We start from the raw sequence: 54017 nt of genomic DNA on the forward strand, positions 1-54017 counted from the left end.
ACCGTTAATCACCGTAAAGTCCGGGGTAAAGTTTGCCAGTTCATCGGCGGTGGGGGCGATAAACATATTTTTGACAAAGTGCGCCTGCCACGCCACTTCCGTTACAAAGCGCACCGCCAGACGAGTATCAGCGCTGGCACCGCACCAGGCATCAACGATATACAACGCTTTCTCCGAAAGGTACTCGGCAACCCGCGTTTTCAGATGCGCCCACACGTCAGTGGACATCGGTTTGTTATCGTTACGGCCAGTGCCGGCATCAGACCACCACAGGGTATGACGGGTCAGATCGTCGCGGACGATGTATTTGTCGCGTGGAGAACGACCGGTGAACTCGCCGGTATCCACGGTCACGGCACCAGACGTGGTCAGCCTGCCGCGTGCGGGCCCCTTAAGGTCGGCTGCGGTTTCATGCTCGAACAGCAATTCGTAATCCGGGTTATAGACAACCTCGCGAACATCATTGATGCCAATGCTTGAGAGATGTTGCATGACAGATTTGATAGCGCTCATAGAATACCCTGACTCACTGGATGAATGGCGAGGTGGCAATAGCCGACCTCATGATGCAGCGGATAGTAACACCGGCTTCGTGATGCAGAAATTGCATTTAAATCATCCATCATGTAAAAATTGCATAGCGATTGGGGCTGAAATCGGAGCAAAGAAGTGCTAGGTAATCTCGAAGTAAAGTGGCTTTATGATGCGATTGCGCTGGAAGAGTGCCGCAGCTTTACCCTTGCGGCAGAAAAACGAAATATTTCCCAATCCTCCTTTAGCAGAAGAATTCAGGCACTGGAGTCCAGCCTGGGTTTTAGCGTCTTCAACCGTAATGTGAATCCGCCCCAGTTAACGCCGCAGGGTAGAATATTCGTTGGCTATGCCAGAAATATGCTCGACGATATGGACTTCCAGATTAGCCGCATCAAGGGGGAGGATAAGCTGAAGCAGAGCATCCGTATTGATGCCGCCCCTTCGCTTTCCGTTCTGCTGCTGCCCGATCTGTTAGCCGATTACCGCGACAGTCCGGATAAGGTGTTCTTCGTTGAATCGATTAATGTCAACGATGCGGTGTTTAATCTGAAAGAAGGAAAGAGTGATTTTATCCTCTCGTTTTACAACGAAGAACTGATGAACTACCCGTTTATCAATCATAAAATCTTCGATTCTTCTCTGCATCTGGTATCGCCCTGCGACCCTGACGGCAAGCCATTATTCTCGATAAACGATGCTCCGCTGCCGCTGGTCAAATATGCTAATGACAGCTACATGGGGCGTCAGGTTAATCAGGTGATCGATCGCATACCGAACACCACCTTTCTTCTGACGTTTGTTTCCTCGATGAGTGAGCTGCTGAAAAGAATGATCCTGAAGGGCGATGCCGTTGGCTGGCTGCCTGATTACTCGATTCAGCGCGAGCTGGAAGAGAAGAGACTCGCGATTATGGACCCTGGCCTTACCCTGAAGATCTCGGCGTATGTTTATCGCTCCGGCGCACGTTTGAATCTGACGGCAGAACGCTTCTGGCGCTACATGAAGGAGCGAAATACCGAGGGTTGAGGGAAAGACTGGCCTGCCATGTGGCTTATCCCTACGCAGGACGATCCTGAGAAGTCAGACCAATACGGATTAACCAAACAACTCACTGGGAGTAGCGAAGTTTATAAAGGCCACAAGATTTTCTTTACATTACAATGCTCAGCGTTGGCCTCAATGTCATCTGCTTCCTGCAGGGCAATACGCATTTTGATACTGGTTTGCATAATTATCACCTCGACAAAAGATCCAGGGCACTTTATCTTTATCGAAGAATGGCCGGACCGTGCGGCGCTGGATGTGCACTGTGCCACTGAGCATTTTCAGCGGCTGGTCCCTGCTATCAATCGGTATCAGCGTCAGGACGCGCGGATTGTTTTGATGGATGCCGTGGTGAGCCCGGCAGCAAAGTAATAACTATCTTCACGGGTGACATTTCCTATCGCGAGATGTCACCTTCTTTAATTTTGTGACCAGCCTCACAAACCACACCAACCGCCACGGCAAAACAATTCCCTGTACAAGAGCGAGAATCATATCGAGCATCTGGATCTGCTGACGGCCATGCGTGAAGGCGACCGCGAGAAAAGCCTGGCCTCCATCCGCAATCACATCAGTAAATTACGCCACGACGTGATGGCATCATTGTAAACGACAGCCGCACTAGCGGCTGCGCTCTACCATCGCCACAATCACCTGATACAGTTCATCAACCGCCTGCTGTTCAGCAATATCTCCGCTGACGGCGGTGGCCGAAAGGCTGTCCGCTGCACCCAGCATCGCCCACAGCGCCGCATCCGACAGCCCGTTTGGGCCGATAAACATCGCCAGCGCCCGGCGGCATTTCTTCAGGTAGCTTTTCTGGCACTGTTTCCTCAGCTCGGCCAGTTCCGGCGAGCCGCTCAGCGCGGCAAGCACATCCGGGATCTCCCGCCCTTCCGTCAGCACACAGTTCACGTAGCTGGCCGCAATGATGCGGGCTTTTTCAGTCAGAACCGGTTCCGCAGCGGCAACTGCATCATCGATCACTTTATTCTGGCGGGATTCAAAATCCTGATACAACGCCGCCAGCAGCCCCTGGCGGGAGCCAAAATGCTCGTAAACGGTGGGCTTAGTGATGCCTGCCGCCTCGGCAAGATGACCCATTGTCAGCGCATCGGTCCCTTCGCTGGCAATCAAACGCCACGCAACCGCGATCAGCTGAGCAAAGCGCTCTTCCTTAGATAAGCGACGCCGTGACATCACTGGCCCCGTGCCGTCATGCTTAACGCAGTATCGTGAATAATGACGCAGTGCTTTTCGTTCAAAATGCAGGACATGCTGAGGCTCCTCGTTGTATCAATCCTGAAAAGATTGATGGTGAAAATAAGGCTGACTGGCCGCTGGCATGGCGTTATCCGGCTATTTTATTACCGATTTTCAGCGCGATTTCCAGATGGGATTCAGGGAATTGGCCGTTTGGCGTCAGCAGCAGCTCAGATGTAACCACCTTTGCGCCAACAAAATCAAATATTCCACGATCGATCTGCGTTTTCATCGCCTCATCATAGCCGCGACGAGAATAGGTTCCTTCGTCAGCGGCACCAATGCCAATCAAATGAACGTTCAGATTCGGCAGCATTTTTATCAACCCGCCACCTTCCGTGTCGTCATAGGCCCAACCGTTGGTAAACACGCGATCGATCCAGCCTTTCAGCATGCCGGGGAACGACCACCAGTAGATGGGATAGACCAGCACCAGCGCATCAGCACGATCTATACGCTGCTGTTCAGCCACGATTTCCGCCAGCGGTGACGACTGATTGCGGAAAAATGCCAGATCCGGCGCAGCAAAACGCGGATCGAAATTTTCAGCAAACAGATCGGCGATTTCAACGGTATTGTCTTTGCCGACCGCAGTGACACCTTTGGCCACGCTGGCGGCAACGCGGTGGGTGAATGACTCTGTATCCGGATGCGTAACAACAATCAGTGCATGCATATCTCAGTTCCTCTGGTTCGATTAGGGTACGTTCAGCGGCTATCGCGTTAACATACTAAAGGTATGTTACCTTTAGTATGTTGTAATTTATTCTCATAAACAGATCAACCGCGAAGTGGCATACCGCACAAATCGCTCGCCGCAGGCAGCAAGCGTGATAGCACGTAACTGCAAGACGGTAACGCGACTGAACTATTAATCTGGAAGGCTGTAAAAAACCGTTATTCATGACGCTGATGTTGAGTCTCACTATTTTATGTATTTAATCGAACGCTACATCATGGTTGCAACGCAACGGCTGGTGATGACAATAATCGGTTTTCTGATTTTTATCTTTGCCAGTTATTCAACTCAACGTTACCTGACCGATGCCGCCAACGGCACCCTGGCGCTGCAATCGGTAATGTATATTGTTTTCTATAAAATTCTGATTGCTTTGGAAATGTTACTTCCCGTCGGGCTGTATGTTTCAGTCGCGATTGCGCTGGGGCAGCTTTATAACGACTCGGAAATAACTGCCGTACTTGCCTCTGGCATAAGTCCTTTACGGATTTATAAAGCGATCTTATTTTTGGCGATCCCGTTAGGGATTGTAGTGACACTACTCTCCATGTATGCGCGGCCCTGGGCCTACACGCAAATATTCCAGCTAAAACAGCAGGCGCAGTCTGAATTAGATGTCAGCCATCTACAGGAAAAGAAATTTAATCTTAATGACAGTGGCAGGATGATTCTGAGCGATAAGATCGATCGTAAAAAAAATCTTCTGTCAGATGTGCTGATATACAGTACTTCCGGCAACAATACCTTTTTATTTCGGGCGCACTCTGTGCAGGTGGTCAATCCGGCAATCGCCTCACCAGCGATCGCGCTTCATTCAGGCACGGCCTATCAGCTTAACCGTCAAGGTACGGAAGACAACGCGCAAACGTATAAAAATTTTAATCTACATCCTAAGCCAATGAAGCAAAGTATCGAACTCAGAAGTAAATCCGCATCAATGGCAGAACTGTCACGCTCAAACGATCCGGCGGATATCGCCGAATGTCAGTGGCGAGAAAGCCGTGGAATCAGCGCTATTTTAATGGCGCTGCTGGCGATACCATTAAGCCGCACACGCCCACGCCAGGGTCGATTTGCCACTCTGTTACCCTTAGCCGTACTGTTTGTTTTAATCTTTTATGCCGGTAACATCAGCCGATCGCTGGTTGCCAGCGAAATTATCCCCTCATTTCCCGGCGTGTGGGCAGTGCCGTTGATTATGCTGTTGGTTTTCCTCACGCTTCTGGCCCATCAAGCTTCGCTACTACAGAAGTTTTTCCGGTGAATATTTTTAGCCGCTATCTGATTAAAAATGTCTTCCTCGGTTTCGCTGCCGCGGGCGCTTTGCTGATCCCACTCTTTTCCACTTTTGATTTTATTAATGAGCTTGATGATGTCAGTTCTGGTGGATACCACTGGACTGAGGCATTGATGGTGGTATTAATGAAATTGCCTCGCTGCCTGATCGATCTCGGCCCTTTTATCGCTCTATTGGGCGGTATTGTCGGGCTGGGCCAGCTGTCGAAAAGCCTGGAGCTGACTGCGATGCGCGTCTCCGGTATGTCAGTTTTCAGGATAGGAATGAATGCGCTATGTGCCGGTATTATTTTTACCGTGGCACTGTGCGCGCTGGACGAATGGGTGGCTTCACCGCTTCAGCAGCGGGCACTTCAGTTAAAAGGTATCGCCGAAGCCAGAGATGATAATTCGTCCGGTTCAGCTAACACGCTGTGGGCGCGTAAAAATAATGAATTTGTTACGATTAAAACGCTGGATGAATATAACCAACCTGTTGGCATTGAAATATTTAAGTACCAACCGGATAAAACCCTCGATTATTATCTTTATGCTAAAACTGCGACAATTATTGGTAACGGTATATGGACTTTATACGATGTTAATCAAAAAACATGGTCAGGTGGTAAAGAAACATCGACGTTGCATGACAGCATGCCGTGGCAATCAATATTCAATCATACCAGCCTGAAAGAACTAATGATGCCCAGCGATAGTTTCTCAATCCGGCAGCTGAATAATTATATCGATTATTTGCAAACAACAGAACAACCCGATTTAGAGTTCAGGATCGCATTTTGGAAAAAGCTGGGACAGCCCGTTTTGATTCTTGCAATGATATTACTTTCCGTTCCCTTTACATTTAGCAACCCCCGGGCGCCAGGTGTAGGAAGTCGCCTGGCTACGGGTGCTGTTATTGGGTTACTCACCTACGTTAGCTACCAGATCATCGTCAATCTTGGCTTGTTATTCTCTTTCAATGCACCGTTGACGGCACTTCTTCCGCCCATACTCCTGCTGATTGCAGCATTAATGCTGGTTAACAGATTTGATAAGAAACATTAGCCCTGATTATTACGTTTTGTAGCCCCTCGACTGCAGAAAATTCGCTACAACACGTTCTGTTATAAGAAGAACATGGTCGAGAGGTTGATTCACGTCGATATCAACAGTCTCAGAACTGGGAAAATTCAGCTTTGAGGTGACCGCAACTTTTTTTTCCAGTGATTCCCGGTGATGATCGGGTTTTCGTGCACAGGCAACATCAATGTCAACGTTAAGTTTTAACACCAGATCGGGTTTGTAACTGGTCATCCAGCGAAATGCCTGATGTTCTCTGCCGGCCAGCCAGTTAATAAATGGCCTTCCTGAAATATGCTCAGGTAAAAGTACACCATCATAGGCACCGGGAATTTGCATCTGAGGATAGCGATCGGCCAGGATGATCAGCCCCTGCTTACGAAGGCGTAGCATACGACGAAAGCGGAAAAGTCGCCGTAAAACAAAAAACATCATGACCAGTGCAGGCACTACACCAATTTTTGATTTTGCCAGGCCGACTTTTTTACGATCGATAGTTTTACCCAACATTTTACCCAGCAGCGGTAACTTAACTAGCTGGCGTTCTACATTACCAGCCTGTTTCCCTAAATGTACTTTGGCAACAGAACCATATTGATTGATAAATCCAATAAGGTGTTCAGAAATAGTGGATTTTCCGGAACCATCACAGCCAATAATAGCAATAATCGGTGGATTGTTTTTCGAATTCATAAAGCCATCCCTGTTAATTAAATTCCTCAGGATATAGCATTTTAAAAGAAGATCGTCGCTAATAGTGCTTGTTATTCTACAGCACTTACGCATATGGAGAACATCGTGCATTATGAAATGCATTGTTAAAACAGGGTTGTTAACGTGAAAAATATAAAAACGATTATCAATCACTCCCCGGTTCGGGCGATCGCTATTACGGGATGCGATGGTGCCGGGAAATCAACGCTGGCGGCTCATCTTGCAAATCATCTTGCCTCACAGGGTGAGACAGAGCTGATTTATCTGGGGCAGTCTTCGGGTTTTATTGGTAAATGGATCGCCGGGCTTCCAGTTATTGGTTCATATATTGGAAAATATTTAATTAACCGATCTGAACGCGTTCATCATCACCCATCCTCGCCGCCGGGAAATATGGCCGCACTGGTCATTTATCTGCTCTCCTGCTGGCGGGTTTATAAGTTCAGGCGCATGTTGGCGAGATCTCAACAGGGTTGTCTGCTGATTACCGATCGCTATCCACAGGCAGAAATTCCCGGGTTTCGTGTTGACGGCCCTCAGCTTGCAAAAGCGGAAGGCGGGAATTATTGGGTACGCATGCTGAGAAAAAGCGAGCAGCGATTTTACCGTTGGATGGCTTCATACCCGCCAGCATTGCTGATTCGTCTGAATATTGATGAACAAACGGCGCGCTTACGTAAACCGGATCATGCCCTGTCTGCACTCCGCGAGAAAATTGCCGCGATACCACAGCTAACCTTTAACGGCGCTCAAATTCTTGATTTAGATGCCCGTGAACCGGAAAGTAAAATAATCGATAAATCACTGCAGGCGGTTCATCTCGCCCTTTCAGGCTTACAGAAAAATGCATAGCGATAAAATAAATACGGCATCCCAACACTCTGCCACCCGCGTTCCTGGACTGATTGCCGTGGTAGGCTGCGACGGGACTGGAAAATCAACGCTGACCGCGGATTTGGTGAAAACACTGAGTTCGTCCTGCGCAACGGAACGCCGCTACCTCGGATTAATATCCGGTGAGGATGGCGATAAAATTAAACGTTTGCCGGTGATCGGCGTATGGCTTGAGCGCCGTCTGGCAGCAAAATCGGAAAAAACTCAGCGCATGAGCAATAAAGCGCCCGCTCTCTGGGCCGCGCTGATTATGTACGGGCTCTCCGCGTGGCGAAAAGCGAATCTGGCTAAAGCAAAACGCTTAGCTCAGAGCGGCGTACTGGTGATCAGCGATCGCTACCCGCAGGCAGAAGTTTCCGGCTTTTATTATGATGGCCCCGGCATCGGAATTGAACGCACAACCGGGAGGTTAATGACGTATCTGGCGAAGCGTGAACAACGTTTATACCAGCAAATGGCTTTATGCCGCCCCGAATTGATTATTCGTCTGGAGATTGATGCCGATACCGCATTTTCTCGCAAACCCGATCATAACTATGAGGAATTACGCGACAAGGCACTCGTGATGACCCGTCTTAATTACAATGGGTCCAAAGTATTAACCATTGATGCCCGGGCTCCCTATCATGAGGTTCTGCAAACCGCACTAGCGGCTATTTATCCGGTTATTTCTGCCGAGCGGGAGGACAAATTAGCCGAGGCTTAACCCGGGGTGATTTTAGCGATATTAGATCTACAGTAAAATCATTGCCCAGATGGTCACGGTCATCAGCATCGTGACAAGCTGTGCTGCGCCGCCGATATCCTTTGCTCGTTTTGACAGCGGATGAAGTTCCAGAGAAACCCGGTCGATAGCGCTTTCGATAGCGGTATTAAGAAGTTCCACCACCAGCAGGAGAAAACAGCTGGAAACTAAAAACAGGCGTTCAACGTTTGACACATCAACGCACAGCGCAACGACGAATAATACTCCAGCAACAATAAACAGCTGCCTGAATGAATTTTCCGTTAACAGCGCATTGGCAAGACCAGACAGCGAGTTTTTTATACTGTCGAACAGCCGGCTGAAACCCTTTTTCTTTTCAAATAGCATCGCGATATTATCAATCCCAGTAGATATTAAAGTTGTTTTTCATATAACCGGTAACGCTTATAGGGTATCGCACCAATTTTTTCCAAAATATTCCTCATCCCGGCGTTAGATTCCAAAATCCACGACATTTCTAACGCCTCAATGTTCCACTTACCAAATGCAGCATGCAGCGCTTCAATAAGTAGCAGGGCAATGATCGGTCCAATGCGGCTAAACTGATGTTCGAGTTTTACACCCATCAATGGCACCCTTGCCGTACGCACACCGCTGACTTTCAGCCGCCAAAGGAGTTTCGCCCAGCCAAGGGGTAATAATCGCCCATTGAGATCGGCAATCGCTTCATTAATGTTAGGCAGGCCGATAATGAACGCGACGGGTACGGAATCTATCTCGGCGATAAAGATCATATCGTCCGGTACCAGGAATTTGAGCTGGTCCCCCATAACGGCAAATTCGTGTTCGGTGAAGGGTACAAACCCCCAGTTTTTCTGCCATGCTGAGTTAAAAATCTGGCGCAGAACCTGCATTTCCTCGCTGAATTTCTTGCGATTAAGGCAGCGAATGCGGACTTTTTTACGAGCATGGCCCATAAGTTTAGCCAGTGATGGGGGGAACTGGAGTTCAGCCAGGCGCATCCAGTAGGCCAGGAGATCGATGCCCTGTGTGTATCCCTGCTGCTCAACTCTGGCTGAATAATAAGGCTTACCGTGGGTCATCATGGCGCTTGGCGGGGTGTCAAAGCCGTCAATCAGCAGACCGCTTTCCTGATTGATGTTAAGACTAAATGGCCCGGTGATTTTTCTGGCACCTTTTGAAACCAGCCAGTTTTCTGCAGCTGAAAATAACAGGCTGAACACTTCAGGATCGTCGATGGCATCGATCATGCCAAAATGCCCGGTATCCTGACCGTAGAGCCCCCGGTGTAAGGAATCGACCTGGGCAGATATTCTGCCAACAATTTCACCCTCTTTTTTTGCCACCCATGTCTGCCATTCAATATGTTCATCTGCCGGGTTTTTTTTCGAGAAGTGTTCTAACCGCTCAATATTTAAAGGATTGATCCAGTTTGGATCGTTTTGAAAAAGATGGGAGGGAAACGTAATAAATGACTTAAGTTGACGCTTATTGATAACTTTTTCGATGTGAATCATACATACCATTGAAACTGATAATTTACGAAAAAAACACACAACAGCCTTTTTGGGAACGTATTACCCACGGTTATTGTGCCCTTCACCCCTTTCCATTCTGCAATACTCGCACTTTGCATTAAGTATTTATATAAAAAGGGAAAGCATTGAGTTTTCAGCCTGTTATCTAACCGAATAAATTCGCCCAGGCGTTAGGCATATTATGCTGTTAACACAATGTTCTAATAAACAACGCCTGTTTCTTATTTAAACTGTATTTTTCCTAAACGAAGTCTAAAATCCTTTAACACTAAATGCTACATTCAAGTCAGAACATGAATTTTCGCTACGGGAGGGTTTAAAAATTGCAGCCATCGCAGTATTTTAATGCCGGGATAAAATTAAAAAACCAATGCACCACATTTCCCTCTCGGGCTGTCCGCGCGCAGCAGTATTTCCTGTCATGCTGTGACTTATCAACACCTGTGTAATTCAAGGCAACTTTGTGAGACGAAAAATGTGCTTGTATAAATTGTTACGCAAATAAAAACCTTCAAATAGTAATCATTTCTATTGTTAGATATTTTAATCTATAAATGGGTTGTATATGCACGAAACACGCTCTACGCATTCTCTTCCTATGCGCTATGCAGACTTTTCTTCTCTTGTTGAAGCTTTAGACTACGCAGCCCAGGGAAGTACCGGGATGAATTTCTATGATCGACGTAACCAACTCATCGCTTCGCTGGAATATCGCTTACTACAGCAGCGTGCGAAGATAGCGGCCCGACGATTATTATCATTGAACCTGAAAAAAGGCGATCGCGTTGCGCTGATCGCGGAAACCAGCGTTGGTTTCGTCGAAGCGTTTTTTGCCTGCCAGTATGCAGGTTTAGTCGCGGTTCCACTGGCCATCCCTATGGGCGTTGGCCAGAGTGCTTCCTACATCGACAAGCTTCAGGGGCTGCTCAAGAGCTGCCAGCCGGCTGCGATTATCAGCAGTGATGAGTGGTTGCCGTTAGTTAAACCCGTACATAGCGAAGCAGCGCATATCCGCATCCTCACTCATGCAGATATCAATGAGCTGCCGGAGAAAGATGTTCAGCTCAGAGCACCTTTGCCCGAGGATATCGCCTATCTCCAATACACTTCAGGCAGCACGCGCTTTCCGCGTGGAGTGATAATCACTCAGCGTTCCGCGATGGCCAACCTGCAGGCCATTAGTCGTTATGGCATTAAACTACAGGCCGGTGACCGCTGTGTTTCCTGGCTGCCTTTCTATCACGACATGGGGCTGGTCGGTTTTCTCCTTACGCCGGTGGCAACGCAGCTCTCCGTTGACTATCTGCGCACACAGGATTTTGCGATGCGCCCGATGCAATGGTTAAAACTCATCAGCAAGAATCGCGGTACTGTTTCCGTTGCTCCTCCTTTTGGCTATGAGATATGCCTGCGCCGTTGTAGTGAGAAAGAGATTGCGGATTTGGACCTGTCCAGCTGGCGTGTGGCCGGAGTAGGTGCCGAGCCAATTTCGAGTGAACTGCTACAACGTTTTGCCGAGTGCTTCAGCAAAATTAACTTTGATAGTAAGGCGCTGATGCCCTGCTATGGCCTGGCAGAAAATACGCTGGCGGTTAGCTTCTTCGATAACGCAACTGGTCGAATGATCGATATGGTCGATCGCGATATTCTGGAATATCAGGGAAAAGCCGTTGAGCCGACCAGGAATACGCGTGCCAGAGTGACGTTTGTTAACTGTGGCCGTGCGCTTCCAGGGCATCGTGTTGAAATTCGTAATGAATCAGGAAAAATTTTATCCGATCGTGAAATCGGCCATATCTGGATTTCAGGTCCCAGCCTGATGAGTGGTTATTTCAGGGATAACGTTTCGCGCTCAAAAATCGAGTCCCTCGGCAGAATGGATACGGGTGATTTAGGCTATCTGCTGGACGGAGAGCTGTATGTTACCGGTCGGAAAAAGGATCTTATTATTATACGTGGCCGCAATATCTGGCCGCAGGATATTGAATACGTTGCCGAATCGGTTCCGGAAATTCGCACGGGCGATGCAATTGCCTTTGTGACATCAAATGAGCGTGATGAAGCAGGGAAGATTATTTTGCAAATACAGTGCCGAGTGAACTCTGAAGAGCGTCGGGATCAGATTATTCATATGCTGACCTCACGCATTCAAAGCGAGTTTGGCGTAACGGTAGAAGTTAAACTATTGCCTCCGCACAGTATCCCCCGCACATCTTCAGGAAAACCGGCGCGCGCCGAAGCCAAGAAGCGCTATCTCAGTGAGGCGATGAGCCCACACATGCAGTTGGCAGGTTATGCGCAATGAACAGAACGGTAGCCGTTACGGGAGTAACGGGGTTTATCGGCAGGCATATCGTCAAGAAGCTACTGTCGCGGGGCTTCGTTGTCAGAGCATTAACCCGGCAGGCTGCTATTCGTTCGTCCGATAATTTAATCTGGGTGCGGGGTGACCTGGACGATCGGGTAACATTGACTGAACTGGTTCGGGGAGCAGACTGCGTTATCCACTGTGCAGGCCAGGTCAGAGGCAGCCGGGAAGAGGTCTTTACCCACTGTAACGTATCCGGCAGCCTGCGTCTGATGCAGGCGGCACAAGCAGGTGGCCACTGTCAGCGCTTCCTGTTTATTTCTTCGCTGGCCGCGCGATATCCTCAGCTTTCATGGTATGCAAATTCAAAGTTTATTGCCGAGCAGAAGCTAACCGCCATGGCGTCTGATATTTCTCTCGGTATTTTTCGTCCCACCGCGGTCTATGGGCCAGGTGATAAAGAACTGAAGCCGGTATTTAACTGGCTCCTGCGCGGTATTCTTCCTCGCCTCGGCCACTACGAATCCCTCCTGTCGTTTCTGCACGTCAGCGATTTAGCTGAAGCCGTGTATCAGTGGGTCATTGGTAACGTATCGGAGACAGCACCTTTCGAGCTTTGTGACGGAGCTATCGATGGGTACAGCTGGAAACGTTTGCAGGAGATCGGTTCCAGTATCCGTGGTAATCCGGTGCATTTGATCGGCGTTCCCCTTCCATTGTTAAAACTGGCCGCCGATATCAGTCTGTTATCGCATCGTATAATGCGAAAAGAACCCATGCTAACCCGCAGCAAAATCCGAGAATTAACCCACAACGACTGGTCGGCAAGCAATTCCCACATATCAAAATATATTAACTGGCGTCCTGAGGTTAGCGTAGAGCATGCGCTGCGTGAAAGACTCTTTTAATTTCCCCAGACTATAGGTATTAAAAATTATTTCTATGTGCAAACGTGACTTACTAATGGACTATATCCTGGAATGCATACAAGAGATGGCACCAAAAGATGTTGAAATAAAGAAAGAAAGCGATCTGGTCAATGACCTCGGCCTTGAATCCGTTCAAGTGATGAATTTATTAATGATGCTTGAAGATAAACTCGATATTTCAATACCCATGAATATTTTATTAAACGTCAGAACGCCTGAGCAGCTACTTGACACTTTATTCTCATATCTGGAGAGCACCAATGGGTCTGTATGATAAATTCACCCGTCTCGCTAACCAGCGAGAACAGTTTCAGACATCCGGCCTTAATCCCTTCGGTACCTGCATTGATGAAGTCTATTCTGCCACAGAGGGCCGAATCGGTGAGCGGAATATTGTCCTCGCCGGAACTAACAACTACCTTGGCTTAACCTTTAATGCTGAAGCCATTGCTGTTGGCCAGGCGGCACTGGCCAGTCAGGGAACGGGCACCACCGGATCACGTATGGCGAACGGCAGCTACGGTTCTCATCTGGCCCTGGAACACGAACTGGCGGCTTTTTTTGATCGCCCTACCGCTATCGTTTTCTCTACCGGCTATACCGCGAATTTAGGCGTTATCAGTACACTGGCCGATCCAAATGCCGTGGTGCTGATCGATGAAGACTGCCACGCCAGCATCTATGACGCCTGCGTTCTGGGCGGCGCGCAGATAATACGTTTCCGACACAATGATGCCCAGGACCTGGAACGTAGAATGGTTCGCCTGAAAGAACGGGCGAAAGACGCGATTATCATCGTTGAGGGGATTTACAGCATGCTGGGGGATGTTGCCCCCCTGGTTGAAATTGTCGAGATTAAAAAACGCTTCGGTGGTTACCTGCTGGTTGATGAGGCGCACTCGTTCGGCGTTATGGGCTCGACCGGCCGTGGTCTGGCTCAGGAGCTGGGTGTTGAACAGGACGTAGATATCGTGCTGGGCACCTTCAGTAAAAGCCTGGCGTCAATCGGGGGCTTTGCCGTCGGTTCTGCAGCAATGGAAGTTTTGCGGTATAGCAGCCGTCCGTATATTTTCACCGCATCACCATCTCCTTCATGTATCGCGTCGGTACGGGCATCGCTGAACATTATCGCCCAACAGCCTGAGTTACGTGAAAAACTGTGGACTAACGCCGCCAGGCTTTATCAGGGGCTGCAAAAAATCGGCTATACCCTGGGTGCACATATCAGTCCGGTGGTTCCGGTAGTCATTGGCTCGAAAGAAGAAGGCCTTCGTTACTGGCGAGATCTGATCGGCAGAGGTGTTTACGTTAATCTCGTGCTGCCACCGGCAGCACCATCGGGTATTACGCTACTTCGATGCAGCGTTAACGCCGCACACAGCGAAGAACAAATCGATAAAATTATTCAGGCCTTTACCGCACTACGGCGTTAAGGGAGAAGTGCCGCAGAGGATGGGGCACCGCTATGGCGATCGGATTTATCCGCATCGAGTAAATGCTGTAACAGGCTTATCACCTGAAGCACTTCACCAGGCGACAGCGCCCCATCTTTTGCCCACTGAACACGCCCTTCACGATCGAGAACCACTATCGTAGAACTGTCTTCATTTAGCTGCCAGGCTTTACGCCCCAAACCATCACTGTCGATGATAAACTGGGCCCAGGGATAATGTCGTTGATTTTTCTCTACTTTACCGACCACAAACAATCCTGTGCCGGGAAACTCATCATCCGTATTCACAATCGTCGTCGGCTGGAATCGGTCATCCGGAAAGTTCGCAGCTTTAACTGCTTTAATCAGGATGGAGTTTTTCTTTTTTGCTGAACGACGACCGGCAATATAGTGAATTATGCGAACTTTTCCCTCAAGTTGTGAACTGCTCCATTTTCTATAACTGATTTCATCACCGTTAAGTACTAATTCGCCGCGATCGACAATTCCAACCGGGGCAACATGCTGCCCCTTAATGAAATTATGTGAAAATGCCAGCGTCGGAAAAAAAATAAGCAGTAACAGTATTGGGATACGTAGCATTATGGGCTTTCCTTCCAACGAATTATCAACTTAATCATTCCCCTTGAGGTTTATAAAGGATAACGCGCAACAAACATTTCAATAGGTTGACGAATATTATTCGCTATCAGGCTCGATTCACTGTACGACTTCTTGCCGGATAATTTATCGGCGACCATTTCGTCATGACGGTCGCCCATTAACCCATTAATATTGGATAAAAAACCGGAAAGTTGACAAGCATCCAAATTATCGGGGTCCAGTGATCTCATCGTGTCATAGTAAGACACCTGCTGGCTGACAATTTTACGTACGTCATGGAACTCACCTCCCGTCAATTCAGGATTAGCTATCGCTTCTTGCAGTTTACGTATCTGCTGCTGCCTGTAATGTATAAAACCATGATCGTCATCCAGGACAGCATGTCGCAGGCAGTAGCGAACTACGGCCCAGATCGGGGCACTGAGAATCACATTTAACAGCCGACCGTAAATTTTGATGTTTCTTTCGTTGTGATTACGAAAGGCATCCTGGAAATGCCCAAGAAAAACAGTAGTCTGACTGAAAATAAAATTGGATTCATGCTTTTTACTGTAAAGCCGCTGGGCAAAGCGTAAATGTTTATAGCGTGCGCGAATATATTTATACTGAAGCCGTTCTTTTTCACTCAGAACGTTCCCCTGTAATACATGATTAATTAATTTCAGTAAGTCTTCACGTCTGAATCCATCCTCCCAGAATTGTAAACACAAAGCATAACAATGACGGATATCATCCGTTGAACATTGCAGCTCAATAAATTTCGGTAAACTTGTAGACTCGCCAATTTTGTCATCTTCTTCTACAGCGGTGAAGAGTCGTTCAATTGTTTCGGGGGGGAATTTTTTCCATTTTTCACAGCTCATTTTTACGCGTCCCAACAGAAGTATTAACAGAAAGAGAATGGCGATGACGCCAGGCCCATAGCGTAGGGATTAGAGAGAACAGGACGTCGAAAAACTGCCCGCCAAAATACGCATAGGCTGCGCCGATCACACCAAAGAAATGAGGTAATACAATTAACAATACGATGTATGAAGCGGAAGCAAATGTTTGCATAACCAGATAGGTCCGCTGTTTTCCTGCCATTAATAATAATGATTCCTGCGGAAAACCCATCATGGAAATAACCACGGCTCCCAGCATCACCTGAATAAGGTCATATGCTTCAAGATACTTCACCCCAAAAACGAATGAGATGAGTGGCTTACCAACGATAATTACCAGCAGCGCGACCAGTATACCTATAGCGCCAGCCAGCAGGGCTGACCGCAGCCCGAGCACCCAGGGCCTTTTGCTGGCTGGGTCCAGACGCATGATCTCCGGATAAAAACTTTTCGACAGCAGACTTGCTGGCGTTCCCGTTGCATCAAAAACGGTCATGGCGATTTTAAATAGTCCCGCAGCCACCGGCCCCAGGATAATACCAACGAGGACGGTACTGCATGAGTTACGTGCTGACCAAATAGAGTGTGAAAGATTGGTGGTCCACACAAAGTTCCATGCGCCCGATAATCTTCGTGCCGGCACAACAAAACCAGGGCGCAGAGCTTTGTGAAAGTTTTTTCGGCGAAGTTCGCGTGCTGAAAACCACCAGAATAACAGGCTGGCGAACAGACTTGAAACAAACCAGGTGACAATAAAACCAGCAAAACCCAGCTGTAAAAAATAAGAAATGATGCTACCAATAGCAATCATTAACGGTTTTATTGCCTGCTGAACGGCAATCAGGTCAAAACGATCCAACGTTCGCAGAATTCCTGTCGGCGTCGATGAGGCCATGAAAGGAATCAGCGTGCAGTATAACAGAGCAAGTTTGAAGTTTTCCGCATCCAGTCCAATAACGTCAGACAACCAGGGCAACAATGTCATTCCGGCTAACATCGCCAGTGCGCCGCTGACAATATCCAGCCCAAACGAAAATGCAATCACGTCACGAAAGCGTTGGTTATTTTTACTGACTAATGCTGGCATACCAAACTGAACGATGAATTGCCAGGTCTGAAACTTGGCAAAATCACTGACGGCTTTGGTATAGGACTGAATGACGATAAGTACGCCAAACATCTCAGGTGACATGCCTCTACCGGCGCATGAAAGCGCCAGCAGTCCTAACAAAGCACTGACAACGTTTCCGGAACCTAGATAAGCACTGTTGCGGATAATGGTGCGGAAAGCACCATCAGAAAACCATTTTTTCATGGAAAAACCAGCCCATAGACGGCTTGTTGATCAGAGCACGTTATCAATCACTTAACCGATATCATTCCGCCTGACATGTATAAAACAACGGCCCTGAATAAGGCAACTCATGGTTATTTATATTAACCACGTTACTCATTCTATTTTTTTGTATTTTCAAGAAAACGGCAATAACTGCCTGTTCAAGCGAGGCAACAGGATAAACGATATTGCTCATCGGCTAAAGGCTTTTACCCAAAAACCGCATCAGTAATCAAAAAATATATTATCGGCAAAATCCGGCCAATAGAGTAAGAAAATGATTTAAATTTTAACGCGATCAATATTACAAAATTAAATAAAAATTCAATTAACATCTGGCTGACTGGACTTTTTTAGCTGACGCTTTTTCAGCACTGTTGGGAAAATGGCCCCGTTAATTTGTGTCAGTTTACGTGTAAATGAAATAATTTATGAAAATCAGAGAGGAAGAAATGCTGAAAGGTAAACGAGCGGTAATTACCGGAGGCGGCCGTGACTTTGGTCAGGCCATTGCCGTCTGGTTGGCCAGAGAAGGAGTCGAGGTTGATCTTTGCGCACGCAAAATTACCGATGCAATAGCTACCTGCGACATTATTCACTCAGAAGGTGGAATTGCACGCGGTTATAAGTGCGATATGACTCAGCCAGACTCGATTAGCCGGTTCTGCACGGCACTTTTACACCCGCAAAAAGCCATCGATATTCTTATCCTCAGTGCTGCGCAATGGCTGGAAGGTGAACTGGATGAGCAAATGCCTGCTGAGATCATCAGCACAATCAACTCCGGATTAACCGGGCCTGTTCTGTTAACTCAGGCGCTGCTACCCGGCTTACGTCTGTCATCGGGTGCAGATATCGTGACAATAGTCTCATCCTGCGGCATTCCACAATTTACGAACTCCGTTGCACATCCCGCATTTTTCGCCAGCAAGCATGGAATAAGCGGTTTCAGCCAGAAACTCGCCAGCCAGATGGCAAAAGAGAACATCCGCCTCACTGCGCTGTATCCACCGGATTTTGAAATCACCAGTTTGCAGGCATTGGCCACGAGGAATGAACGAATGGGAGAGAACCTGCTTAACGGCCAGTCTCTATGGGAAACGATCCGTTTTGTGTTGACCCAGCCGCGGAGCTGCCATATCAGCACGATCTATTTTCAGGGACCCACTCGGCAGGCGTTAAGCCATTTTACTCCCTAAAAATAATTGACCCGCAATGTTAACGAAATGTTTAAATAAAGCAGAGTTACTGGGTATTTTTTTGCACTATATGGCAAAGCAAATAAAAAATAATTTTTTCCTTGATTTAGATTTCATATTTGCCAGAAAAGCCGTTAAAATTTCCACCATTATGAATGATGCTACCGGACTTTCGCTTTGGTTTCTCTGTTAGGCCTTTCGCAACGCCGCATGCCAGCCTTTATTGCCGTGCTGGCAATACTGATGCTGTTTATTGCCCCAGAGGTGTCGAAAACTCTGGCGCAATGGCGTGCAGCAAACGCGATAATGGCTCACGGTGGACACCCTGACTCAGCATCCGAAGACCCGTTGCCGTTTGGCAGCATGTCTGATGGCGCGATCCCTGGCCCTTCAACACCGGTACGCGGTATGCAGCATGCCGCTACGCACCACGGTTCAATGCCCATGCATCACATGGCTTCCGGTATGGCCCATCATGCAATGTCTGCCGTAAATACCGAAGTTAGCGCGAAAAAATCCCTACCGATGACGGACCACAATAGCTCGCAGCCCGTAACAGGCGGAATGGCGACGATGGACGATCTCGCCTGCGGCTACTGTGACCTGCTGGTACACTTCCCGTTTATGATCTGGGTGCTTATCCCTCTGATCTGGCTTTTATGCACTTCAACGCGCGCACCGCCGGTACGCCTTGTTGTCTCATTTTTCGCGACATTCCTGCCTGGCTGCTGCCTTCCCCGGGCTCCGCCTGCCCACTAACCACGCCGTTATTCCACTCTAAAATTAAAATTCCTGATTAATTTTCAGGAAAGAAACCCGCATTTTAAATTATGTGCTCTGCACAGGATTACCCATGTCGCAAATTAAAAATAACGATAAAAAAACACGCGGAGTCGTGCTGGATTTTTTCCGCCGTCTGCATTTTTATATCGGTTTGTTCATTGGGCCGTTTATTTTTGTCGCTGCCTTAACCGGCACGCTTTATGTGTGTGGCTGCGCCGCCCGACGGCACCGGTGGACAACGTCGCCAGTTCGCTACTCCATGCCTGGTTGCGCCTACCGATGCGCTGGCGCATTAGCTTTCTGCTGGTCACCTCGGCTCTGGGCTGGTGTTTGCCGGTAATGGGAGCCAGTCTGCTGGCCTTCCTGTTGATTGATATCGCACGCTGGCAGTACCAGAAACGCCAGGTGTCGCAGTTCGCCTGAGTCGCGGCGATATAATGTATTCATGCTGTCGGCCATCGTCCGGCAGACGTTTGTCACGCAAGGAGAAGTTCAGATGGTATTACGTATGAAAAAAGCCCTCGCAGCCGCTACTGTGCTGGCTGCAACACTGATGTCTCAGCAGGCCCTGGCCCACGCTCATCTTGCCAGCGCTTCACCGGCCAGCAAGGCCGAAGTCAGCGGTTCACCAAAAGTGCTGACCCTGACCTTTACCGAAGGCGTTGAGGCCAGCTTCAGTGGCGCTGCAATCACCGACGCAGCCGGCAAAGCCGTGGATACTGCTAAGGCAACCGTAGACAGCGCGGATAATAAAGTCCTGCATATTCCGCTGTCATCTGAGCTGAAGGCGGGTGAATACATGGTTGACTGGCACGTCCTTTCCGTTGACGGCCATAAGACCAAAGGGATGTATAACTTCACCGTGAAGTAAGGCCGAATCCGGACATCGGCGCAGCCGATGCCCGGAAAGAAAGCTAAGTGATCGGGCGGTAGCACGCTCACTGCCGCCCCTTCGCTATGCGCCGCCGTGCAGGCTAAAGAGCTGTTCGGCGGACATCGTTGCGCCGCCGCAGACAATCACCAGCGGATTGTGAAAGGCTTTCAGAACGGCTTTTTGCTCATAAATGCATGCCAGGCTCGCGCCGCATGCCGGTTCCGTCATCACGCGGTGATCGTCAATAAACCGACGACAGGAGCGCACCGCCTCTTCATCTGTCACCACCTCACTGATAACAGGATGAAGCCCCACCAATCTGACCGCCTGCTCACAGACCTTTTTCGCACCCAGACTGGTTGCAACAGTGTTGATGTGTTCAAGCTCCACCGCCTGACCGGCCTCAATGGCGGCACGAAATGAGGCCGCACCTTCTGTCTCTACCGCAACCACCGGAATATCGTAAAGCCCGTTGCGCTGCAACCCTTCAACCACGCCGGACAGCAACCCACCGCCGCCGACGGAAAGCACAACCGCATCGGGCCGTACGCCGCTGGCCACCACTTCATCAATCATTGAGGCATGTCCCTGCCACAGCAGCGGATCGTCGAAGGGGTGCAGAAACGCGTCCAGTTCCCCCTTCAGGGAGAGCGCAAAGTGGTTGGCCTCCTGCCAGGATGCACCGTGAACGATGACGTCAGCCTTTTCAAGATGCAGTAGCTCCTTTGCGCGAGCTGACGTTGTCTCTGGCACCACTACCGTCACAGGTACACCCAGCGCTCTGCCGGCCCAGGCGACGGCCAGGCCTGCGTTGCCGCCCGAAGATGAAATAAAGCGCCGGGCCCCCTGCCCATAATATGTCCGGCAGGCCAGCCCGATACCACGAATTTTAAATGAACCGCAGGGCTGGAGCGCATCCATTTTCAACCAGACGTTACTGCCGCTCAACTGGCTGAGTGCCCGTGAATTCAGCAGCGGAGTATTCAGATGTAGTTGCATATTACGCAGCCTGATTAAGGGTTAGCGGGCGCGGATCGACCAGTGAGTAAGAAACGGAAAGCTGCCCCTTGCGGAACTTCACGCTGCTAATCAACACCTCACCCACGCGATCGGTGCTGATGACGTGCGTACCACCGCAGCTGTAAAACGGCAGTTCACCCCAGGTGATGCGACGTATGCCTTCCGGCATAGTTTGCTGACGCAGCAAGGCCTGTTCCACCAGCTTATTGACTTTATCACAGAGTAATTCAGCATCGGGAACGGTCTGCCCCGCTGCTGCGGGTTCAAACACCACCCGCCCTTCACCGGGGCGATGGTTGCCCTTAATCGCCTGCCAGCCCAGGCTCTCGCCCACGGCGGCAATCAAGTGCCCGGCGGAGTGCATACGGGTATTCAGCTGCCGACGATCGACATCCACCGTCATAACACACTCCCCCTCAGGGAGCGCGCTGTCGGTAACATGTACTATTTCATCATTCTCCTGAAATACGCCCAGCACGCTGGCATCACCAAGCTGCCCGATGTCATAAGGCTGACCGCCACCCTGCGGATGGAACAGCGTTTCTGAAAGAAGAGTGTGAAACCGCCCGTCTTCCGCAAGAGTGGATGATAGAACGGTTGCGATAGCACTAAGGCTATCGCTTGAAAGATACAGTTTGCTGGTCATCGGCCCTCACCGGCGTTAATTTAAAACCATTGTTGATGTTTCAACAATTTGTTTATATTCTTATCCAGAATAAACCAAGACACAACGAGTTTTTATTGATGACTGCCAGCACCGAAAAATCACAGCTGATTGACCATCTTAGCGCCGTCATGGACGCATTCGCCTCCGTTGCAGGTCGCCATATCGAGGTCGTTTTACACGATCTCGCACAGCCGGAAACGTCGGTGATCAAAATTATCAACGGCCACGTTTCCGGCAGAAAACCGGGCAGCCCGCTGTTGGATGCACCGGATAACGACCGGGGATTTCTCGGCCTGCTTAATCCTGCCGCAGCCCCATTGGACCGGCAACCCACAGTTTTTAACCGCTATCCAACGACCAGCCTGCAGGGGAAGCCGCTACAAAGCTCAACGGTGTTCTTCAAAGATGAAAACGGTAAACCCCAACTTTCACTCTGTTTTAACGCTGACAACAGCGCGATAGATGCGGCACGCGAGGCCTTAGCCATTTTGCTGCCTCAGGAACCGGAGGAAAAACAGGAACAGGAGATCGGGCTGGAGGAAAAGCTGGATGAGATTATTCGTGCCTGTATTCCCCCCGCCGGGCAACTCAGAACCGGAGCCGGCAAGCAGGAGAAGGTCGAGATTGTTCGGCAGATGCAAAACCGGGGGATGTTTATGGTACGCGGCGGGGTTGAGAAAGCGGCAAAGGTGCTGGGCGTAACGCGCTACACCATTTACAACTATCTCGATCAGATTAAGAAGGAAGCGGGTCCGACAGCGTTGCCCACTGCAAAGCCAGCTGAATAAACGCCCGTGCGGCGGCACTTTGATAGCTGTCCCGGTGCTGCAGGATAACCGCCGTTCTTTCCAGCAGCGGCGGCTCTAGCGCAATTCCGGTCAGCGGCTTATTTTCCCTGGCGATTGCCGCGGGCAGCAGCGTTGCCAGCGGTGCACACCGGATGATTTCCACTACCGCATTGACCGAGTTTGCTTCCATTATCACCCGGGGGCTCAACCCGTTTTGCCGGCAGCAGCGATCGATCTGCCCGCGTGTGGCAAATTCTGTACTCAACAGTACCAGCGGCAGCGCATCCAGTACCTCTAAAGGCAAACATGTGTGCCCCGCAAGGGAATGACCGCTACCGACCACCAGCACCAGTTTTTCCTTCAGCAGCGCCCGCGCGTCTGTTTCCTGCGCATAACTCCCTTCAAAACCAATACCCGCATCCAGTTCGCCTGCGCATAGTTGTTCCTCAATACGCTCCTGCGGCATCTCACGAATGCTGACGTTAATATTCGGGTAGCGCTGATAAAACGCGGCCAGCAGCGGCCCAACCAGCCACGCGGTAAAGGTTGGCGTTACGGCAATCCGCAGCAAGCCGCGATGCAGGTCGGCAACATCGTGGATCGCCCGCTTTCCCTCTTCCAGCCCCTGCAGGGTCCGGCGGGCATAGTTCAGATAAACCGCTCCTGCATCGGTCAAACCAATACTCCGGCCGCTACGGTCAAAAAGCGTCGCGCCCAGATGCACCTCCAACTGCCTGATCTGCTGAGACAGCGCTGGCTGAGAGACATGCAGCGCCTGAGCTGCACGGGTAAAGCTGCGGTGCTCCGCTACGGCCAGAAAATAGTTGATATGTCGAAGCAGCATGACGCCATCCATAAGTAGAGGCAATAGACCTCATCATAAATGAATATTTTATCTTATGTGAACTCATCCTTACTCTTTTGCGAACGGTAAGTAACGAGAGTGATGTAATGAGTCTGATGATGAAAAACGGTCTGATGCTACTGGTTCTGGTGCTGGTTGGCCTGAATATGCGACCTCTGCTGACCTCAGTGGGGCCGCTGCTGCCGCAGCTTCGCGACGCCAGCGGAATGAGCTTTGCGCTGGCTTCCCTGCTTACCGCCCTGCCGGTGGTGGCAATGGGGATAATGGCGCTGGCAGGAGAGTGGCTGAGTCACCATCTGAATGAGCGTAAAACCGTCGCGCTGAGCCTGGTGACCATCGCCGCGGGCGCACTGCTGCGCGAAATGGCTCCTCGCAGCGCACTCCTGTTGAGCAGTGCTTTAATTGGCGGAATTGGCATAGGCCTTATTCAGGCAACCATTCCTGGCATAATTAAGCGGCTCTTCGGCCACAGCACACCCGCGGTTATGGGGCTGTGGTCGGCTGCGCTGATGGGTGGCGGCGGGCTGGGTGCGGCAATGACTCCGTGGCTGGCACAGCACAGCGAGGTCTGGTTTCACGCGCTGGCATGGTGGTCACTGCCGGCCATTCTTGCGCTCACGGGCTGGATGGTTATCGGTCAGTCCGCCATTGAACCACCGAATAAAACGTTATCTGCCCCTCGGGTACGTTTACATGTCAGCCCGCGCGCGTGGTTGCTCGGACTGTACTTCGGGCTGATTAACGGCGGGTATACCAGTCTGGTCGCCTGGCTACCGCCCTATTATATGCAGATGGGGTCCACGCCGCAGTCAAGTGGCACGCTTCTGGCACTGCTGACGCTGGGCCAAACGGCGGGCGCGCTGCTGATGCCAATGCTGGCTCGCCATCAGGATCGGCGTAGATTATTGTTGATAGCGCTGATGATGCAGCTGCTGGGGTTCTGCGGTTTTATCTGGCTACCGCAGCAGCTGCCGGTTGGCTGGGCACTGATTTGCGGTGTGGGCCTGGGCGGCACCTTTCCACTGAGCCTGGTCCTGGCACTCGACCATTCTCCCCATGCGCCTCTTGCCGCGCGACTGGTGGCCTTTATGCAGGGCATCGGTTTTATTATCGCCGGGGCTTCACCCTATTTGTCCGGATTCCTGCGCAGCAGCACCGGCAACTATCAGGCCGATTGGATCTTGCACGCCGCCTGCGTGGTCGGGCTGATGCTACTGACGCTGCGCTTTGCCCCATCGCGATATCCCTCCGCGTGGCAGGCAGTTTTGCACCGGAAAAACATCTGACGCAACGCAACCAGGCTCAACACGGTGATGTTTTTTTTGGACGATCGCCCGTGATTTGTTCATGTTACCAGGGGATGATAGTGTGCCAGGCGGACAGTGCGCAGCAGCGGGAACGCGCTCGCCCATCGTGTTGCTGGTTTCTGCCATTCCCCTGAATCGCTGGTTAACAGGAAAAACGCATCATGTCTGAATACCCTGCTATTGCACTTATCGGCCCCGGTGCAATTGGCACCACTATCGCGGCAGCGCTGCATGAAGCTGGCCGCACACCCACGCTCTGTGGACGTACCGCACACGACAGCCTGCTGCTGCGTGTTGGAACCACCGCATCGAGATCCCCGGCCCGGTACTCACCAATCCTTCAGCTATTCAACATCATTACGATCTGGTGTTCGTGGCGGTAAAATCCACTCAGGTTGCGGAAGCCGCGCCGTGGCTGGCAGCACTGTGTAGCGCAAAGACCGTGGTTTGCGTGCTACAAAACGGCGTTGAACAGCGCGCACTTTTTGCGCCTTATCTCTCCGCGCAGCAGATCCTGCCTTCGGTCGTGTGGTTCCCCGCACAGCGCGAAGCGGGGAATGCCGTCTGGTTACGCAGCAGCCCGCGCCTCACCCTGCCGGATGTACCGGAAAGCCATCGGGTGCTTGAGGCGCTGCAAGGAACGCGCTGTGAGGTTGATGTCACTACCGATTTTACGCAGTTGGCCTGGCGTAAACTGATGCAAAACGCGCTGGCCGGGTTGATGGTGCTAACCGGCCGCCGCGCCGGGATGTTTTCTCGCATTGATATCACCGGTCTGTCGCTTGCTCTGCTACAGGAATGCCTGGCGGTGGCGCGTGCAGAGGGAGCCAAACTGGGTAATGAAGGTTCCTCAGGAAATCCTGGCATGGTTTCATCGCGCACCCGCCGACCTCAGTACATCGATTTTGACCGATCGTCAGGCGGATCGCCCGCTGGAATGGAACTGCCGCAACGGAGTGATCCAGCGACGAGGCCAGGCGCACAGTATTGCGACGCCGATTAGTGACCTGACGTTCCTCTGCTCGCCGCCGCCAGCGATGGCCCGGGATGATTACGGCGTGTTGGCATTTTCGTTAAGAGCCGGACGTGCGCGAATGGCAATATCAATTTTGATACGATCGTCTACCAATACGGCCAGACGATCCATCTTGAATGCCGATCGGGAGATGGTGGTGGTGGCGTACAACACCAGTTCACCAGCCGAAGATGATGCCTCTTTACCTGCCATAGTGGCTTCAAGGATCACCGGGCACTGGACGCTTTTAACCTGCAGCAGACCAAAAATTTTGTACTGGCCCTGGCCTTTATCGACCACGCGTGTACTGGTAAAAATAATATCGCGGTAGCGAACTGCGTCAAAAAACATCTGGCTTTTCAACTGCCAGGTCAGCATATCGTTAGAAGCTTTCAGTGTAGAAACCGGAATCTTTACGCTGATGCGATCGTTGTAATCATGGCCGGGGTCCAGCGAAACTTCTCCGGTTACACCGCTGAGTCGGGCCTGAGAGAAGGTGTCGCCGAACGCATTCCACGACAGTACGATATCGGTCCGATCGGCAGCGACCTGATAAGTGAGCGGCGTCGCATGCAGCACCGGGCTGGAAAACAGCCCGAAAGCCAGCAGCGTGGCGATGCGGGTCATACAGCAATTCTCCTCAAAACAGACCGGACGCACAAACGCCCGGTTGAACGGATGCACCACGGCTTGCAAGCGGGTATGAGGGAACATTTCGCTCCCAAAACAGGACATACATTACGGTATTCATTCAAACCATGGTGATACAGGAAATGCGTCTTTTACTTGCCGCTATCTTTAGGATAACGTGGCAAATTATCCCCTCTACTTCAAAAGGAATGCCCATGGCGATACGTGCTGTTCTGTCCGAAAAATCCCGTCTTTTCATGCTGATGCTGCCGGTTATTGGCTGCTTCTCAGCGCAGGCGGCCTCTTTCGACTGCCAGAAAGCAGCGACGCCAACGGAGCAGGCAATCTGTACCGATAAGGCACTCAGTGATAAGGACGCGTCGATTGCAGACAGCTATCGGCAATTGGCCGCGCAGCTGCCCGAGGCGGAAAAAAATACCCTGCGCACCGAGCAGCGAAGCTGGCTGAAGCAGCGTAATACCTGCGCCAGCGACAGCGCCTCGCTTAATTCATGCCTGGGTCAGCAGTTAGCCCAGCGCGAAGGTGAACTCAACGCCCGGCTGCATCAGGCGCAGATGGCGTTAGATACGGTGATTGCCACCATCCCGACAACACCAGCCCAATCAGCGATACAGCTGCGTCACTACAGCAGCAGCCCACTGGCCGCGGCCTGGCTGGTCTATCTACATCGGTTTATTCCGGCCAGCGGCATCAGCCAGCAGGAGGCACAACGGGCCGAAAATAGCGCCATTGCTGCCATCACCGCGCAGGACAGTTTTGCCGCCTCGATTTTGCAAGATACGCGAAAAGATCCAAAAACCTCACGCGGTGAAGCCGCCCTGATGCTGCTGCGCATGACCATTGAAATGAACGACTACGGTACAGAAGACCGTCCCTACGTTCACTGCTTCGTTTTTGCCCGTCAGGGGGATGCGGCTTACCAGGCATTTGGCCCGCTCTACGGTTCAAGCCGTGACGGCTCAGCGCCCATTTGCCCACCACAGGGTGGACTGTTTAAACAGGAAGCCTGGCGACAGCTGCGTAATCAGCTGACCGCACCGGAAAGCGCGGTCAGTGCCAATGCAGGCACTATCCGCTTTGCCAGCTTCGCCGCCTGGCGCATCCTGGCCCTGCGCGCCACGCTGTCACCGCAAAGTTTCCTGAAATCAGAACAAGATACGGAACAAAACGGTGATCCGGTGCAGCGCATTCGCGACTGGACCGATGAAAAGAACTGGCCTGCCACCCAGCGACAGCTGACGCTGGCGGCAATCGAACCCGCACAGCAGGCCACCAGTCAGTGGCTGCAGCTGGAACGTGGTTTTTCCGCTACTGATGCTGCAACCGCCGCACAGAATATTGTCAGACAGTGGCTAAACCAGCATCTGAATTATATTTCAGAGAACAGTGACAGCGAATAATTCCGCAATAACAACCTTGAAGCCATATAACTTACCTTTATAAGCGATTTGTTAGGTGTATAATTCCAGTATTTTCACCGATCATTTAAAGGAAGAAACGATGAATACACTATTTTCAACTCTGTCCGTTCTGCTGCTGGCCGGCTCCGTATCGGCAATTGCGGCTTCGGGTACACAGCAGGAAGGCAGCCCGAACCAACAGCCGCTGGAGAAAATTGCGCCGTATCCGCAGGCCGAAACGGGAATGACTCGCCAGGTGATTACCCTGCCGCCAAAGGATAATGAGCAGGATCTTAAAGTAGAGCTGCTGATCGGTAAAACGCTGGAAGTGGACTGTAACCGGCATATGATTGGTGGCACGCTCAAGCGCGAAACGCTCTCCGGCTGGGGCTATGACTACCTGGTCGTTGATAAACTTTCCGAACCGGCTTCCACCATGATGGCCTGCCCCGATCGCGCCAGACAGCAAAAATTTATCGCCGCCAACCTGGGTGAGGATGCCTTCCAGCGCTACAACAGCCGTCTGCCGATTGTAGTCTATGCGCCAAAAGGCGTCGATGTGAAATACCGTATCTGGCAGGCATCAGAAACGGTAAATCAGGCGACCGAAAAATAAGCATAGCCCTTCCCCCAGCGGGATTTGCCGCCGGTGGGAAGGTCAGAAGCCGCTGACTTCAATCAGCATAAAAAATCCTTCTTCATGAATATTCATGCAGAAATTTTTCATAAAGCGCTTTTAATCTGCTGCAATCTGATTACACTGTTTTTTTCTCATTTTTTCTTAAGGCAAAGGCTGTAATGAGTCAGAAATATCGTGTGTTCATCGACGGTCAGGCGGGTACGACCGGTTTGCAAATCCAGCAGCGTCTGGCCCGTCATCCCCACATCGAATTGCTCAGCATTGACGACGCACAGCGTAAAGAAGCGTCTGTCCGTCAGGCCCTGATGAAACAGGCTGACGTCACTATCCTTTGCCTGCCCGACGCCGCTGCGCGTGAAGCCGTTGCGCTGGCTGATGAAGTCGGTGCCCGCGTGCTGGATGCCAGCTCGGCGCACCGCGTGCAGGACGGCTGGGTTTACGGTCTGCCTGAACTGGATGCCGGTCAGCGCGAAAAAATCCGCCAGGCGAGCCACGTCTCTAACCCGGGCTGCTATGCCACCGGCGCTATCGCCCTGCTCGCCCCGCTGACCCGTGCCGGACTGCTGGCCGCCGATCGTCCGCTGGCGATCAACGCCGTATCAGGATACAGCGGCGGCGGTAAAGCGATGATTGAAAAGTACCAGCAGCAGGGTACCGGCTTTGCCGCCTACGGTCTGGGCTTCGATCATAAGCATCTGAAAGAGATGCAGGCCTGGGGTGGACTAAGCACCCGACCGATCTTCCAGCCGGGCGTGGGTGACTATGCACAGGGCATGCTGGTATTTATTCCGCTGAACGATACTGACGGCGAGCCGTTGCAGCATGAACTGGCGGCGTTCTATGCAGGTCAGCAGTTTATCCAGGTTCGCGAACTGAATAATCTGGATGGCGACACTGCGCCATACCTGCTGCCGGAAGCGTTAAACAACAGCAACAATATGGAGCTGTTTGTCTTTACCCACCCGCAGCAGCGCCAGACGATACTGGTTGCGCGCCTGGACAACCTCGGTAAAGGCGCATCCGGGGCTGCCGTGCAGAACCTGAATATTATGCTGGGCCTGGCGGAAGAAACCTGCGTTAACCTGTAACCACTGTTAAGCCGGGAACCGCAATGTTCCCGGCTCTCCGCCCGCTGGGGCGGCAAAAGTCCCCATCTGAGTTATATTTATCCGCATCCCTCCCCGTATTGCGCCCCAATGCACACGCGGGAAAGTCATGGTGGTATTCGTAGCACACACCGGATATCCATCACACCCGAGCGGGCAAAGCGCCCGTTGTGAAGAAAGGCAGGAGCCATCACGTGACGCTGTACGACATCAAACCCAAATTTCAGAACCTGTTAAGACCGCTGGTTGCCCGGCTGCATGCACGCGGCGTGACCGCAAACCAGGTCACCCTGCTGGCCATGCTGGCTTCGATCGTGCTGGGCGGCATATTAATCGCCTTCCCGTACCCGCTGTTATTTATCTCCCTGCCGATTTTTTTGTTCCTGCGCATGGCGCTGAACGCCATCGACGGCATGCTGGCGAGGGAATTCAACCAGCAGTCCACGCTGGGTGCGGTACTGAATGAAGTCGGTGACATCATCTCCGATGCCGCGCTCTATCTGGCTTTTGCTTTCGTGGTTGGCATCTCGCCGTGGCTGGTGATTCTGGTGGTGCTGCTGGCCTGGCTGACGGAGTTCTGCGGGATAATCTGCCAGACGCTGACCGGCGTGCGCGACTATCGCGGACCGCTGGGGAAAAGCGATCGCGCCTTTGTCTTCGGCGCTTCGGGTCTGGTGATTGCCCTCTGGCCGCAGTCTATCCCCGCGTTTAACGTGGTATTTGCCGTCTGCGCCCTGCTGCTGGTCTGGACCTGTATTAACCGCTGCCGCAGCGCAACTGCGGCGAAAACCGCCTGAAAAAGGAAACGGCCATGAGTCAGCCATCACGTGAATGTCAGGAAGGCACCTTCGCCACCAGTGACGGAGCCTCGCTCTATTTTCGCCACTGGCCTGCTGTGGAAAGCGGCAGCCGTAAAGTCATCGTGTTGTTCCATCGCGGGCACGAGCACTCCGGGCGATTGCAGCACATTGTCGATGAGCTGATGATGCCCGATACGCACTTTTATGCCTGGGACGCGCGCGGCCACGGCAACACGCCCGGCGATCGCGGCTACAGCCCGAGCCTGGCCCGTTCAGTGCTGGACGTGGATGAATTCGTACGCTTTGTTGCCCGGGATGCACAGGTTGCGCTCGAGGATATCGTGGCAGTTGCCCAAAGCGTCGGCGCGGTTCTGGTCGCCACCTGGGTCCACGACTACGCGCCGAAAATACGCGGCATGGTGCTGGCGTCCCCGGCCTTTAAGGTCAAACTGTATGTGCCTTTTGCCCGCGCAGGGTTGGGATTAATGCAGCGCATACGCGGGCTGTTTTACGTCAATTCCTATGTGAAGGGGAAATTCCTCAGCCACGATCCGCAGCGTATCGCCAGCTTCGAGCAGGACCCGTTGATTACCCGCCAGATCGCCGTCAATATCCTGCTGGATCTGTATAAGACCGCCGAACGCATCGTCTCCGATTCTGCTGCTATCACCCTGCCGACCCAGCTGCTGATTTCCGGCGATGACTTCGTGGTGCACGCAAAACCGCAGAAGCAGTTTTATGCCGGACTGCGCAGCGCGATCAAAGAACAGCATATTCTGCCCGGCTTCTACCACGACACGCTGGGCGAGAAGAATCGCCAGCTGGCACTCGATAAGATGAGAAGTTTTATCGATCGTCTGTATACGACTGCACCTTACGTCTTTGACTATGGCCAGGAAGACCGCTGGAGCCCGAGCGCGGACGCCTTCCGCGAACTACAGGCTCCCCCGAATTCACGTTCGCCGGAGGGGCTGTTTTACGCCGCGATGCGCTACGGGATGAAAACGATTGGCCGACAGTCTGCGGGAATGCGGCTGGGTTATGAAACCGGCTTCGATTCCGGCAGCACGCTGGATTACATCTACCGCAATCGGCCAGAAGGCAACGGCATACTGGGACGAGTCATCGATCGTCAGTATCTGAACAGCATCGGCTGGCGCGGCATCCGGGTGCGGAAAGAAAACCTCCAGCAGATGATTAGCACCGCGGTAGCGCACCTGCAGCAGGCTCATCTGCCGGTGCGGGTGGCTGGCGCTGGCAGCGGCCCTCTTCTCACGCCCTGCAGCTTGGGGCACGCTATGCCGCTGGTGCGCTGCTGCTAGGGCTTATCCCGTGGGCGATGCCTTACTGTGTTGTATTGCTGTGGCCCGCCGCCGCACTGCTGATGGTGGCAGCCGGGTATGCCGGACTGGGAACCCGCGTATTTCAGAAAACGCCAGAGGGCCAGATATCGCTTTCGGCCCGCTGGCTGCTGTGGCCCTATCTGGCCGGAGCCTGGCTTTCAAAGCGCTGGTTTTCCCGCGCGCTGCCTGCGACTTCGCCCATTTTCGGCGGTGTGTCCCTCGGCAGTTTTCCCGATAAGGCACCACGCAATACGCCCGTGCTGGATCTGACCGCTGAATTTCACCACTGCCCCGAACCAGCAACGATCTGGTACAGCTGTCCGATGATGGATCTGCTGGTGCCGGAAATCGCCGATCTGCAGCGCGCGGTGGATCGGCTAAGCCTGCTGCGTCAGTCACAGGAAACGCTGCTGGTCTGCTGCGCCCTCGGCCTGTCGCGCAGCGCGACGGTGGTGGCCGCCTGGCTGCTGACGGAAAACCACGCCGACAGTGTTGAAGCTGCGGTGGCAATGGTCCGTTCGCAGCGACCTCAGGTGGTGCTGACGCCGGACCACCTGCGGCTGCTGGAACGCTTTAAGGAGGCACAGTGCCCGACATCCGTATGACGCAGCGTGTTATTCACATCCATCTCGCCAGCTGGCGCTTCTTTTCCGCGCTGGCCCTGCCGCCGCTATTGCTGGCTTTGCTTCTGCTCGGGTCATATCAGAGCGCTATGTTACTGGTGCTGTTTCTGCTGACGCAGTATTACTGCTGGCGTCTGTGGCTGGATGAGCGGCTGTTTCAGCTGGTAAACAATGAGGATGACCTTGCCGCATTTGACGCAGGGATGGCTCATCTGTGGGCTGTGAAACCCGGGGCTACGCGTTCACTGGAGGATCGCTGGCTGGGCGCACGTCGGATATTTCATCGGGCAATCTATGCGCTAATCTGCCTCTGGCTGGTGGCGATCTTTGCCACACTGTGGATGATTTAGTCAGACACTGGCCTGAACTGCCGCCGATGCCGTTATCCATCCGACTTTATGAATAAATAACGTATTATCGGCACGGTTTTTCCCGCCTTCTTAACCGTAAAAATGCCCGTCTGACTCACATTTCCCGACCTGATTCCCTGACCAAATGCGAAAAGTCGTCTAAAGTTTTTCGCAGGGTCAATAGCTTACAGATCAAACCGGATCTGGACATGGAGAAAAGCCGATGAAAAAAGTCGAACAACGTCGATTGAGTACGCGCCTGATTTATCCGCTCCTGCTGGCGGGAATGGTCGCGGCCAGCTGTGCGGCGCAGGCGGAAGATAATCAGCGGATGCTGAGCAGTACTCCGCAGCCGCCGGATGTGCGTCTCGGACCGCTGTATCATGCCGTTCAGGCAGCGAAACTCTACCCGGACCAGAAAACCTTCGCCGATGCGGTGCCTCGCGGCGATCCGACCTCCATTCTCGCCGACTGGCAGATGCAGAAAACCCAGGGCAACTTTGACCTTAAGCGCTTTGTGAATACCAACTTTACGCTGCCCGCAGAGGGGGAAAAGTATGTGCCTCCCGCCGGGCAGAGCCTGCGTGAGCACATTAACGGCCTGTGGCCGGTGCTGACCCGTTCCGCCAGCCAGGCTAACCAGTGGGATTCCCTGCTGCCGCTGCCGAAGCCCTATGTGGTTCCGGGCGGTCGCTTCCGCGAAGTCTATTACTGGGACAGCTATTTCACCATGCTGGGGCTGGCGGAAAGCGGCCACTGGGATCGCGTGCAGGATATGGTCGATAACTTTGCCTCGGAGCTGGATAAATACGGCCATATTCCGAACGGCAACCGTAGTTATTACCTGAGCCGCTCACAGCCGCCGTTCTTCAGCATGATGGTCGATCTGCTGGCCACTCACGGCGGCGACGAGGTTTACAGTAAATATCGCCCGCAGCTGCAAAAAGAGTATGACTACTGGATGGCCGACGCCGATAGCGTTGCTGCCGGTGCTGCCAGCAGGCGCGTGGTAAAGCTGAAAGACGGCACGGTGCTGAACCGCTACTGGGATACGCGTGATGTGCCGCGAACCGAATCCTATATGGACGACATCAGCACCGCCGATAAAGCCAAAAATCGTGAAAAGGCCGCGCTGTACCGCGATCTGCGTGCGGGCGCGGCTTCGGGCTGGGATTTCAGTTCCCGCTGGTTTGATAAGCCCGACGATCTCAGCACGATCCACACCACCCGCATCGTTCCGGTCGATTTGAATGCCCTGGTGTTCCATCTGGAGAAAACCCTGGCGAAAGCCAACCGGATCGCCAAAGACGATGCGGCGGCGAAGCGTTTTGATACGCAGGCTGAAACCCGCAAGCAGGCGATCAACCGCTATCTGTGGGATGAAAAACAGGGCTGGTATGCAGACTACGACTGGCAGAAAGCCAGCGTGCGCCCGCAGCTGACCGCCGCCGCGCTGTTCCCGCTCTATCTGCAGGCGGCTACCGATGACCACGCGAGCAAAACTGCCAGCGCCGTACAGGCGCAGCTGCTGAAGGAAGGTGGCCTGGTAACCACAACTGTTAATAATGGGCAGCAGTGGGATGCGCCTAACGGCTGGGCACCGTTACAGTGGGCCGCCGTTGAGGGGCTGAATCACTATGGCAAGCAGGAACTGGCAAAAGAGGTTGGCATGCGCTTCCTGCAGAATGTGCAGGCGACCTATGATAAAGAGCACAAGCTGGTGGAAAAATACGTGGTGGAAGGAAAAGGCCTGGGCGGTGGTGGCGGTGGTGAATATCCGCTACAGGACGGTTTTGGCTGGACCAACGGGGTTACACTGAAGCTGCTGGATCTGTACTGCCCGAAAGATAAAACTTGTAATAATGTGGGTGATATCGGAGTGAAGAAAGCGGCGCAGTAGCGTGGATTCACTTTTTTTAGCCTTTCGGACCAGCGCAGACGGGGCTGCATGACCGATGGCAACGCAGACTGGCAGGAGAGAATCAGTTTCTGCTTCTGATCTTTCTCGGCGAATCCTGACCAGTTAGCCGATAGGGAAGTTTGTTGCCTGGCCCTGTCCTGCTGCGAAACCCATAACCGAAAGGGAGTCAGCCGGTAGGGCAGACGGGCAATCCGCAGCGCCTGCACCAATGCAAGCATCCACGCCACCAATAAAAAAGCCACCCTCCTTAACAGAGAGTGGCTCCTCAATTCTCAACGAAACCAGCCCACAGGCTTTATCCGTATCAGCTACGTACCTTACGGTAAATCCACAGCACCACAATCGCGCCGATCACCGCAACCACAAAGCTGCCGAAATTAAACCCGTCAACCTTACCAAAACCAAAGAAGGTACTGATCCAGCCGCCGACGACCGCACCGACAACCCCCAGCACCACGGTAATGATAAAACCGCCACCGTCCTTACCTGGCATAATCCACTTGGCGATAATACCGGCGATCAATCCAAAAATGATCCATGACAGAATACCCATTTACTCCCCCTTAATGATTACCGTTATCAAACTGGCACGATTAAAACTACACTAAGTATAGGAGAGGATTCTAAGTCTGTGATTTAAGGACGAACTTTTTCTGAAAATTTTTTGCCATTTATCAAAATCCGTTAGGTTCAGATCGTCCGATAGGCCGTTGTCACTTTCCATAAATAGCGCGGTGCCTGTGCCGCCGGGTGATTGTTCTGTACGTGCTGATAAAACTCATCCGGACTCATGGCATTAATCATGGCAATCGCCCGGTTACGATCCCGCGAGAAAGTCCGCAGTAGCGCCCCCGCACCGTTAGCATATGAAACGATTGTCGCGTAGCGCAGCGTTTCAGGATTGCGGATACCGGCCAGCTGTTGCTGCTGTAAAATACGCAGATAAGCCGTGCCGATATCGATGTTTTTGACCGGATCGCGCAGTTCACTTTTGCTCGGCTGCCCGTGGCGGCCCTGCGCACGATACACTTCACGCCCGGCAGTGGAGGCTTTAATCTGCATCAGGCCAACGGCGTTAGACTTGCTGACCGCCGTCGGATTGCCGCCGGACTCCACGGCAATAATGGCATCCACCAGTTTCTGATCGACCCCGTAGCTACGGGCGGCGTTTTCAGTAAAGAGTGACCAGGCTTGTGCCACTTTCTGTGGCGGAGCTGACGTCAGCGGGGTATCCGGCTGATGAACGATCTTCTTTGTGGATTCGCTGGCGCAACCTGCCAGCAGTAGTGCAGCCATCATTGCTGCTAATTTCACGCATTTATGCACGCTTGTTTATCCTCTGGGCCTGGCGTCGCGCCTATCATACGACTTGCCGGTTAGCAGAAAATTGCCGTAATTCTTAATTTGCTGGCTGCGGCTGATGACATCACTACGGCTTTTCGTCATCATCGAAAGAATTCGACAGCGAGTGTACAAAAATAATTCACTTACCGGCGTATAAATTTTCACCGGCCTGCGGCAGAGCACACTTTTTATTGCCGCATAGGGTGTCAAAATTGTTGATAATCGTCGGTAAAACCACCATCCGGATGAGATAAGTACGTATTATGACCGTGTCTCCACGAAATATTCATCTGATCGCCCCTTCTGGCTTTTGTCACAATCCGGATGCCGCACTGCGCGGTATTGAGCGCCTGCGGACGGACGGACATCGGGTGACCCATACCGACATTATCACCCGGCGCGAACAGCGTTTTGCTGGTAGCGACAGCCAGCGACTGGCTGACGTTAACGATCTTGCGCGGCTGGAAACGCTGCCGGATATTGTGCTGGCCGTACGCGGCGGCTATGGTGCCAGCCGCCTGCTGCCGAATCTTGACTATAAGAGCCTGACGGATCGTCTGCGCGGCGAACCTGTCGCACTCTGCGGGCACAGTGACTTCACCGCCATACAGCTTGCCCTGCTGGCTCAGACCGGATTGCAGAGCTTTAGCGGCCCCATGCTGGCAGGGAATTTTGGTGCGGAAACGCTCTCTGATTTCACCCTCGCCAACTTCTGGCTGGCACTAACCTCTGCGCAGTTCACCCTTCGCTGGCAGACCACGCCACAGCAGCTCAGCACTTCGGGCACGCTCTGGGGGGGAAACCTGGCGATGATCGCCTCGCTGATCGGCACACCGTGGTTGCCGAATATCCGCGACGGAATTCTGGTGATCGAGGATGTTAATGAGCATCCCTTCCGCGTTGAACGCATGCTGCTACAGCTGTTGGAAAGCGGTATTCTGGCGCGGCAAAAAGCCATTGTGACCGGCAGTTTTACCGGCAACACGCTTTCTGACTACGATAACGGTTACGATTTCAGCAGCGTATGGGAGCTGATTACACAGCGTAGCGGACTGCCGCTGGTGACAGGGCTGGACTTCGGCCACGGTCACGATACCGTTACGCTACCACTGGGAGCACAAGCCGAGCTCAGTGTTAATGGCAGCGATGCAGCACTGACGATTTCCGGCCATCCCACCCTCGGATCGTCACCAGCGAATCAGTGATTCGACGAAAACGTATCCGCAGCGCGGTATATTTGACTGAAGCCAGCCAGCACGCGGGTCGAGCACCTAGTCGGTTCGCGAAATAGTGTTTGAACCCGCCTGCATATACCTGTATTTTTATACAGATAAATTCAAAGAGAGCAGAAGCAAAAATGTTTGTTGAACTGATTTATGACAAGCGCAACGTGGCCGGACTGGCTAACGCTGAGCAGCTAATACTCGGCGAGCTGGAAAAACGCGTTCAGCGTGTTTTTCCTGATGCGCTGGTCAAAGTAAAACCGATGCAGGCCAACGGCGTAAAAAGCGACGCCAGTAAAACCGATAAGGCCACGCTGATGCGCATTATCGAAGAGATGTTTGATAACGCTGATGAATGGTTGATCGCTGAAGAGTTTTGACACAAAAAAGGGTGATTCGACATTTTTTTGATTTCGCTCTCAAATAACGCGTTTTTGCCTGGTAATAACTAAGAATACTCCTATCATTAAAATTAATCGATTTCCCTGGTGTTGGCCCGCATTAAAGCTCTTGGCGGGCTTTTTTTTTGCGTAAATATAAATAAATATTAACTGTTATAACATACACTGCCTAATCCCTCCTGAAACAATTCTTATGCTTTCTTCGTTTTTAATCATGCCTTGCAATCCAAAACATTCCCCTCAGGCGCGATCGACCAGTAGCCAGCCTTGCCACATTTTGGCACCGCAAAATTGTGATTCCGATCAATGCATAATCGACACTTTAGGTGCAGCATAGCCACGCTGTTAACGTTCCTGACAGAAGAAAAAACAACGAAAGGACAGAAATGAACGCCGTACTATTTTGCGCTCTGTTGCTGATTGGGGGGCCATTGATGGGATTTTTGGTGATTGTTGGTGCCTGCCTGCCGGGGATGCTGGCTGAAATCCTGCATCGACCCGGGCGTCACTAGACCCGGAGGTCATTAGCCGGTATTCACCCGATAAGCGCCTGTCAAAATAACGACCGGGTGAATCACACCTTATCTACGCTACGGGCTATCGATTTAAACGATCAATCACCGGCAGGCTGACCATCAGGTCCGGGTGCGCGCCGCCCGCATTCTTATACAGCGTAATATCCTGCCTCTGCCGACTGAAGGTCGTACTCTGGCACATCTCGTAGAGATCGGCCTCAATATGCTGTTCAGTAATCATGCCCAGCTGCAGTGGGATATGAAGATCGCCGGACATTGCGGCGTTGGTTCGGTCATCGACAAATATCCGCGCTTTTGCCACCCCTTCACAGTCCGCTTCCTGCACATCCGGGCGATATCCGCCCAGCAGATCAATATGCGTGCAGGGCTGCACATCTTTCCCCAAAATCAGCGGTGACGCGGAACTGGTCGCGGCAGTGATAATATCCGCACAGCTCACGACCGCGTTAAGATCCTGCGCAATTTCCGCCTCAACCCCCTTCTCTCTCAGCGTAGCCAGCGTCGCAGCCAGCTTTTCAGCCGTGCGGTTCCACAGCAGCACGGTGCGAATGGACGGCCGAATATGCAAATAAGCATCAACCAGCGCCGTCGCCACCGCTCCGGCCCCCAACGCCAGCAGCGTGGCGCTATCTTCACGGCTCAGTATCCGGGCAGCAGTCACCGAATCCGCCGCCGTTTTCCAGCGGGTAATCGCCGGGCCATCAAGTACGGCAGAGATCGCCCGGGTATCTTCGTCAATGACTACAAAGGCGGCATCCTCAACCGCGCGTGGCGGCGTTGCCTGTGCATTAGCCGGATAAATTGAAGCGATTTTGAATCCGGCACCGTGCCCGGGCAGAATAACGCCCCGGCTAAGCAGGCCATAAACGGCATCACCGAGGAAAAAGCCTTCCCCCGGTATGGCGAGCCCCCAGGTGCGCTGAGTAAATGGCGTTGATTACGCCCTCCCATTCCAGCAGGTCATGAATGTTTTTTGCGGAAATAAATTGCATAAAACAGCTCCTGAACGTAATCAGCACGAAATCAACAAATAAGGGGATAGGTACGGCTTAAGAATGTGCATACCGAACAGATGCAGATCAACTGCTGAATTTTATGACGCCCCGCAAAGATAGAAAGTCTTTACGTTATGGTAGAAAATTCAGGCCGGGAGCTATTTTTATATTTAAATAAATCAATATGTTATATTTTATTTATTTCTGTTCACGCTTTGGTGAATAAGCGCTTCGACCACCGGGTAATTGACATTCTGGTGTGTACTCATCTATTTTTCCCGGATAAATCTCCCGCCCTGTTCCTTCTGGAGCTTGTGATGAAAATAGATCGAATACTGAATAACAATGTTGTTATCACCGTTGATGACAATTTGCAGGAAATAGTGGTCATGGGCAAAAGCATCGGCTTTAACAAGAAAGCCGGAGAATACATTAACCCGACTAACATTGAGAAAACATTTTCACTGGATAATCCCTACAGCGATCACTTCAGGTCATTACTGGATCAGGTTTCGAAAGAGTGCATCCTTGCAACAGAGGCGATTATTTCTCTGGCCCGCGGTCGGTTGCCGGGAAAACGACACGACAGCTTATTAATTTCACTGGTTGATCACTTACACTATGCACTACAGCGATTTTCAGAAAACATCAGCATTTAAAATGCGTTACTGTGGGAAATAAAAAAAGTTTACCCGCACGAGTACGATATCGGGAAAGACGCGCTTCAGATTATTTATCAGCATACCGGCACACTTTAGCCGAAGACGAAGCCGGGTTTATCGCCCTGCATCTGGTCAACGCCCAGCTCAATAATAATATGCAAAACATGATGAAGTTCACTCATTTTATGCAGGACGTATTAAGCCTGGTCGCCTACCACTTTGATATTACCTACCAGGAAAAGACATTAAGCTATCAGCGTTTTGTTACCCATCTCAAATTTTTCGCTCAGCGCATCCTCAATAAAAAGCATCTGGATATTGGCGATCCCGATCTGGCTAACTTAGTGAAAGAAAAATATAAATACGACTATTCATGCGAAATAAAAATAAGCAAATACAGTGAATTACATCACGATCATCGATTGAAAATGGATGAACTGATGTTTCTGGCTATCCACATTGAACAGGTAAAAATAGCGATTTCCACAGAGGATAAATAGCGTTTCTTTTTGTGAGACACTTCACACAGTGTCATAACATTAAGAAAAATACTTGTCGGGACGGAAGTTTGAGATTATAAATTTTTCCACAACAGGATTGTTATCTTCTCGCCAAGCTGGCGCGCTGAGCAAAACCTAACTACACCTCCCGAATCAGGTCAACGGGAAGGAAAGTTAGGTTTTTTTTGCCTAAAATTTCCTTCTCAGCAAACTCTGACACGAGGTTAGTTATGGGATATGCCCAGTTATGTGCTGAAATCATATCCGGCGTGGGTGGCCGGGATAATATTATCAGCGTGATTCATTGCGCCCCCCGTCTGCGCTTCAAGCTGAAAGACAGCGGCATTTCTCAGGCAGAAAAATTAAAAAAGATGGCCGGAATAATTACCGTCGTTGAGAGCAGCGGACAATTTCGGGTGGTTATCGGCAGCCACGTTGGTGAAGTTTACAACCAGCTTGTTGAGTATATCCCCGAGAATAACGCCGGGGGGAAATAGCGATGAAAACGTCTTATCACCTTCATCTCCACGCGGTTTTAAAGCCGTCTTAAACAGCACCATCGATATCATATCCAGCATCTTTGCTCCACTTATTGGGATATTAGTCGCCGCCGGGCTATTAAAAGTCTCGCTGATTATCGCCACGCTTTTTCACTGGATAAATAAAGAGGACGGAACGTATCTTATTCTCTTTTCTGCCAGCGATGCGGTATTTTTCTTTATGCCCGTGCTGCTGGGATATACCGCCGGGAGTGTGGCTGACCTTTAATGAAATCAACGCCGCGCTGTTCGTACACTTTGGCCCGCAGGGCCTGCCGGAAGGCAGCAGCCCGCAGGAAGTTTATCAGGCTGTCCACCACCAGCTGGTCGCCAGCGCACGCGTGGTCAAAGCCTGCCACCGCATTATTCCTGATGCCAAAATTGGCAATATGGTGGCGGCAATGCCGCAATACCCGCTGACCTGTCACCCCGATGATGTGCTGGAAGCACAGCGTAAAGAGCGGGAGTGGCTGTTCTTCTTCGTCGTTCAGGCCCGGGGAGAGATGAGCCGAACTACGTGGGACAGCGCCTGACCACCAGCAATGCGCTCAGCGCGGATATGACTTACGATCTGGCGCGTCTTGGCCTGGGTGAGGGTGCCCAGCTGCGTCTTGGTGCGATGTATGCCTATAACAATTTCAAAAGCAACGGTCAGGACGGGCATGTGGCGATCAGCGATCTGTCCATCTACTAGCCGTTATTCGACAACCGGGTGATCCTGCATTACGGCTATTTAGCCTGGCTGACGCATTTCTACGGCCTGTACCTTGGCAGCGGCACGGCAGCGGCGTAGAAAGCTACAGCGCCACGGCATCCACCGCCTATACGCTGCGCGTCAGTAACGGCATATATTGGACCAAATCAGTTAGCCTGGACGCATCACCCCTCCGTTACCCCAAAAGAGGACGATGCATGGAGCCTGCTGACGCAGATTGTCATTAATCTTTAGCAGATATCCGACATCAAGCCCGGTATCCGGGCTTGATGTTCGTTTTGAGGCGTGACTTTACGCGCCTGCATCTGCGCTCTAATGCATATCTCACCGACAAGGTGGAAACCAACAGCACAATGGTGAAATCACCGCCGATCGCCCGCTGCCTGCCGTCGAACTAAAGCGTCCACTTAACAATAAGTGTTACCTGTCACAATAAATATCAAAACTTTTGGCATGGAATACAGGAAGAATAATTACCGGGAAATAAAGAAAATTATGGGTAAAAATATGAAACCGTTTACAGAAAAAATAAAATACGGGATATGCTAATATCAGAATATGACCATCAGAAAATAGTGGCAATAAACTAAGCGTTGAGTATATTTATTTCGTTCCCCCTCCCCCCCCATATTCAACGGGGAACACCTCAAAAAAAATTAATGCAACACATTAAAATAAAAAGAGAAAAAAATTGAAAAAATACAATCGTGAAACAAAAAAAGACAAAATAGAAAATTCTTCATTGTCTTGATTTCATTGAAATAATGACAATTTCCGAGTCCGCCATCGTACAAAAAAAAACCCAAAGCATTATCAGTCAAACATTCATCGTATTTATATTAAGTCGTAACGGGACAACACATGGATAATATTTCGTCTCTGCAGCACAGCATCAGTGAATAATGGAAATAATACTATGACTACAATACTGCTTGTGGATGACCATCCGGCAATCTGTTTTGCACTAAAAGTGCTGTTGGAAAAACATACCGAATTTTCTGTCACCACGTCAGCAGGGGATAATCTCATTGCTCAGCTGCACCGGGAACGCCCGGACCTGCTGATCCTCGATCTTGAGCTCAAAAAGTCCGACGGGCTGGATCTGCTTCCTCGTATTCGGCAGCACTTTCCGGCGATGAAGGTGCTGGTATTCACCAACCAGCCTGCCGGTATTTACGCGATGCGCACGCTTCAGGCCGGCGCTAACGGCTTTATCAATAAAAACCTGCCGCTGGAAAGCGTGGAACCCGTTTGCCGCCTCATTATGAACGGCTATCAGTGCTTTCCGGAAGGAACGCTATCCCGCACCGCCGCCGCCGTGCAGGAGCCTGATGACTCGCATACTCTGCTGGCGCGCTTTTCCGACCGCGAACTTGCGGTGCTGAATTATTTGAAACAGGGAAAAACCAATAAAGACATTGCCGATCTGCTGTCGCTGAGCAATAAAACCATCAGTACCTATAAAGTGCGGATGCTAAAAAAAAGCGGTTACGACGATCTGCACCAGCTGCTTTCGCTTATCAGCCAGGAGGCAGAGAAGTGAGAAATATTGTCTGGATGATGCTTTTTTTCCTCTCTTTCGCCGGATATAGCAAACAAGAGGACAATCCCCTTAAGCTGCTGGCCCGCAGCCACGAAACCGTGACCGGACCGGGGCTTAACGCCAGCGAATGGCGCTGGCTGCACGAGCATCGGAAGATCCGCCTGGCGGTCTGGCAGCCCATGTCACCACCGTATGATATCACCACCGGCCTGAACGATTACGGCGGCATCAGCGCTGATTTTATCGGGCTGGCGTCGAAGAATCTTGGGGTTGAAATTGAAGTTCTGCCCTATCCAAACTTCAACACTGCACTGACCGCGCTGCGCGATGGCAAAGCCGACTTTATCGCACAGGCCAGTGACAATCAGCAGCGACAGGGGCTGTTGCTGAGCGATCCCTACAGCACCAATATTGCCGTCGAGATGTTCAATACCGAGGTAGCGCGTGATGCCACCGTGAACAAAATAGCTATTTCGCCGGTCTACGATCGTCAAACCGTACTGGCACGCTATCCGAATGCGAAACTGGTGACGTTTTCTTCAGCGCGCGATGCGCTGGAGGCGCTGGCATTTCGTAAGATCGACCTGTTCTTTAGTGATGCGATCACCGCTCGCTACCTGATCAGCCAGTCGCATTTAAGCAACGTCAGTATTCGGCCCGTTGGCGCGTCGTTTCACACCGCAGGTTTTTCCTTTGCCGCAATGCCAAAAATGCACGTCTGGATAACCATCCTGAATAAGCTGCTGGCGGTTCTGCCGGAGAGCGCGAGCATAGAGATCCACCGGCGCTGGAACGGCGGTATTTCCCTGTCGCTGAGCGAACAGCAGCCCGTATTTACCTCCCTTGAGCATAAATGGATTAAGGAGCATAAAAAGATCCGTGTTGCCGTGGCGGAAAACAATGCACCGATGGCGTATTTTAATCAGAATGGGCAGCTGTGCGGCATTATTGCCGACATTCTGACCGCACTCAGCCTGCGCACGGGGTTCAATTTCGAGATCCATCGCTACCCCACCCAGCAGGATGCTTTCAATGCAGTAAAAGCAGGTAACGACAATCTGGTGGCTGGCGTTACTCAGGAAGGGATCTGGCAGGCTGACCTGCTGACGACCCGCACCTGGCTGTATAACTCATGGGTGATGGTCGGGCGGGCGCATCATATTCCGAGGGAGATCAATCCGCGCGTAATCAGTCTGAGCGGTGAAGCCCCGGAAGGCTGGCTTCGCCATCAGAACAGCGGTCTGGCTGGCAGGGTGAGTACCTGGCAGGAAGGCCTGGACAGCGTGGTACGGGCTGAGAATGACATGATGACGGTGCCGCTGATCGTCGCGAACGCCCTGCTCACCCGCAAGGAGTTCTCTTCGCTAAAAATACTGGGCAGTATCGACACCGACCCGATGCGCTTCGCCTTTGGCGCATCGCGACATGCCTGGCCCCTGACCACCATATTGAATAAAGCGCTGATTAATATTTCGCCTGAGGATTTACACGCCCTGACTCGCGGGGGCAGCAGCGGCAACGCCTTCACCTCGGCTCCGCCGAAAAAAAACTCGACAATACTGTCCACGGCGCTGTTTTGCGCCGGAATGGCTTTGCTGCTGCTGATCCTGTTTGGGGTTTATTCCCTGCGCCACCGCAGGCAAAGGCAGATGCTGGACGCCATTCCCACCCCGCTTTACCTGTGTGATGCGCGCGGCGTGATGCAGACCGGTAATCGTGCGCTTTACGAAACCTTGTCGATTGGCCCGGGCCAACTGCGTGGTAAAACCCTTGCCGACTGGTTTGGTTCGGAAGAACCCAGCGGCGAATGGCAGGAACGCGTCATACGTACGTCCGGGCGGGTACTGCGATTGTGGCGTCAGCCGATCGCCGGGAAAAAACAGTTTATCGGCGGCTGGCTGGACGTATCACGCCAGAGTCGGTTTATTCAGACGCTGCGTAAAGCCAGGTGCCGTGCCAACAGTGCCAGCCGGGTGAAAAGCGTTTTCCTGGCCACCATGAGCCATGAAATACGTACGCCGATTGCGGCGATTATCGGCATGCTGGAACTGGTGATGAAGCGCCCCGGCGACTCGCGGCAAAACCAGCAATCGGTGAGGATCGCCTGGGATGCCGCGCAGTCGCTACTGCTGCTTATCGGCAATATCCTCGACGTTTCCCGTATTGAATCTGGCCGTCTGGTACTGCGCCCGGAGCGCGCATCGCTGAGAAATCTGATTGAAGCGGCTGCGATGCTTTTTGAGGGACTGGCCGCGCAAAAATCGCTGGGTTTTTCTCTGGAAATCGATGCGGACCTGAAGGGCGATGTGTTGATTGACGTGACCCGCTTCCGGCAAATCATCGTCAATCTGTTGGGCAACGCCATTAAATTCACCGACAGCGGTAAGGTGACGCTGCGCGCGCAGCCGCTGTGGCTGGAAGATGAGCATATGATGCTAAGTCTGGAGGTGGAAGATAGCGGTGAAGGCATTGATGAGGCCACCCGTCAGCGGCTGTTCCGCCCCTTTGAGCAGGGGGAAAGCCGGAATATCGCTCAGGGCAGCGGGCTTGGGCTGTATATCTGCCGAACGCTGGCAGAGATGATGGACGGCGGGATCGAGCTACAAAGTGAACCCGGCAAAGGGACAACGGTCACGGTTACCCTGAAGCTATCGATTCTGGCAGCGAAGGCCGCCAGCCCTCTGCGTAGCCACGCGCACGACGATAAATGCCGGACGCTGAACATCATGATTGTTGACGATCACCCTGCTGGAAGAATGCTGCTAAGCCAACAGCTTAGCTGGCTGGGCCACCGAGTAACCAGCTTCGACAACCCGCAGCAAGCATTAGCTGCGCTGGCGACCCTCAAGCCGGATGTGGCGATCAGCGACTGCAATATGCCCGGCATGAGCGGCTGCGAACTGGCCCGAACGATCGGCGTACAGTATCCCGGCCTGCCGGTGTTTGGGCTGACGGCGGACGCACGTGAAGCCACGCGGGACGCGGCGCAGCAAGCAGGTATGCGCGACTGCCTGTTCAAGCCGGTGACGCTGTCTATGCTGAAGGAACTGCTCGCCTCGGTTATCCCGGCCGGACCTTCTGCTGTAACGGCAGATCCCGCGTCAACGCTGTCTGAACTCAGCCTGCCTTCCGTGCTACTGGAGGGCGATAATTTCGCCACGTTCCTCAGCCTGCAAATAACCGTTCTGGATGAGGCGCTGGCCAGCATCACCCGTTGGTACGATGCGCCAGATACCCCTCTGCACGAGGCCCTGCATAAGCTGCGCGGCGGCATTCAGCTACTGGGAGCAAAATCGCTTGAGGCGCAGTGCCTGAAGCAGGAACAGGAAAGCGATGAGCGCGGCGTGCAGCAGTTGGAGGCCAGTATCCGCGCCCTGCGCACGGCGCTTGAACAGTGGCGCGATACCGGACTACAACCCTGTAAGACCGTCCTACAGCAAGATGAAGACGGAGCTACATCGTAACTACCACCCATACAGAGGTATTCTTTTTGTCACAGGAAAGCGACGGGTCAGGTGACCCGTTGGAATTATCAATCAAGGAGAAGTTCAATGAAAAAATTAATCACCGCTCTGACTGTAGTAGCTACCGTTGGTATGTTCAGCACCGCACAGGCAGCACAAAACTGCTCTATAAAAACCGCCGCGCTGGAAAAAGAAATCCGTATCGCTCAGCAGTACGGTAATGTCTACAAAGTTGCCGGTCTGCAAAGGGCACTGGCCCAAGTCAAAGCCTACTGCACCGACGGCAGCGTTTTTTCTGACGCACAGAAAAAAGTGACCAAGCTGGAGAAAAAACTGGCAGAAAAACGCGAAGATATTGCTGAAATTAAGGCAGATCTGAGTAAAGCTCAGGCAAAAGGCGACGCGAAGAAAGTGGCTAAGTATCAGAGCAAACTGGCAGAAAAACAGAGCGACCTGCGTGAAATCAAGCAGGAGCTGAACCGCGCTCGTGCCGAGCTGGCTTCAATGCAATAATAAGCGCTATACGGTCTGAATCCTAAAAGTGAAGGGGCATCTGCCTCTTCGCTTTTTTGCGTTTCCCCGTTCCCGCCGATGATATTTCGTACTATCGCATTTTTTTTACTGCTGTTACTGGCGGTACGCTCGCCCTCGGCTAATGAAAGCACCTGGGTTATCCTCAATAACGTCTATAAAGGGTCTATTTCACTTAATTTCTCCGCAGGTGCGCCCTGCCTGAGCTACTCGCTGATGGAAGAATGGGGTGTCGTTGCGTCGTTGCTCAGCCATATGAAGTGGGATGCCACCGGCTGCCTGACGCCTGGCTCCGCAAAGCAGTACGGACTGAAATTCAGGTATCTCGCCGATGCGCAGCTGCTGACGCTGGAGTTCCCGGAAGAGTCCATCACCCCACAGCAAAATGGCGTCAGTACCAGCCGCTGGGACAACGGCATCAACGCGCTGTTCGTCAACTATCGGCTGGATGTTGATAAAAAACGCGCACGCTACGAATGGGACACCTCCGGCACCGATACGACGCTAACGCTGGATAACGGCCTGAACCTGGGGGCGTGGCGACTGCGCCAGCAGAACACCTTCTGGCGCGAACGCACCGGCCAGCAGGGTTCGTACAGCAACTCAATAGCCCTGTGGCGCGGGATCACCCGTATCCGATCGCGGCTGACCGTCGGCGATGGCTATACCTCTTCCAATATGTTCGACAGCATGGCGTTTCGTGGCCTGTCGCTTGCCAGTGATGAGGCGATGTACCCGGACAGCTGGCGCCCCTATTCGCCGCTGATCAACGGCTATGCCCGCAGCGAGGCAGAAGTCACCATTCATCAGAACGGTGAGCGCGTTTATCGTATCCATGTTCCGCCAGGACCGTTTACCATCCGCGACTTCTATCCGCCGGATTCTCAGGGCAATCTTGAATTAACGGTGCAGGAAAGCGACGGTACCGAGCGCACACGCGTTTTGCCCTATTCCATTATGCCGAATCTCGTTCAGCATCGAATGTTTAGCTATGAGCTGGCAGCGGGTCGCTATAAACCGGCCCACGGCATTGAGATGGATAAAGATCGTTTCTGGCAGGCTTCACTGTCGTGGGGACTGGCCTCCCGCCTGACGATTTTCTCCGGGGTACAGCAGGCGGAGCGCTATATCAATCACGTGCTGGGCACCGGGGGAAACTTCGGCCACTGGGGGGCGCTGTCAACCGATATCAGCACTGCGCGCTATCGCCAGCAAAAAACCACCGCCCGCGGCAGCGTGTGGCGTCTGCGCTATGCCAAAGCGTTTTTCAGTGCCGAAACCAGCCTGAATGCGCTGCTGCAATGGTATCCACCCGGCAGCCAGTACCGCTCGCTGGAAGAAAAAATTGACCAGGCTGCGATGCTGAGATACGACTGGGATAATGAGTTGACCCGCCGCGCCGCGCAGGCCGAGGTAGAAATTAGTCATAACTTTGACGAAGACTCCAGCATGAGCCTGTCGTGGCGCTGGACGAAATCACGCAAATCCGGCGCAGACAGCAGCGGCGTGGTGCTCAGCCTGAATTCCAACTGGCGGGATATAGATATCAGTCTTTACGGCGCCTATGACCGCGGCAAAGAGTCCCCGGCGGAAGCCACGCTGGGCATTAATATCAGCATTCCCTTCTCCATCGGCGGCCACAACAGCAACGTCGGCTATATATCGCAACTGGCAAGCCGGGAAAAAGACAGCCACGGCATCAACGTTTACGGCTCCGCGCTGAAGGATTTCAGCCTGCGCTATGACGTCAAAGCACAGCAAGTCATGCATGGTGACGACGAACTGACGGCCAGCCTTGGCTATCAGTACAACGGCGGCGAGGTCAATGTCAGTATGGATCGGGGTGGATCGCGGCGCGATTATCACGCCGATACCAGCGGCAGTATTTTGATGTCCGGCAGCGGAATCACCTTCGGCCAGACGCTCGGCAGCACCGCAGCACTGGTCAGCGTGCCGGGGTCGCCCGGTATCAGTTTCTATAATCAGTTTTCCACCACCACCAACTCGGACGGCAACCTGCTGGTCAGCTACCTGACGCCGTGGCGGGTTAACCGCATTACCGTCGACAATATGAGCCTGCCGGATAAAACCAGCATCGATGTTGATGAACTGGAAACGGTACCGACCGATGGCGCCATTATCCAGCTCACGTTTCCGCAACCGCAGGTACAAACTGAGTCGCCGCAGGAACAGGAGGAGTGAATTAGCGGTGGTGATGGCCATCGCACAAACAAAGGTGATGACCGAACGCCAGCGCAGAAGAAAGGCGATAAAGAACGCGGAATCTGAAGATGATTTTTCAGGTCAGGTAAAGAGTTTCCCATACAACAAAACGGGGGCCAAATCGGCCCCCGTCTTCACAATCATCAACAGCACATATTACATGTGGCTGATCATTGCATCGCCAAACTCTGAACATTTCAGCAGTTTAGCGCCGTCCATCAGACGCTCGAAGTCATAGGTTACGGTTTTGGCGTTAATGGCGCCTTCCATACCTTTCACGATCAGGTCTGCGGCTTCGAGCCATTCCATATGGCGCAGCAGTAGTTTGCAGGCCATTACATAACACATTGATTATTAATTTTATATTTCAATTTCACGCATTCAATTACTTGTTTTGAATCAGTTTTTAACACCCTGATTGCATGATAAATTATCAGGGTTTTGATAACCGCTTTAGTAATTCAATGACTCTAAACAAGGTGCATAACATGACTAAGGACGAAACCAAAGCAAGATGCAAAGAGCTTTATCTCGCATAGGATGGACGGCATGAAAATGGCCCAGCTAAAGGCATATTTTTTCAGGCCTACATACGTTAACAGCCTGATTTTTCCTATTTCACATACGGCCGCGCAGACAGGCATCAAGTTGTTATGGGATGGGTTGATGAATGGGATCAGATTTACAAGTAGTAGAGTTTATAACACGCTGCCATTTTCTTCGTTTCCCCTGCGACAGGCTGGCGGGTTCAACTCCCGCCAGCACTTTTTATAGGACTGCAACCTGACAGAGACTTTATAAACAGTCATTTACGGACTCCGACCAGACAGAGCGCAGACCGAGAAAAGACAAAAAAAGACAAAAATATGTACGTGAAATACACGTGCACTTTAAAAAAATCCCAGACTGTGAAATCTGGGTTTTTTCTATTTATAATTAATGGTAACTATTTTTTTCCACTCAACTGTTTTCAACCCCTTTAATACTGTTCATATATACAGTATTATCATTTTCGGGGAGGGATCAAGTGTTACATTCAGCGTCTTGACTGCACCGAATATCTCCACCACAGCAGACGCATCCCGCGTCCAGTACGGCATGTCTGTCGTCTCAAGCACGGTAGATGAGTGGTGTGCCTCAATCTGGTTGTAGGTGTTGCAGAATCCACTCGCCCCTTTTACGTGCAGGTTGTTGCACAACACCTTGCCTTTGTTGCCGGTAACCAGATTCTCATGAATGATGCGTTCACTACCTTCCACAACCAGATTGTCGAGCAGTATGCGGTTCCAGAGCGCCCGCATCCAGATAAGCCGCCCGACACCGGCGGTTGGGAAGGCAAGTTTCCCTGAAATTATAAGGGTGCCGATAAAGCCACCGGCGGACTGAGCTGCATCCCCACTCTGGATTCGCGACTGCTCGGTATGCACTACCGCCTGTGCACCGTTAAGCGGTCTGGCGTTGGCAAAATGCAGGTCCATCAGACCGATACTGCAGCTATTGCCGATAGAGGGTTAGCCTTGAGAAATATCAGCCTTTCTTTGTCCCACTTGCTTCCATAGATGCGAGGTTCTTTATTGTTCATTTCATGGTTCATTCTGCTTATCTGATGCAATAAAAAAACCGCCCGAAGGCGGTAGTTATTAAGGCTATTCCATTGATGTAAATAACCAGATCATTAGATAATTACCAGATATCCATCCAGGAATACCTGGTAGTCTCGCCACAGGCTAGCTTCGGTTGAATTTATTAGTTACCAATTACCGTCACGGTAGATAAATCCGATCTGGTAGATAAATCTTCCAACTTCAATCGTGTTTTTAAAGTGGGGTTGAAGCAGAGGAACCCACTCCCTTTCGATATTAAAGACACCATTATTGATATTATCTTTTAATGGAAGACCAAGACTTTCGATTACCGTCCCATCATCATTGAAGTCTTTTGAATATTCTTCATATTTAAGGTCTTTTGTTTCCGAATCATAACATTCAATATGCAATTTTAAGCCCATTATTTTTCCTTAAAGATATTTCTTTATATTTCGTTTCGGCGGGTTTGTTTTTTCAATTTTCTTACCACTCTTGGGATCATATGAACCAGTATATTCACTATCGCTTGCTCTATACTCTTCCAACTCACCATGCCTGGAGTCCCATTCATAGATCTTACGACCTTTGTCTCCTGACCATCGTTTTCGTATCCCTCCGCCACCTTGCAAGGGCGTCCCACCGGGGATTCCTTTTAGCGGCCCCATGCTTTCTACCAAATAGTCACATAAATGGGGCTATCCCCAGAAGAAGCGTGATATTTATTAGATAACTTGCCAGTTCTTAAAAAGAAATTCAATCTATGAATAGTAAAGTAAAAACTAACAGTATCATGAATGCCATAAAAACAATATTGAAACTTGATTTAAAATCGCCTTCTATGTATTATCAATTTTCCTGCACTTTATGTAAGGGATCTACGTGGCTAATATAATATATGCAACGATTAAGGGTGAGAAACAAGGGCTGATTTCTGCGGGCTGTTCGACTCTCGACTCCATAGGAAACAAATACCAAAAAGGGCATGAAGATCAAATCCTAATCCTTGAACTGCTCAATCTCATGACCCGTGAAAGTAATGTTCAACTCCACCCTCTACAAATCAGAAAACCTATAGATAAAGCATCACCACTGTTAGCTTTAGCAATGAGCCAAAATGAACGCTTAGAGTGCGAGTTTGTATTTTACAGAATGAATCCTTCAGGTGGTCTGGAAGTCTTCTTCAAGATAAGACTAACTGGTGCTACGTTAAGTGAAATTAGGATGTTTAGTCCTAACGCATTGACACATAATGATCTTCAGTCAGATGAAAGTGTTTCTTTCAAGTATGGATCTATCACTTGGGAACATGTAATGGCTGGCACAAGTGCCTATAGCATCTGGGAAGATAGGGTATATTAATCATGGGAACAACAGCAATAGCTCATTTGAAGTATGATTTAGATAATCATGCTGTAGACCTAAAACGCATTGCTACTTTGGCCTCAGCTTACTTTATTGAAAATTACCAGGTGAGAAGAGAATATCTTAGAGAGGTTGATGAGTTTATTAGCGATATTAACAGGCGATTTAGAAATACGTTTGATGTTAACGAACGGATGAGGCTGATCACTGAAATGCGTGCTGAAAGTGATCTTGCTCATCGAGAATATCAGATTCTGAGGCAAGGAAATTACACTAAGTATATCGTTACTGAGATATTTGAAGATCAAGGCTTAATTAAGTACGCGAAAATTACTGGCGGAGTCATTACGGGTGGTGTCCAGGCATTGGGAGGGATTAGCCTTTACACCGCAGGTAATAAACTTCATTTTAAAAGAATGAAATCTATCGGAGTTACACTAATAGCTCATGGTGCAAATAATGCATATGAATCAATAACACCCTTGCTATATGAACATCAAAAAAATGGTCCACTTAGAGATCTTTACCGCTTTGTAACAAAACAGTTAGGATATGATAAGTATAATGGTGATTTTGCCTATAGTGTTGTAGATCTTTCGGTTACAGCATACTCTGCTTATAAAGGACTTGTCTTAAAGGAAAACCCTTTACGTTTAGTCAGTAGAGGGCTATTTGAAAAGCCAGGAGCTGGAATGCTATTTAGGAATATAAAGAAGGATCATATTACCAAATGGGAAAATAAGAATATCGCAATGAAGTTATTTCAAGTGAGTTCATCCGCTAGTAAATTTAAAGCTACATTTTATGATGATGGTTATAAGTATCATGAAGGTGAGTGATTTATAAAAAAGAAGAGTCTTGATTAAATAAAAAAGCTCTTCTTTTTTATAAATTATGGAGGTGTAATCATAAAAATGAACATCTTCAATCTTAGCTTAAGAAATTTGAGTGTGGTTAGTATCTTTATTTTTTTTACTCTACTATTTCTTATGACTACCCACATTATTATAATCATGCTTATAATAAACATAGCGAATGGGCCTCTTGTTAACCCATGAAGATATAACATGTAACCAACGTTAATGAAACCTATAATAGTTACAACGAAAAAAGCATTACTTACAGAGTCGGCAATAACAAGGATATAATTTTCAAATGTCTCATCACTCGCAACTTTAACACCTTTTCCATAAACCTCATGTATAGCTTTAACATACGCATTTTTCATTCTCAATAATTCTCGATATGAAAAACAATTATTCAGTATTAGTTTTCTTGCTTTCATTTTTCACTTCCATATCAGTAGTGATATAAAATTGATGAATTACTCTTTCATAATATAATATCATATGAACTTAGTAACGGTCTCGTTAAATCAGTAACTTGATATAATAAATCTACCCTGCTATAGCGTATTTGATATCATAGATATAACGTAACCGAATGGTGAACTCGGACAGGGGGAGAGTGCCTCCATGTTGGAGCTATGTGTATTGGGTTCTTTTCGAGGTGAAGAATAGAGTGGTTATTTCCCCCGTATTCTGGACTGACCCCGCCCCGGTAGACAATCCTGCCCTATAGTTTGAGCACAGGAGGAGCGTATGGGCACACCACGATTTACACCTGAATTTAAGGAAGAAGCTGTCCGTCAGATAACGGAACGCGGTTATTCCGTTGCCGAAGTCTCTGACCGTCCGGGCGTTTCCGCACACAGTCTCTA

At 51.1% G+C, this 54017-nt stretch carries 59 protein-coding genes and 4 pseudogenes (1 of these 63 cut by a window edge); 42 read left to right on the forward strand and 21 right to left on the reverse strand.

What is annotated here, in order from left to right; all coding sequences use genetic code 11:
- Positions 1 to 513, reverse strand: partial view of a phosphoenolpyruvate carboxykinase (ATP) gene (pckA, locus tag AC07U6_RS13090; RefSeq protein ID WP_494762381.1) — the 5' portion only. The gene continues 1116 nt to the left of window position 1, outside the view; only the first 513 of its 1629 coding nucleotides appear in the window; the start codon lies at positions 511 to 513; its stop codon lies beyond the left edge, outside the window.
- Between the two features lie 156 nt (positions 514 to 669).
- On the opposite strand from pckA, the gene AC07U6_RS13095 reads away from it, so the two are divergent.
- Positions 670 to 1560, forward strand: a complete 891-nt coding sequence (locus AC07U6_RS13095) for a LysR substrate-binding domain-containing protein (protein WP_494762380.1) — start codon at positions 670 to 672, stop codon at positions 1558 to 1560.
- Between the two features lie 18 nt (positions 1561 to 1578).
- Positions 1579 to 1950 carry a putative quinol monooxygenase gene (locus AC07U6_RS13100; RefSeq protein WP_494762379.1) on the forward strand — a complete coding sequence of 124 codons (372 nt, stop codon included), beginning with the start codon at positions 1579 to 1581 and terminating at the stop codon, positions 1948 to 1950.
- Between the two features lie 249 nt (positions 1951 to 2199).
- Here the strand turns inward: AC07U6_RS13100 and AC07U6_RS13105 are convergent, their stop codons facing one another.
- Entirely contained in the window at positions 2200 to 2778 is a 579-nt protein-coding gene (locus tag AC07U6_RS13105; RefSeq protein WP_494762378.1) for a TetR/AcrR family transcriptional regulator, read from the reverse strand.
- 151 nt (positions 2779 to 2929) lie between these two features.
- A complete protein-coding gene (locus AC07U6_RS13110; RefSeq protein ID WP_494762377.1) occupies positions 2930 to 3517 on the reverse strand; it encodes an NAD(P)H-dependent oxidoreductase in 588 nt (195 codons plus the stop codon).
- 256 nt (positions 3518 to 3773) lie between these two features.
- On the opposite strand from AC07U6_RS13110, the gene lptF reads away from it, so the two are divergent.
- Positions 3774 to 4844 carry an LPS export ABC transporter permease LptF gene (gene lptF, locus AC07U6_RS13115; protein WP_494762376.1) on the forward strand — a complete coding sequence of 357 codons (1071 nt, stop codon included), beginning with the start codon at positions 3774 to 3776 and terminating at the stop codon, positions 4842 to 4844.
- Positions 4841 to 5920: an LPS export ABC transporter permease LptG gene (lptG, locus tag AC07U6_RS13120; RefSeq protein ID WP_494762375.1), complete on the forward strand. Its 1080-nt coding sequence runs from the start codon at positions 4841 to 4843 to the stop codon at positions 5918 to 5920. The genes lptF and lptG overlap by 4 nt, the downstream gene beginning before the upstream one ends.
- A gap of 9 nt (positions 5921 to 5929) precedes the next feature.
- Here the strand turns inward: lptG and AC07U6_RS13125 are convergent, their stop codons facing one another.
- A complete protein-coding gene (locus AC07U6_RS13125) occupies positions 5930 to 6628 on the reverse strand; it encodes a nucleoside/nucleotide kinase family protein (RefSeq protein ID WP_494762374.1) in 699 nt (232 codons plus the stop codon).
- A 144-nt stretch (positions 6629 to 6772) separates the two neighbouring features.
- Between AC07U6_RS13125 and AC07U6_RS13130 the strand changes: the two genes are divergently transcribed.
- Both AC07U6_RS13130 and AC07U6_RS13135 read left to right on the forward strand, forming a co-directional pair.
- Positions 6773 to 7501: a nucleoside/nucleotide kinase family protein gene (locus tag AC07U6_RS13130; protein WP_494762373.1), complete on the forward strand. Its 729-nt coding sequence runs from the start codon at positions 6773 to 6775 to the stop codon at positions 7499 to 7501.
- Positions 7494 to 8249 (forward strand): nucleoside/nucleotide kinase family protein, encoded by a 756-nt coding sequence (locus AC07U6_RS13135; RefSeq protein ID WP_494762372.1) that lies wholly within the window; start codon positions 7494 to 7496, stop codon positions 8247 to 8249. Before AC07U6_RS13130 ends, AC07U6_RS13135 begins: the two co-directional genes overlap by 8 nt.
- A gap of 27 nt (positions 8250 to 8276) precedes the next feature.
- On the opposite strand, the gene AC07U6_RS13140 is transcribed toward AC07U6_RS13135, so the two are convergent.
- Positions 8277 to 8636, reverse strand: a complete 360-nt coding sequence (locus tag AC07U6_RS13140) for a diacylglycerol kinase (protein WP_494762371.1) — start codon at positions 8634 to 8636, stop codon at positions 8277 to 8279.
- Between the two features lie 26 nt (positions 8637 to 8662).
- Positions 8663 to 9787 carry an N-acetyltransferase gene (locus AC07U6_RS13145; protein ID WP_494762370.1) on the reverse strand — a complete coding sequence of 375 codons (1125 nt, stop codon included), beginning with the start codon at positions 9785 to 9787 and terminating at the stop codon, positions 8663 to 8665.
- 586 nt (positions 9788 to 10373) lie between these two features.
- Here AC07U6_RS13145 and AC07U6_RS13150 point away from each other — a divergent pair.
- Genes AC07U6_RS13150 through spt form a run of 4 tightly spaced genes read left to right on the forward strand, consistent with a single transcriptional unit; the run spans position 10374 to position 14478 of the window.
- A complete protein-coding gene (locus AC07U6_RS13150) occupies positions 10374 to 12113 on the forward strand; it encodes a fatty acyl-AMP ligase (RefSeq protein ID WP_494762369.1) in 1740 nt (579 codons plus the stop codon).
- Positions 12110 to 13024, forward strand: coding sequence for an NAD-dependent epimerase/dehydratase family protein (locus AC07U6_RS13155; RefSeq protein ID WP_494762368.1), 915 nt, complete (start codon positions 12110 to 12112; stop codon positions 13022 to 13024). Before AC07U6_RS13150 ends, AC07U6_RS13155 begins: the two co-directional genes overlap by 4 nt.
- 34 nt (positions 13025 to 13058) lie before the next feature.
- Positions 13059 to 13319 carry an acyl carrier protein gene (locus AC07U6_RS13160; protein WP_494762367.1) on the forward strand — a complete coding sequence of 87 codons (261 nt, stop codon included), beginning with the start codon at positions 13059 to 13061 and terminating at the stop codon, positions 13317 to 13319.
- Positions 13306 to 14478, forward strand: a complete 1173-nt coding sequence (spt, locus tag AC07U6_RS13165; RefSeq protein ID WP_494762366.1) for a serine palmitoyltransferase — start codon at positions 13306 to 13308, stop codon at positions 14476 to 14478. The genes AC07U6_RS13160 and spt overlap by 14 nt, the downstream gene beginning before the upstream one ends.
- On the opposite strand, the gene AC07U6_RS13170 is transcribed toward spt, so the two are convergent.
- Genes AC07U6_RS13170 through AC07U6_RS13180 form a run of 3 tightly spaced genes read right to left on the reverse strand, consistent with a single transcriptional unit; the run spans position 14475 to position 17300 of the window.
- On the reverse strand, positions 14475 to 15080 hold the full coding sequence (locus tag AC07U6_RS13170; protein ID WP_494762365.1) for a YtfJ family protein: 606 nt from the start codon (positions 15078 to 15080) through the stop codon (positions 14475 to 14477). The genes spt and AC07U6_RS13170 overlap by 4 nt on opposite strands.
- Before the next feature lie 50 nt (positions 15081 to 15130).
- The gene (locus tag AC07U6_RS13175; RefSeq protein WP_494762364.1) at positions 15131 to 15964 is read right to left on the reverse strand and encodes a hypothetical protein; all 834 of its coding nucleotides are present in this window, start codon (positions 15962 to 15964) and stop codon (positions 15131 to 15133) included.
- Positions 15954 to 17300 carry a lipopolysaccharide biosynthesis protein gene (locus AC07U6_RS13180; protein WP_494762363.1) on the reverse strand — a complete coding sequence of 449 codons (1347 nt, stop codon included), beginning with the start codon at positions 17298 to 17300 and terminating at the stop codon, positions 15954 to 15956. Before AC07U6_RS13180 ends, AC07U6_RS13175 begins: the two co-directional genes overlap by 11 nt.
- A 452-nt stretch (positions 17301 to 17752) precedes the next feature.
- On the opposite strand from AC07U6_RS13180, the gene AC07U6_RS13185 reads away from it, so the two are divergent.
- The 5 genes and pseudogenes from AC07U6_RS13185 (at position 17753) to copC (ending at position 20174) form a co-directional block, all read left to right on the forward strand.
- A complete protein-coding gene (locus tag AC07U6_RS13185) occupies positions 17753 to 18520 on the forward strand; it encodes an SDR family oxidoreductase (RefSeq protein ID WP_494762362.1) in 768 nt (255 codons plus the stop codon).
- A gap of 177 nt (positions 18521 to 18697) precedes the next feature.
- A complete protein-coding gene (locus AC07U6_RS13190) occupies positions 18698 to 19279 on the forward strand; it encodes a DUF2946 domain-containing protein (RefSeq protein WP_494762361.1) in 582 nt (193 codons plus the stop codon).
- A gap of 94 nt (positions 19280 to 19373) precedes the next feature.
- A pseudogene (locus AC07U6_RS13195) lies at positions 19374 to 19508 on the forward strand (PepSY domain-containing protein); the annotation flags it as partial.
- Complete coding sequence (locus tag AC07U6_RS13200) at positions 19508 to 19726, forward strand: hypothetical protein (RefSeq protein WP_494764593.1); 219 nt, start codon at positions 19508 to 19510, stop codon at positions 19724 to 19726. The pseudogene AC07U6_RS13195 and the gene AC07U6_RS13200, both read left to right, overlap by 1 nt.
- Before the next feature lie 85 nt (positions 19727 to 19811).
- Positions 19812 to 20174 (forward strand): copper homeostasis periplasmic binding protein CopC, encoded by a 363-nt coding sequence (gene copC, locus AC07U6_RS13205; RefSeq protein WP_494762360.1) that lies wholly within the window; start codon positions 19812 to 19814, stop codon positions 20172 to 20174.
- An 84-nt stretch (positions 20175 to 20258) separates the two neighbouring features.
- Here copC and AC07U6_RS13210 read toward each other — a convergent pair whose 3' ends face one another.
- Together AC07U6_RS13210 and AC07U6_RS13215 are read right to left on the reverse strand one after the other, a co-directional pair.
- Positions 20259 to 21176, reverse strand: coding sequence for a pyridoxal-phosphate dependent enzyme (locus AC07U6_RS13210; RefSeq protein WP_494762359.1), 918 nt, complete (start codon positions 21174 to 21176; stop codon positions 20259 to 20261).
- Between the two features lies 1 nt (position 21177).
- Complete coding sequence (locus AC07U6_RS13215; RefSeq protein ID WP_494762358.1) at positions 21178 to 21843, reverse strand: alanyl-tRNA editing protein; 666 nt, start codon at positions 21841 to 21843, stop codon at positions 21178 to 21180.
- A 98-nt stretch (positions 21844 to 21941) separates the two neighbouring features.
- On the opposite strand from AC07U6_RS13215, the gene AC07U6_RS13220 reads away from it, so the two are divergent.
- Entirely contained in the window at positions 21942 to 22652 is a 711-nt protein-coding gene (locus tag AC07U6_RS13220; protein ID WP_494762357.1) for a helix-turn-helix transcriptional regulator, read from the forward strand.
- Here AC07U6_RS13220 and cynR read toward each other — a convergent pair.
- Positions 22600 to 23496, reverse strand: a complete 897-nt coding sequence (gene cynR, locus AC07U6_RS13225; protein WP_494762356.1) for a transcriptional regulator CynR — start codon at positions 23494 to 23496, stop codon at positions 22600 to 22602. The genes AC07U6_RS13220 and cynR overlap by 53 nt on opposite strands.
- Positions 23497 to 23603: 107 nt before the next feature.
- Here cynR and AC07U6_RS13230 point away from each other — a divergent pair, with 107 nt between their 5' ends.
- Both AC07U6_RS13230 and AC07U6_RS13235 read left to right on the forward strand, forming a co-directional pair.
- Positions 23604 to 24803, forward strand: a complete 1200-nt coding sequence (locus AC07U6_RS13230; RefSeq protein ID WP_494762355.1) for a cyanate transporter — start codon at positions 23604 to 23606, stop codon at positions 24801 to 24803.
- A gap of 182 nt (positions 24804 to 24985) precedes the next feature.
- Positions 24986 to 25875 (forward strand): annotated as a pseudogene (locus tag AC07U6_RS13235) (oxidoreductase).
- Here AC07U6_RS13235 and AC07U6_RS13240 read toward each other — a convergent pair.
- Entirely contained in the window at positions 25876 to 26466 is a 591-nt protein-coding gene (locus tag AC07U6_RS13240) for a YceI family protein (protein WP_494762354.1), read from the reverse strand.
- A 218-nt stretch (positions 26467 to 26684) separates the two neighbouring features.
- Here AC07U6_RS13240 and AC07U6_RS13245 point away from each other — a divergent pair, with 218 nt between their 5' ends.
- The 8 genes and pseudogenes from AC07U6_RS13245 to treA all read left to right on the forward strand — a co-directional run bounded on the left by AC07U6_RS13245 (position 26685) and on the right by treA (position 34652).
- The gene (locus AC07U6_RS13245) at positions 26685 to 27890 is read left to right on the forward strand and encodes a lysozyme inhibitor LprI family protein (protein WP_494762353.1); all 1206 of its coding nucleotides are present in this window, start codon (positions 26685 to 26687) and stop codon (positions 27888 to 27890) included.
- 100 nt (positions 27891 to 27990) lie between these two features.
- Positions 27991 to 28506: a serine protease inhibitor ecotin gene (gene eco, locus AC07U6_RS13250; RefSeq protein WP_494762352.1), complete on the forward strand. Its 516-nt coding sequence runs from the start codon at positions 27991 to 27993 to the stop codon at positions 28504 to 28506.
- A 182-nt stretch (positions 28507 to 28688) separates the two neighbouring features.
- Positions 28689 to 29618 (forward strand): N-acetyl-gamma-glutamyl-phosphate reductase, encoded by a 930-nt coding sequence (argC, locus tag AC07U6_RS13255; RefSeq protein ID WP_494762351.1) that lies wholly within the window; start codon positions 28689 to 28691, stop codon positions 29616 to 29618.
- Positions 29619 to 29830: 212 nt separating this feature from the next.
- Positions 29831 to 30433 carry a CDP-alcohol phosphatidyltransferase family protein gene (locus tag AC07U6_RS13260; protein WP_494762350.1) on the forward strand — a complete coding sequence of 201 codons (603 nt, stop codon included), beginning with the start codon at positions 29831 to 29833 and terminating at the stop codon, positions 30431 to 30433.
- Between the two features lie 14 nt (positions 30434 to 30447).
- Positions 30448 to 31701: pseudogene (locus AC07U6_RS13265) on the forward strand (bifunctional alpha/beta hydrolase/class I SAM-dependent methyltransferase); the annotation flags it as partial.
- A gap of 74 nt (positions 31702 to 31775) precedes the next feature.
- Entirely contained in the window at positions 31776 to 32384 is a 609-nt protein-coding gene (locus tag AC07U6_RS13270) for a dual specificity protein phosphatase family protein (RefSeq protein WP_494762349.1), read from the forward strand.
- Positions 32366 to 32752, forward strand: a complete 387-nt coding sequence (locus AC07U6_RS13275) for a hypothetical protein (RefSeq protein ID WP_494762348.1) — start codon at positions 32366 to 32368, stop codon at positions 32750 to 32752. The genes AC07U6_RS13270 and AC07U6_RS13275 overlap by 19 nt, the downstream gene beginning before the upstream one ends.
- Before the next feature lie 223 nt (positions 32753 to 32975).
- On the forward strand, positions 32976 to 34652 hold the full coding sequence (gene treA / locus AC07U6_RS13280; RefSeq protein WP_494762347.1) for an alpha,alpha-trehalase TreA: 1677 nt from the start codon (positions 32976 to 32978) through the stop codon (positions 34650 to 34652).
- A gap of 325 nt (positions 34653 to 34977) precedes the next feature.
- Here treA and AC07U6_RS13285 read toward each other — a convergent pair whose 3' ends face one another.
- Both AC07U6_RS13285 and emtA read right to left on the reverse strand, forming a co-directional pair.
- A complete protein-coding gene (locus AC07U6_RS13285) occupies positions 34978 to 35226 on the reverse strand; it encodes a GlsB/YeaQ/YmgE family stress response membrane protein (RefSeq protein ID WP_105592759.1) in 249 nt (82 codons plus the stop codon).
- 137 nt (positions 35227 to 35363) lie between these two features.
- Positions 35364 to 35972 (reverse strand): membrane-bound lytic murein transglycosylase EmtA, encoded by a 609-nt coding sequence (gene emtA / locus AC07U6_RS13290; protein ID WP_494762346.1) that lies wholly within the window; start codon positions 35970 to 35972, stop codon positions 35364 to 35366.
- A gap of 308 nt (positions 35973 to 36280) precedes the next feature.
- On the opposite strand from emtA, the gene ldcA reads away from it, so the two are divergent.
- From ldcA to AC07U6_RS13305, 3 genes are all read left to right on the forward strand, one after another.
- On the forward strand, positions 36281 to 37222 hold the full coding sequence (gene ldcA / locus AC07U6_RS13295; RefSeq protein WP_494762345.1) for a muramoyltetrapeptide carboxypeptidase: 942 nt from the start codon (positions 36281 to 36283) through the stop codon (positions 37220 to 37222).
- Between the two features lie 152 nt (positions 37223 to 37374).
- On the forward strand, positions 37375 to 37620 hold the full coding sequence (locus AC07U6_RS13300; protein ID WP_494762344.1) for a DinI-like family protein: 246 nt from the start codon (positions 37375 to 37377) through the stop codon (positions 37618 to 37620).
- A gap of 407 nt (positions 37621 to 38027) precedes the next feature.
- A complete protein-coding gene (locus tag AC07U6_RS13305) occupies positions 38028 to 38153 on the forward strand; it encodes a hypothetical protein (protein ID WP_494762343.1) in 126 nt (41 codons plus the stop codon).
- Between the two features lie 85 nt (positions 38154 to 38238).
- Here the strand turns inward: AC07U6_RS13305 and AC07U6_RS13310 are convergent, their stop codons facing one another.
- Complete coding sequence (locus tag AC07U6_RS13310; protein WP_494764809.1) at positions 38239 to 39078, reverse strand: ornithine cyclodeaminase family protein; 840 nt, start codon at positions 39076 to 39078, stop codon at positions 38239 to 38241.
- Between the two features lie 228 nt (positions 39079 to 39306).
- Between AC07U6_RS13310 and AC07U6_RS13315 the strand changes: the two genes are divergently transcribed.
- The 10 genes and pseudogenes from AC07U6_RS13315 (at position 39307) to AC07U6_RS13360 (ending at position 49328) form a co-directional block, all read left to right on the forward strand.
- On the forward strand, positions 39307 to 39831 hold the full coding sequence (locus AC07U6_RS13315) for a CAT RNA binding domain-containing protein (protein ID WP_494764805.1): 525 nt from the start codon (positions 39307 to 39309) through the stop codon (positions 39829 to 39831).
- An 11-nt stretch (positions 39832 to 39842) separates the two neighbouring features.
- On the forward strand, positions 39843 to 40334 hold the full coding sequence (locus AC07U6_RS13320) for a PRD domain-containing protein (RefSeq protein WP_494762341.1): 492 nt from the start codon (positions 39843 to 39845) through the stop codon (positions 40332 to 40334).
- Between the two features lie 185 nt (positions 40335 to 40519).
- Complete coding sequence (locus AC07U6_RS13325) at positions 40520 to 40831, forward strand: PTS transporter subunit EIIB (protein WP_494762340.1); 312 nt, start codon at positions 40520 to 40522, stop codon at positions 40829 to 40831.
- Positions 40773 to 41102: a hypothetical protein gene (locus AC07U6_RS13330; protein ID WP_494762339.1), complete on the forward strand. Its 330-nt coding sequence runs from the start codon at positions 40773 to 40775 to the stop codon at positions 41100 to 41102. The genes AC07U6_RS13325 and AC07U6_RS13330 overlap by 59 nt, the downstream gene beginning before the upstream one ends.
- Positions 41089 to 41373 (forward strand): annotated as a pseudogene (locus AC07U6_RS13335) (family 1 glycosylhydrolase); the annotation flags it as partial. The gene AC07U6_RS13330 and the pseudogene AC07U6_RS13335, both read left to right, overlap by 14 nt.
- 17 nt (positions 41374 to 41390) lie before the next feature.
- Complete coding sequence (locus AC07U6_RS13340; RefSeq protein ID WP_494762338.1) at positions 41391 to 41567, forward strand: hypothetical protein; 177 nt, start codon at positions 41391 to 41393, stop codon at positions 41565 to 41567.
- 937 nt (positions 41568 to 42504) lie between these two features.
- Positions 42505 to 43131, forward strand: coding sequence for a response regulator (locus tag AC07U6_RS13345; protein WP_494762337.1), 627 nt, complete (start codon positions 42505 to 42507; stop codon positions 43129 to 43131).
- On the forward strand, positions 43128 to 46595 hold the full coding sequence (locus AC07U6_RS13350; protein WP_494762336.1) for an ATP-binding protein: 3468 nt from the start codon (positions 43128 to 43130) through the stop codon (positions 46593 to 46595). Before AC07U6_RS13345 ends, AC07U6_RS13350 begins: the two co-directional genes overlap by 4 nt.
- An 87-nt stretch (positions 46596 to 46682) precedes the next feature.
- Positions 46683 to 47108 (forward strand): DUF1090 domain-containing protein, encoded by a 426-nt coding sequence (locus AC07U6_RS13355; protein WP_494762335.1) that lies wholly within the window; start codon positions 46683 to 46685, stop codon positions 47106 to 47108.
- Between the two features lie 78 nt (positions 47109 to 47186).
- A complete protein-coding gene (locus AC07U6_RS13360) occupies positions 47187 to 49328 on the forward strand; it encodes a fimbria/pilus outer membrane usher protein (protein ID WP_494762334.1) in 2142 nt (713 codons plus the stop codon).
- A 177-nt stretch (positions 49329 to 49505) separates the two neighbouring features.
- On the opposite strand, the gene AC07U6_RS13365 is transcribed toward AC07U6_RS13360, so the two are convergent.
- From AC07U6_RS13365 to AC07U6_RS13380, 4 genes are all read right to left on the reverse strand, one after another.
- Positions 49506 to 49697, reverse strand: coding sequence for an isocitrate/isopropylmalate family dehydrogenase (locus AC07U6_RS13365; RefSeq protein WP_494762333.1), 192 nt, complete (start codon positions 49695 to 49697; stop codon positions 49506 to 49508).
- A gap of 641 nt (positions 49698 to 50338) precedes the next feature.
- Positions 50339 to 50827 carry a hypothetical protein gene (locus tag AC07U6_RS13370; RefSeq protein ID WP_494762332.1) on the reverse strand — a complete coding sequence of 163 codons (489 nt, stop codon included), beginning with the start codon at positions 50825 to 50827 and terminating at the stop codon, positions 50339 to 50341.
- Between the two features lie 272 nt (positions 50828 to 51099).
- Complete coding sequence (locus tag AC07U6_RS13375) at positions 51100 to 51357, reverse strand: colicin E3-like toxin immunity protein (protein WP_494762331.1); 258 nt, start codon at positions 51355 to 51357, stop codon at positions 51100 to 51102.
- Between the two features lie 9 nt (positions 51358 to 51366).
- On the reverse strand, positions 51367 to 51600 hold the full coding sequence (locus AC07U6_RS13380; protein ID WP_494762330.1) for a colicin E3/pyocin S6 family cytotoxin: 234 nt from the start codon (positions 51598 to 51600) through the stop codon (positions 51367 to 51369).
- Positions 51601 to 51814: 214 nt separating this feature from the next.
- On the opposite strand from AC07U6_RS13380, the gene AC07U6_RS13385 reads away from it, so the two are divergent.
- Both AC07U6_RS13385 and AC07U6_RS13390 read left to right on the forward strand, forming a co-directional pair.
- Positions 51815 to 52294 (forward strand): Hcp family type VI secretion system effector, encoded by a 480-nt coding sequence (locus tag AC07U6_RS13385; protein ID WP_494762329.1) that lies wholly within the window; start codon positions 51815 to 51817, stop codon positions 52292 to 52294.
- Between the two features lie 2 nt (positions 52295 to 52296).
- Positions 52297 to 53136, forward strand: coding sequence for a DUF4225 domain-containing protein (locus tag AC07U6_RS13390; protein WP_494762328.1), 840 nt, complete (start codon positions 52297 to 52299; stop codon positions 53134 to 53136).
- A 53-nt stretch (positions 53137 to 53189) separates the two neighbouring features.
- On the opposite strand, the gene AC07U6_RS13395 is transcribed toward AC07U6_RS13390, so the two are convergent.
- On the reverse strand, positions 53190 to 53582 hold the full coding sequence (locus AC07U6_RS13395; RefSeq protein ID WP_494762327.1) for a hypothetical protein: 393 nt from the start codon (positions 53580 to 53582) through the stop codon (positions 53190 to 53192).
- A gap of 316 nt (positions 53583 to 53898) precedes the next feature.
- On the opposite strand from AC07U6_RS13395, the gene AC07U6_RS13400 reads away from it, so the two are divergent.
- The coding region (locus AC07U6_RS13400; RefSeq protein ID WP_494764810.1) for a transposase at positions 53899 to 54017 on the forward strand (119 nt) is incomplete at its 3' end.

The sequence above is a fragment of the Erwinia sp. GW821-FHT03D09 genome (genome assembly GCF_059420805.1).

Bases quoted from the DNA above. Each gene is read 5' to 3' on its own strand.
- AC07U6_RS13100 (WP_494762379.1), top strand. From the start codon at position 1,579: ATGTGGCTTATCCCTACGCAGGACGATCCTGAGAAGTCAGACCAATAC.
- AC07U6_RS13105 (WP_494762378.1), bottom strand. From the start codon at position 2,778: ATGTCACGGCGTCGCTTATCTAAGGAAGAGCGCTTTGCTCAGCTGATC.
- AC07U6_RS13110 (WP_494762377.1), bottom strand. From the start codon at position 3,517: ATGCATGCACTGATTGTTGTTACGCATCCGGATACAGAGTCATTCACC.
- lptF (WP_494762376.1), top strand. From the start codon at position 3,774: ATGTATTTAATCGAACGCTACATCATGGTTGCAACGCAACGGCTGGTG.
- AC07U6_RS13125 (WP_494762374.1), bottom strand. From the start codon at position 6,628: ATGAATTCGAAAAACAATCCACCGATTATTGCTATTATTGGCTGTGAT.
- AC07U6_RS13135 (WP_494762372.1), top strand. From the start codon at position 7,494: ATGCATAGCGATAAAATAAATACGGCATCCCAACACTCTGCCACCCGC.
- AC07U6_RS13140 (WP_494762371.1), bottom strand. From the start codon at position 8,636: ATGCTATTTGAAAAGAAAAAGGGTTTCAGCCGGCTGTTCGACAGTATA.
- AC07U6_RS13145 (WP_494762370.1), bottom strand. From the start codon at position 9,787: ATGATTCACATCGAAAAAGTTATCAATAAGCGTCAACTTAAGTCATTT.
- AC07U6_RS13150 (WP_494762369.1), top strand. From the start codon at position 10,374: ATGCACGAAACACGCTCTACGCATTCTCTTCCTATGCGCTATGCAGAC.
- AC07U6_RS13155 (WP_494762368.1), top strand. From the start codon at position 12,110: ATGAACAGAACGGTAGCCGTTACGGGAGTAACGGGGTTTATCGGCAGG.
- AC07U6_RS13160 (WP_494762367.1), top strand. From the start codon at position 13,059: ATGTGCAAACGTGACTTACTAATGGACTATATCCTGGAATGCATACAA.
- spt (WP_494762366.1), top strand. From the start codon at position 13,306: ATGGGTCTGTATGATAAATTCACCCGTCTCGCTAACCAGCGAGAACAG.
- AC07U6_RS13170 (WP_494762365.1), bottom strand. From the start codon at position 15,080: ATGCTACGTATCCCAATACTGTTACTGCTTATTTTTTTTCCGACGCTG.
- AC07U6_RS13175 (WP_494762364.1), bottom strand. From the start codon at position 15,964: ATGAGCTGTGAAAAATGGAAAAAATTCCCCCCCGAAACAATTGAACGA.
- AC07U6_RS13180 (WP_494762363.1), bottom strand. From the start codon at position 17,300: ATGAAAAAATGGTTTTCTGATGGTGCTTTCCGCACCATTATCCGCAAC.
- AC07U6_RS13185 (WP_494762362.1), top strand. From the start codon at position 17,753: ATGAAAATCAGAGAGGAAGAAATGCTGAAAGGTAAACGAGCGGTAATT.
- copC (WP_494762360.1), top strand. From the start codon at position 19,812: ATGAAAAAAGCCCTCGCAGCCGCTACTGTGCTGGCTGCAACACTGATG.
- AC07U6_RS13210 (WP_494762359.1), bottom strand. From the start codon at position 21,176: ATGCAACTACATCTGAATACTCCGCTGCTGAATTCACGGGCACTCAGC.
- AC07U6_RS13215 (WP_494762358.1), bottom strand. From the start codon at position 21,843: ATGACCAGCAAACTGTATCTTTCAAGCGATAGCCTTAGTGCTATCGCA.
- AC07U6_RS13220 (WP_494762357.1), top strand. From the start codon at position 21,942: ATGACTGCCAGCACCGAAAAATCACAGCTGATTGACCATCTTAGCGCC.
- cynR (WP_494762356.1), bottom strand. From the start codon at position 23,496: ATGCTGCTTCGACATATCAACTATTTTCTGGCCGTAGCGGAGCACCGC.
- AC07U6_RS13230 (WP_494762355.1), top strand. From the start codon at position 23,604: ATGAGTCTGATGATGAAAAACGGTCTGATGCTACTGGTTCTGGTGCTG.
- AC07U6_RS13240 (WP_494762354.1), bottom strand. From the start codon at position 26,466: ATGACCCGCATCGCCACGCTGCTGGCTTTCGGGCTGTTTTCCAGCCCG.
- AC07U6_RS13245 (WP_494762353.1), top strand. From the start codon at position 26,685: ATGGCGATACGTGCTGTTCTGTCCGAAAAATCCCGTCTTTTCATGCTG.
- eco (WP_494762352.1), top strand. From the start codon at position 27,991: ATGAATACACTATTTTCAACTCTGTCCGTTCTGCTGCTGGCCGGCTCC.
- argC (WP_494762351.1), top strand. From the start codon at position 28,689: ATGAGTCAGAAATATCGTGTGTTCATCGACGGTCAGGCGGGTACGACC.
- AC07U6_RS13270 (WP_494762349.1), top strand. From the start codon at position 31,776: ATGCCTTACTGTGTTGTATTGCTGTGGCCCGCCGCCGCACTGCTGATG.
- treA (WP_494762347.1), top strand. From the start codon at position 32,976: ATGAAAAAAGTCGAACAACGTCGATTGAGTACGCGCCTGATTTATCCG.
- AC07U6_RS13285 (WP_105592759.1), bottom strand. From the start codon at position 35,226: ATGGGTATTCTGTCATGGATCATTTTTGGATTGATCGCCGGTATTATC.
- emtA (WP_494762346.1), bottom strand. From the start codon at position 35,972: ATGATGGCTGCACTACTGCTGGCAGGTTGCGCCAGCGAATCCACAAAG.
- ldcA (WP_494762345.1), top strand. From the start codon at position 36,281: ATGACCGTGTCTCCACGAAATATTCATCTGATCGCCCCTTCTGGCTTT.
- AC07U6_RS13300 (WP_494762344.1), top strand. From the start codon at position 37,375: ATGTTTGTTGAACTGATTTATGACAAGCGCAACGTGGCCGGACTGGCT.
- AC07U6_RS13305 (WP_494762343.1), top strand. From the start codon at position 38,028: ATGAACGCCGTACTATTTTGCGCTCTGTTGCTGATTGGGGGGCCATTG.
- AC07U6_RS13315 (WP_494764805.1), top strand. From the start codon at position 39,307: ATGGTAGAAAATTCAGGCCGGGAGCTATTTTTATATTTAAATAAATCA.
- AC07U6_RS13345 (WP_494762337.1), top strand. From the start codon at position 42,505: ATGACTACAATACTGCTTGTGGATGACCATCCGGCAATCTGTTTTGCA.
- AC07U6_RS13355 (WP_494762335.1), top strand. From the start codon at position 46,683: ATGAAAAAATTAATCACCGCTCTGACTGTAGTAGCTACCGTTGGTATG.
- AC07U6_RS13360 (WP_494762334.1), top strand. From the start codon at position 47,187: ATGATATTTCGTACTATCGCATTTTTTTTACTGCTGTTACTGGCGGTA.
- AC07U6_RS13365 (WP_494762333.1), bottom strand. From the start codon at position 49,697: ATGTGTTATGTAATGGCCTGCAAACTACTGCTGCGCCATATGGAATGG.
- AC07U6_RS13370 (WP_494762332.1), bottom strand. From the start codon at position 50,827: ATGGACCTGCATTTTGCCAACGCCAGACCGCTTAACGGTGCACAGGCG.
- AC07U6_RS13375 (WP_494762331.1), bottom strand. From the start codon at position 51,357: ATGGGCTTAAAATTGCATATTGAATGTTATGATTCGGAAACAAAAGAC.
- AC07U6_RS13380 (WP_494762330.1), bottom strand. From the start codon at position 51,600: ATGGGGCCGCTAAAAGGAATCCCCGGTGGGACGCCCTTGCAAGGTGGC.
- AC07U6_RS13390 (WP_494762328.1), top strand. From the start codon at position 52,297: ATGGGAACAACAGCAATAGCTCATTTGAAGTATGATTTAGATAATCAT.
- AC07U6_RS13395 (WP_494762327.1), bottom strand. From the start codon at position 53,582: ATGAAAGCAAGAAAACTAATACTGAATAATTGTTTTTCATATCGAGAA.